This is a genomic window from Micromonospora sp. NPDC005205 (assembly GCF_040608275.1).
GTDB lineage: Bacteria > Actinomycetota > Actinomycetes > Mycobacteriales > Micromonosporaceae > Micromonospora.
In genome coordinates this window covers 1-55,652 of record NZ_JBEXHV010000028.1, presented here as the reverse complement: position 1 = coordinate 55,652, position 55,652 = coordinate 1, and the positions used below count along the sequence as shown (strand labels likewise).

Annotated in this window: 56 protein-coding genes and 2 pseudogenes; 18 read left to right on the top strand and 40 right to left on the bottom strand. The window is 71.2% G+C overall.

Annotated elements, in window-relative coordinates; genetic code table 11:
- Nucleotide 1 precedes the first annotated feature (1 nt).
- The 7 genes from ABZU43_RS31270 to ABZU43_RS31240 form a co-directional block, all read right to left on the bottom strand.
- Nucleotides 2-613, bottom strand: a complete 612-nt coding sequence (locus ABZU43_RS31270) for an ATP/GTP-binding protein (protein WP_355009975.1) — start codon at nt 611-613, stop codon at nt 2-4.
- Nucleotides 594-980 carry a DUF742 domain-containing protein gene (locus ABZU43_RS31265; protein ID WP_030337267.1) on the bottom strand — a complete coding sequence of 129 codons (387 nt, stop codon included), beginning with the start codon at nt 978-980 and terminating at the stop codon, nt 594-596. The genes ABZU43_RS31270 and ABZU43_RS31265 overlap by 20 nt, the downstream gene beginning before the upstream one ends.
- 5 nt (nt 981-985) lie before the next feature.
- Nucleotides 986-1,408 carry a roadblock/LC7 domain-containing protein gene (locus tag ABZU43_RS31260; RefSeq protein WP_030337269.1) on the bottom strand — a complete coding sequence of 141 codons (423 nt, stop codon included), beginning with the start codon at nt 1,406-1,408 and terminating at the stop codon, nt 986-988.
- An 81-nt stretch (nt 1,409-1,489) separates the two neighbouring features.
- Nucleotides 1,490-4,051 carry a nitrate- and nitrite sensing domain-containing protein gene (locus tag ABZU43_RS31255; protein ID WP_355009974.1) on the bottom strand — a complete coding sequence of 854 codons (2,562 nt, stop codon included), beginning with the start codon at nt 4,049-4,051 and terminating at the stop codon, nt 1,490-1,492.
- Nucleotides 4,052-4,175: 124 nt separating this feature from the next.
- Nucleotides 4,176-5,792, bottom strand: coding sequence for a prenyltransferase/squalene oxidase repeat-containing protein (locus ABZU43_RS31250; RefSeq protein ID WP_355009973.1), 1,617 nt, complete (start codon nt 5,790-5,792; stop codon nt 4,176-4,178).
- Nucleotides 5,785-6,702: a terpene synthase family protein gene (locus ABZU43_RS31245; RefSeq protein ID WP_355009972.1), complete on the bottom strand. Its 918-nt coding sequence runs from the start codon at nt 6,700-6,702 to the stop codon at nt 5,785-5,787. The genes ABZU43_RS31250 and ABZU43_RS31245 overlap by 8 nt, the downstream gene beginning before the upstream one ends.
- Nucleotides 6,699-8,036, bottom strand: coding sequence for a cytochrome P450 (locus ABZU43_RS31240; RefSeq protein WP_355009986.1), 1,338 nt, complete (start codon nt 8,034-8,036; stop codon nt 6,699-6,701). Before ABZU43_RS31240 ends, ABZU43_RS31245 begins: the two co-directional genes overlap by 4 nt.
- 444 nt (nt 8,037-8,480) lie before the next feature.
- Between ABZU43_RS31240 and ABZU43_RS31235 the strand changes: the two genes are divergently transcribed.
- Nucleotides 8,481-8,729, top strand: coding sequence for a DUF2630 family protein (locus tag ABZU43_RS31235; protein WP_091403743.1), 249 nt, complete (start codon nt 8,481-8,483; stop codon nt 8,727-8,729).
- Between the two features lie 44 nt (nt 8,730-8,773).
- On the opposite strand, the gene ABZU43_RS31230 is transcribed toward ABZU43_RS31235, so the two are convergent.
- The 3 genes from ABZU43_RS31230 to ABZU43_RS31220 all read right to left on the bottom strand — a co-directional run bounded on the left by ABZU43_RS31230 (nt 8,774) and on the right by ABZU43_RS31220 (nt 11,490).
- The gene (locus ABZU43_RS31230) at nt 8,774-9,706 is read right to left on the bottom strand and encodes an RIO1 family regulatory kinase/ATPase (RefSeq protein ID WP_355009971.1); all 933 of its coding nucleotides are present in this window, start codon (nt 9,704-9,706) and stop codon (nt 8,774-8,776) included.
- Nucleotides 9,707-9,919: 213 nt separating this feature from the next.
- Nucleotides 9,920-10,564 (bottom strand): HAD family hydrolase, encoded by a 645-nt coding sequence (locus ABZU43_RS31225; RefSeq protein ID WP_091403736.1) that lies wholly within the window; start codon nt 10,562-10,564, stop codon nt 9,920-9,922.
- Between the two features lie 65 nt (nt 10,565-10,629).
- Nucleotides 10,630-11,490 (bottom strand): carbon-nitrogen hydrolase family protein, encoded by an 861-nt coding sequence (locus ABZU43_RS31220; RefSeq protein ID WP_355009970.1) that lies wholly within the window; start codon nt 11,488-11,490, stop codon nt 10,630-10,632.
- Between the two features lie 77 nt (nt 11,491-11,567).
- Between ABZU43_RS31220 and ABZU43_RS31215 the strand changes: the two genes are divergently transcribed.
- On the top strand, nt 11,568-12,140 hold the full coding sequence (locus tag ABZU43_RS31215; protein WP_355009969.1) for a helix-turn-helix domain-containing protein: 573 nt from the start codon (nt 11,568-11,570) through the stop codon (nt 12,138-12,140).
- On the opposite strand, the pseudogene ABZU43_RS31210 reads toward ABZU43_RS31215, so the two are convergent.
- A pseudogene (locus ABZU43_RS31210) lies at nt 12,066-12,233 on the bottom strand (hypothetical protein); the annotation flags it as partial. The gene ABZU43_RS31215 and the pseudogene ABZU43_RS31210 sit on opposite strands and share 75 nt — an antisense overlap.
- Here ABZU43_RS31210 and ABZU43_RS31205 point away from each other — a divergent pair.
- From ABZU43_RS31205 to mug, 5 genes are all read left to right on the top strand, one after another.
- Complete coding sequence (locus ABZU43_RS31205) at nt 12,222-13,181, top strand: TIGR04222 domain-containing membrane protein (protein WP_355009968.1); 960 nt, start codon at nt 12,222-12,224, stop codon at nt 13,179-13,181. The pseudogene ABZU43_RS31210 and the gene ABZU43_RS31205 overlap by 12 nt on opposite strands.
- Nucleotides 13,178-13,996: a DUF692 domain-containing protein gene (locus ABZU43_RS31200; protein WP_355009967.1), complete on the top strand. Its 819-nt coding sequence runs from the start codon at nt 13,178-13,180 to the stop codon at nt 13,994-13,996. Before ABZU43_RS31205 ends, ABZU43_RS31200 begins: the two co-directional genes overlap by 4 nt.
- On the top strand, nt 13,993-14,538 hold the full coding sequence (locus ABZU43_RS31195; RefSeq protein WP_355009966.1) for a hypothetical protein: 546 nt from the start codon (nt 13,993-13,995) through the stop codon (nt 14,536-14,538). Before ABZU43_RS31200 ends, ABZU43_RS31195 begins: the two co-directional genes overlap by 4 nt.
- On the top strand, nt 14,523-15,284 hold the full coding sequence (locus ABZU43_RS31190) for an SDR family oxidoreductase (RefSeq protein ID WP_355009965.1): 762 nt from the start codon (nt 14,523-14,525) through the stop codon (nt 15,282-15,284). The genes ABZU43_RS31195 and ABZU43_RS31190 overlap by 16 nt, the downstream gene beginning before the upstream one ends.
- 143 nt (nt 15,285-15,427) lie before the next feature.
- Entirely contained in the window at nt 15,428-16,003 is a 576-nt protein-coding gene (gene mug, locus ABZU43_RS31185) for a G/U mismatch-specific DNA glycosylase (protein ID WP_355009985.1), read from the top strand.
- 9 nt (nt 16,004-16,012) lie between these two features.
- On the opposite strand, the gene ABZU43_RS31180 is transcribed toward mug, so the two are convergent.
- The 3 genes from ABZU43_RS31180 to ABZU43_RS31170 form a co-directional block, all read right to left on the bottom strand.
- On the bottom strand, nt 16,013-17,989 hold the full coding sequence (locus tag ABZU43_RS31180) for an ABC transporter ATP-binding protein (RefSeq protein WP_355009984.1): 1,977 nt from the start codon (nt 17,987-17,989) through the stop codon (nt 16,013-16,015).
- Nucleotides 17,990-18,103: 114 nt separating this feature from the next.
- The gene (locus ABZU43_RS31175; RefSeq protein WP_196924402.1) at nt 18,104-18,871 is read right to left on the bottom strand and encodes an enoyl-CoA hydratase/isomerase family protein; all 768 of its coding nucleotides are present in this window, start codon (nt 18,869-18,871) and stop codon (nt 18,104-18,106) included.
- Between the two features lie 46 nt (nt 18,872-18,917).
- Nucleotides 18,918-19,145, bottom strand: a complete 228-nt coding sequence (locus tag ABZU43_RS31170) for a helix-turn-helix domain-containing protein (RefSeq protein ID WP_007462679.1) — start codon at nt 19,143-19,145, stop codon at nt 18,918-18,920.
- Between the two features lie 216 nt (nt 19,146-19,361).
- Here ABZU43_RS31170 and ABZU43_RS31165 point away from each other — a divergent pair, with 216 nt between their 5' ends.
- Nucleotides 19,362-19,961 (top strand): cadmium resistance transporter, encoded by a 600-nt coding sequence (locus ABZU43_RS31165; protein WP_355009964.1) that lies wholly within the window; start codon nt 19,362-19,364, stop codon nt 19,959-19,961.
- Between the two features lie 19 nt (nt 19,962-19,980).
- Here ABZU43_RS31165 and ABZU43_RS31160 read toward each other — a convergent pair whose 3' ends face one another.
- The gene (locus ABZU43_RS31160) at nt 19,981-21,585 is read right to left on the bottom strand and encodes an ABC-F family ATP-binding cassette domain-containing protein (protein WP_355009963.1); all 1,605 of its coding nucleotides are present in this window, start codon (nt 21,583-21,585) and stop codon (nt 19,981-19,983) included.
- Between the two features lie 263 nt (nt 21,586-21,848).
- On the opposite strand from ABZU43_RS31160, the gene ABZU43_RS31155 reads away from it, so the two are divergent.
- Nucleotides 21,849-22,772 carry a neutral zinc metallopeptidase gene (locus ABZU43_RS31155; protein ID WP_355009962.1) on the top strand — a complete coding sequence of 308 codons (924 nt, stop codon included), beginning with the start codon at nt 21,849-21,851 and terminating at the stop codon, nt 22,770-22,772.
- A 71-nt stretch (nt 22,773-22,843) separates the two neighbouring features.
- On the opposite strand, the gene ABZU43_RS31150 is transcribed toward ABZU43_RS31155, so the two are convergent.
- The 13 genes from ABZU43_RS31150 to ABZU43_RS31090 all read right to left on the bottom strand — a co-directional run bounded on the left by ABZU43_RS31150 (nt 22,844) and on the right by ABZU43_RS31090 (nt 32,897).
- Nucleotides 22,844-23,203 (bottom strand): hypothetical protein, encoded by a 360-nt coding sequence (locus ABZU43_RS31150; protein WP_355009961.1) that lies wholly within the window; start codon nt 23,201-23,203, stop codon nt 22,844-22,846.
- Between the two features lie 65 nt (nt 23,204-23,268).
- Nucleotides 23,269-23,568 carry a muconolactone Delta-isomerase family protein gene (locus tag ABZU43_RS31145; protein WP_238682673.1) on the bottom strand — a complete coding sequence of 100 codons (300 nt, stop codon included), beginning with the start codon at nt 23,566-23,568 and terminating at the stop codon, nt 23,269-23,271.
- A 161-nt stretch (nt 23,569-23,729) separates the two neighbouring features.
- Nucleotides 23,730-24,377, bottom strand: coding sequence for an acVLRF1 family peptidyl-tRNA hydrolase (locus ABZU43_RS31140; RefSeq protein ID WP_355009960.1), 648 nt, complete (start codon nt 24,375-24,377; stop codon nt 23,730-23,732).
- 205 nt (nt 24,378-24,582) lie between these two features.
- Nucleotides 24,583-25,215, bottom strand: coding sequence for a LysE family transporter (locus ABZU43_RS31135; protein ID WP_355009959.1), 633 nt, complete (start codon nt 25,213-25,215; stop codon nt 24,583-24,585).
- Nucleotides 25,216-25,732: 517 nt separating this feature from the next.
- Nucleotides 25,733-25,912 (bottom strand): maleylpyruvate isomerase N-terminal domain-containing protein, encoded by a 180-nt coding sequence (locus tag ABZU43_RS31130; protein ID WP_355009958.1) that lies wholly within the window; start codon nt 25,910-25,912, stop codon nt 25,733-25,735.
- Between the two features lie 186 nt (nt 25,913-26,098).
- The gene (locus ABZU43_RS31125) at nt 26,099-26,548 is read right to left on the bottom strand and encodes a metal-sulfur cluster assembly factor (RefSeq protein ID WP_355009957.1); all 450 of its coding nucleotides are present in this window, start codon (nt 26,546-26,548) and stop codon (nt 26,099-26,101) included.
- 67 nt (nt 26,549-26,615) lie between these two features.
- Nucleotides 26,616-27,089 carry a Fe-S cluster assembly sulfur transfer protein SufU gene (gene sufU, locus ABZU43_RS31120; RefSeq protein WP_091403700.1) on the bottom strand — a complete coding sequence of 158 codons (474 nt, stop codon included), beginning with the start codon at nt 27,087-27,089 and terminating at the stop codon, nt 26,616-26,618.
- Nucleotides 27,089-28,393 (bottom strand): cysteine desulfurase, encoded by a 1,305-nt coding sequence (locus tag ABZU43_RS31115; protein WP_355009956.1) that lies wholly within the window; start codon nt 28,391-28,393, stop codon nt 27,089-27,091. Before ABZU43_RS31115 ends, sufU begins: the two co-directional genes overlap by 1 nt.
- A gap of 20 nt (nt 28,394-28,413) precedes the next feature.
- Nucleotides 28,414-29,187: a Fe-S cluster assembly ATPase SufC gene (gene sufC / locus ABZU43_RS31110; protein WP_112677399.1), complete on the bottom strand. Its 774-nt coding sequence runs from the start codon at nt 29,185-29,187 to the stop codon at nt 28,414-28,416.
- Nucleotides 29,187-29,513 carry a non-heme iron oxygenase ferredoxin subunit gene (locus tag ABZU43_RS31105; RefSeq protein ID WP_355009955.1) on the bottom strand — a complete coding sequence of 109 codons (327 nt, stop codon included), beginning with the start codon at nt 29,511-29,513 and terminating at the stop codon, nt 29,187-29,189. Before ABZU43_RS31105 ends, sufC begins: the two co-directional genes overlap by 1 nt.
- Nucleotides 29,513-30,658, bottom strand: coding sequence for a Fe-S cluster assembly protein SufD (gene sufD / locus ABZU43_RS31100; protein WP_355009954.1), 1,146 nt, complete (start codon nt 30,656-30,658; stop codon nt 29,513-29,515). The genes ABZU43_RS31105 and sufD overlap by 1 nt, the downstream gene beginning before the upstream one ends.
- 89 nt (nt 30,659-30,747) lie before the next feature.
- Nucleotides 30,748-32,178 (bottom strand): Fe-S cluster assembly protein SufB, encoded by a 1,431-nt coding sequence (gene sufB, locus ABZU43_RS31095; RefSeq protein WP_091403689.1) that lies wholly within the window; start codon nt 32,176-32,178, stop codon nt 30,748-30,750.
- A complete protein-coding gene (locus ABZU43_RS31090; RefSeq protein ID WP_355009983.1) occupies nt 32,175-32,897 on the bottom strand; it encodes an HTH domain-containing protein in 723 nt (240 codons plus the stop codon). The genes sufB and ABZU43_RS31090 overlap by 4 nt, the downstream gene beginning before the upstream one ends.
- A gap of 176 nt (nt 32,898-33,073) precedes the next feature.
- Here ABZU43_RS31090 and ABZU43_RS31085 point away from each other — a divergent pair, with 176 nt between their 5' ends.
- The gene (locus ABZU43_RS31085) at nt 33,074-34,039 is read left to right on the top strand and encodes a COX15/CtaA family protein (protein ID WP_355009953.1); all 966 of its coding nucleotides are present in this window, start codon (nt 33,074-33,076) and stop codon (nt 34,037-34,039) included.
- Nucleotides 34,040-34,469: 430 nt separating this feature from the next.
- Here the strand turns inward: ABZU43_RS31085 and ABZU43_RS31080 are convergent, their stop codons facing one another.
- The 3 genes from ABZU43_RS31080 to ABZU43_RS31070 all read right to left on the bottom strand — a co-directional run bounded on the left by ABZU43_RS31080 (nt 34,470) and on the right by ABZU43_RS31070 (nt 37,137).
- Nucleotides 34,470-35,390, bottom strand: coding sequence for a hypothetical protein (locus tag ABZU43_RS31080; RefSeq protein WP_355009952.1), 921 nt, complete (start codon nt 35,388-35,390; stop codon nt 34,470-34,472).
- A gap of 13 nt (nt 35,391-35,403) precedes the next feature.
- Nucleotides 35,404-35,739 carry a hypothetical protein gene (locus tag ABZU43_RS31075; protein WP_355009951.1) on the bottom strand — a complete coding sequence of 112 codons (336 nt, stop codon included), beginning with the start codon at nt 35,737-35,739 and terminating at the stop codon, nt 35,404-35,406.
- 444 nt (nt 35,740-36,183) lie between these two features.
- A complete protein-coding gene (locus ABZU43_RS31070) occupies nt 36,184-37,137 on the bottom strand; it encodes a heme o synthase (RefSeq protein WP_355009950.1) in 954 nt (317 codons plus the stop codon).
- Nucleotides 37,138-37,403: 266 nt separating this feature from the next.
- On the opposite strand from ABZU43_RS31070, the gene tkt reads away from it, so the two are divergent.
- The 6 genes from tkt to pgl all read left to right on the top strand — a co-directional run bounded on the left by tkt (nt 37,404) and on the right by pgl (nt 45,862).
- Nucleotides 37,404-39,542, top strand: coding sequence for a transketolase (gene tkt, locus ABZU43_RS31065; protein WP_355009949.1), 2,139 nt, complete (start codon nt 37,404-37,406; stop codon nt 39,540-39,542).
- A gap of 15 nt (nt 39,543-39,557) precedes the next feature.
- The gene (gene tal, locus ABZU43_RS31060; protein ID WP_355009948.1) at nt 39,558-40,733 is read left to right on the top strand and encodes a transaldolase; all 1,176 of its coding nucleotides are present in this window, start codon (nt 39,558-39,560) and stop codon (nt 40,731-40,733) included.
- Nucleotides 40,730-42,379 carry a glucose-6-phosphate isomerase gene (locus ABZU43_RS31055; RefSeq protein ID WP_355009947.1) on the top strand — a complete coding sequence of 550 codons (1,650 nt, stop codon included), beginning with the start codon at nt 40,730-40,732 and terminating at the stop codon, nt 42,377-42,379. The genes tal and ABZU43_RS31055 overlap by 4 nt, the downstream gene beginning before the upstream one ends.
- Nucleotides 42,380-42,381: 2 nt before the next feature.
- Nucleotides 42,382-43,935: a glucose-6-phosphate dehydrogenase gene (zwf, locus tag ABZU43_RS31050; RefSeq protein WP_355009946.1), complete on the top strand. Its 1,554-nt coding sequence runs from the start codon at nt 42,382-42,384 to the stop codon at nt 43,933-43,935.
- Nucleotides 43,932-44,948 (top strand): glucose-6-phosphate dehydrogenase assembly protein OpcA, encoded by a 1,017-nt coding sequence (locus ABZU43_RS31045; RefSeq protein WP_355009945.1) that lies wholly within the window; start codon nt 43,932-43,934, stop codon nt 44,946-44,948. Before zwf ends, ABZU43_RS31045 begins: the two co-directional genes overlap by 4 nt.
- 143 nt (nt 44,949-45,091) lie before the next feature.
- On the top strand, nt 45,092-45,862 hold the full coding sequence (gene pgl, locus ABZU43_RS31040) for a 6-phosphogluconolactonase (RefSeq protein WP_355009944.1): 771 nt from the start codon (nt 45,092-45,094) through the stop codon (nt 45,860-45,862).
- A 17-nt stretch (nt 45,863-45,879) separates the two neighbouring features.
- Here pgl and ABZU43_RS31035 read toward each other — a convergent pair whose 3' ends face one another.
- From ABZU43_RS31035 to rapZ, 8 genes are all read right to left on the bottom strand, one after another.
- Nucleotides 45,880-46,221 (bottom strand): RNA polymerase-binding protein RbpA, encoded by a 342-nt coding sequence (locus ABZU43_RS31035; RefSeq protein ID WP_124853953.1) that lies wholly within the window; start codon nt 46,219-46,221, stop codon nt 45,880-45,882.
- 140 nt (nt 46,222-46,361) lie between these two features.
- Nucleotides 46,362-46,622: a preprotein translocase subunit SecG gene (gene secG / locus ABZU43_RS31030; RefSeq protein WP_121653040.1), complete on the bottom strand. Its 261-nt coding sequence runs from the start codon at nt 46,620-46,622 to the stop codon at nt 46,362-46,364.
- 96 nt (nt 46,623-46,718) lie between these two features.
- Entirely contained in the window at nt 46,719-47,510 is a 792-nt protein-coding gene (gene tpiA / locus ABZU43_RS31025) for a triose-phosphate isomerase (protein WP_355009943.1), read from the bottom strand.
- Nucleotides 47,511-48,710 (bottom strand): phosphoglycerate kinase, encoded by a 1,200-nt coding sequence (locus ABZU43_RS31020; RefSeq protein ID WP_355009942.1) that lies wholly within the window; start codon nt 48,708-48,710, stop codon nt 47,511-47,513. It lies immediately after the preceding gene.
- Complete coding sequence (gap, locus tag ABZU43_RS31015; RefSeq protein ID WP_124853956.1) at nt 48,707-49,711, bottom strand: type I glyceraldehyde-3-phosphate dehydrogenase; 1,005 nt, start codon at nt 49,709-49,711, stop codon at nt 48,707-48,709. The genes ABZU43_RS31020 and gap overlap by 4 nt, the downstream gene beginning before the upstream one ends.
- Before the next feature lie 263 nt (nt 49,712-49,974).
- Complete coding sequence (whiA, locus tag ABZU43_RS31010; RefSeq protein ID WP_210785006.1) at nt 49,975-50,955, bottom strand: DNA-binding protein WhiA; 981 nt, start codon at nt 50,953-50,955, stop codon at nt 49,975-49,977.
- A 54-nt stretch (nt 50,956-51,009) separates the two neighbouring features.
- Nucleotides 51,010-52,077: a 2-phospho-L-lactate transferase CofD family protein gene (locus ABZU43_RS31005; RefSeq protein WP_355009941.1), complete on the bottom strand. Its 1,068-nt coding sequence runs from the start codon at nt 52,075-52,077 to the stop codon at nt 51,010-51,012.
- Complete coding sequence (gene rapZ / locus ABZU43_RS31000; protein ID WP_355009982.1) at nt 52,074-52,976, bottom strand: RNase adapter RapZ; 903 nt, start codon at nt 52,974-52,976, stop codon at nt 52,074-52,076. Before rapZ ends, ABZU43_RS31005 begins: the two co-directional genes overlap by 4 nt.
- 253 nt (nt 52,977-53,229) lie before the next feature.
- Between rapZ and ABZU43_RS30995 the strand changes: the two genes are divergently transcribed.
- Together ABZU43_RS30995 and recQ are read left to right on the top strand one after the other, a co-directional pair.
- Complete coding sequence (locus ABZU43_RS30995) at nt 53,230-53,574, top strand: hypothetical protein (RefSeq protein ID WP_355009940.1); 345 nt, start codon at nt 53,230-53,232, stop codon at nt 53,572-53,574.
- 76 nt (nt 53,575-53,650) lie between these two features.
- Nucleotides 53,651-55,495 carry a DNA helicase RecQ gene (recQ, locus tag ABZU43_RS30990; protein WP_355009939.1) on the top strand — a complete coding sequence of 615 codons (1,845 nt, stop codon included), beginning with the start codon at nt 53,651-53,653 and terminating at the stop codon, nt 55,493-55,495.
- Nucleotides 55,496-55,560: 65 nt separating this feature from the next.
- Here the strand turns inward: recQ and ABZU43_RS30985 are convergent.
- Nucleotides 55,561-55,652, bottom strand: a pseudogene (locus ABZU43_RS30985) (phytochelatin synthase); the annotation flags it as partial.

The window sequence follows — 55,652 nt, the reverse complement described above, 5'->3', positions numbered from 1 at the left end:
GTCAGTCTCCGCTGGCGGCGCGGCGGCGGGCCTCGCGGGTCTTCATGGCGTGCTCCATCAGCGTGACGAGCACCTCCTTGCTGGACTCACGCTGCCGGGCGTCGCAGAGCAGCACCGGCACACCCGGGTCCAGGTTCAGCGCGGCCTGCACCTCGTCGAGCCGGTACTTCCGGGCGTCCTGGAAGCAGTTCACCGCCACCACGAAGGGCGTGCCCCGACCCTCGAAGTAGTCGATCGAGGGGAAGCAGTCGGCGAGCCGGCGGGTGTCGGCCAGCACCACCGCGCCGATCGCCCCCAACGCCAACTCGTCCCAGACGAACCAGAACCGGTCCTGCCCCGGGGTACCGAAGAGGTACAGCACCAGGTCGTCGCTGATGGTGATCCGGCCGAAGTCCATGGCCACGGTGGTGGTGGTCTTGCTCTCCACCCCGGACAGGTCGTCGATGCCGACCCCCGACTCCGTCAGCACCTCCTCGGTGCGCAACGGCCGGGTTTCGCTGACCGCGCCAACCATCGTCGTCTTGCCCACGCCGAAGCCGCCCGCGACCAGGATCTTGATCGCGGTGGGCAGTGGCGTCGCTCCCGCCGGCCGGTCAGAGTGCCCGTAGTCCATTGATTACCGCCTCGAAGATGCTGTTGTCGGGAAGACCGGCCGTGGTCTGCGGCTCGCGGACCTGCACCAGGCTGCGGGCCGCCAGATCACCGAGGAGCACCCTGATGGTGCCCACCGGCAGGTCGAGATGGGCGGCGATCTCGGCGACGGACTGTATGCGTTGGCACAGCCCAACGATCGCCAAGTGTTCGGGACCGAGACCGACCTCGGGCGTGACCTCGGCTCGGGTCGCCGTGACCAGGGAGATCAGGTCGAACGTGCCGGTGACCGGGCGGGCCCGACCACGGGTCACCGCGTACGGACGCACCACCGGACCCGCGTGGTCATCCACCCACTGGTGGTCTGCGGACTCCCCCTGGACCGTCATCGCCGCTACCTCTCGCCGACCTGCTGATCAGTGCCGCGCGACGGTGATGCGACGTACTTGCCGACCCGGGTGACCAGCATCGCCATCTCGTAGGCGATCAGGCCGACGTCGGCGTCCTCGGTGGCCAGTACCGCCAGGCAGGCGTTGCGGCCGGCCGCGGTGACGAACAGGAACGACGACTGCATCTCGATGATGGTCTGTTGCACCTGCCCGCCACCGAAACGCTTGCCGGCGCCCCGCGCGAGGCTCTGGATGCCGGCCGCCATCGCAGCGAGGTGCTCGCCGTCGTCCCGGCTCAACCCCTGCGAGGAGGCCATCAGGAGGCCGTCGGTGGAGAGCGCGACCGCGTGTTCGGCCTGCTTCACCCGGCCCACCAGGTCATCCAGCAACCACGTCAGGTCGGCGCTCGAAGCCGTCTTCTGGGTCACTTCGTCGTCCTCTTCTCGCCCGGCTGTGCGCCGTTGTTCGTCTGGGGCTCGACCGTCACACCGCGCGTTGCCGGTGCTCGGTCAGGTCGCTTGTGGATCCTCGTCGGCCAGCTCGGACGGCGTCGTCGTCACCGGTGCGCCGGAGGCGCCGCCGAGCAGCCGCGCCGCGTCGGTCCGCCCACGCCGGGTGCCGGTCTGGTAGGAGCTCATCATCCGGCGAACCTGCTCCGGTGGGCGCACCACATCCTCGTCGTCGGCTTCGGACATCGCCGGGTCGTCTCGCAACTCGGGAACAATGTTCGCCTGTCGGACCCGGACGGGCAGGCCGGAGTCGGTCCGCTCCGCATCGGCGCTGGCGGGCGCCGGCCCACCGTCGCCGGCCGGGGCCGCCTCTTCGTCGGGGGTTTCCGGGCGGGTGGTGTCGACAGCGGGCAGCCCGGTGGGCACTGTCGGGGCTTCCAGGGCCGGCTGAGCGGGCCCGCGGCGGGCGCGGGTGGGCAGGTCGGGGGCGCTGGTTGCCGGGGTGGTCCGCTGTCGGGTGGGGAGAACGGTGTCCGCCTCGGCCTCCCCGTCCGTCGTCGGCGCGGTGGTGTCGGCTGGATTCGGCGCCGCCGAGGTCACCGCCACCTCCGACGTGGTGGTCGTCGGTGCGGCGAGCGCGACCGGTGCGAGGGGGGTCGTACGGCCGGTGTCCGTGGCGGGTGCCGGCGGCATCGGGATGGCCGAGCCGGTCCGGAACGAGCCGGAGTCCTCCGGGGAGGCGTCGGCCTCGGTGACCAGCTCCAGCGGGATCAGCACGACAGCGGTGGTGCCGCCGTACGCGGACTCCTTGAGCCGTACCCGCACGCCGTGCCGTTCGGTCAGCCGGCTCACCACGTAGAGCCCGAGGCGGGCGGCGTTGGCGAGGTTCAGCTCGGACTGGTCGACGATCCGGTGGTTCGCCGCGGCCAGGTCCTCCTCGCTCATGCCGAGGCCACGGTCCTCGATCTCGATGGCGAAGCCGTTGGAGACCAGTTGGCCGCGGACCTCGACCGTCGTGTGGGGCGGGGAGAACGACAGGCCGTTCTCGATCAGCTCGGCGAGCAGGTGGATGACGTCGCCGACCGCGCGGCCGGCGAGCGAGACAGGACCGAGCGGCAGCACGTTGACCCGGGTGTAGTCCTCCACCTCGGCCACGGCGCCGCGCACCACGTCGACCATCGGGACGTTGCGCCGCCAGGCCCGACCAGGGGTGGAGCCGGAGAGCACGATCAGGTTTTCCGCGTTGCGCCGCATCCGGGTGGCCAGGTGGTCGACCCGGAACAGGTCCTCCAGCTCCTCCGCGTCGTGCTCGCGGCGTTCCATCGCGTCGAGCAGGGTGAGCTGACGGTGGACGAGCGCCTGCGTGCGTCGGGCCAGGCTCAGGAAGACCTCGCGGACGTTGCGACGCAGGTCGGCCTGCTCGACGGCGGTGCGCAGGGCGGTCTCCTGAACGGCGTTGAACGCCTTGCCGACCTGACCGATCTCGTCGGTGCCGAACTCCAGCGGGGGCGCCTCGGTGGCCACGTCGACCTCCTCGCCGCGCCCGAGCCGGTCCACCACCCGGGGGAGCCGCTCGTCGGCGAGCTGCCAGGCGGCCTGTCGCAGCCGCTCCAGCTGGCGCAGCAGGTTCCGCGCGGTGGTGATGGAGACGACGACGGAGGCGATGACGGCGAGCAGGCCCAGACCGGTGGCGAGTACCAGCCGGACGACGACCATCACGGCGACGCCGGTGGCCCGGTCCACGATGCCCTCACCACCGCCGAGCACGACGTCGTCGATCGCGGCCAGCGCGGGTTCCACGGTGCCGCGCCACTGCTCGGCGCCGACCGGCAGCTGCGTCGACGGCCGGCCTTCGCGGATGATGCTGTCCTGCACGGCGCGCAGTCGGGTGAACGCCTCACCCTCGACGAGCTGCCGGTAGCTGCGCTGGTCGGCGTCGGCGAGCCGGACCCGGGCCTCTTCACCGACGAACCGCTCCGCGCCGACCAGCGCGACGTAGCGGGCATACTCCGCGCCGCTCATCCGGCCGTTGCCGAAGAGGCCACTGAGCAGCGCGTCCTCCTGCGAGATCAGCTCCTTCATCCGGTTGAGCTGGATGAGGGCCGCCGCCTCGCCGGCGATCTGCTTGTCGTCCAGACTGCCTGTCACGTCGTAGACCTGGAAGATCGACTCGATCGCGTCGGTGTACGCCTCGGCGGCGGCGACTCGGTCGATCTTGCGGTCCAGCACCTCGGCTCGGGTCCGCTCCAACGTGTCGACCTGGGCGATCGTCATGCGGAGCTGGTTGCCCAGCACGGAACTGCCGGCGATGTCGACCTGCCAGTCGCGCACCGAGTCGGCGAAGGTGGCAGCCAGCTCGGTGGTCTTGCGGTGGTCGGCCTCAAGGGCGCTCCGCTGCGCGGCCTCGGGGTTGCTCAGGTACGCCTGGGTCAACCGCCGCTCCACCTGGAGCTCCTGCAGCAACGGTTCGCTCGGCTCGTACACCTTGGTGTTGATGACCTGAACACCGAGCAGGTTGAAGCCATCACGCAGGGTGACCCAGGCCGCGAACATCCAGAGCGCGACCAGGGAGAGCAGCAGGGCGACAACCTTGGTGCGGATACTCGTACCGCGAGAACGCATTGAACCGTCCCAGGCCGGGCGTTGACTCAGCTCATCAACGAATGATCAGAGGGGGCGACGTCCCACCACAGCGGGGCATCCGGGGCTGAGGCTCTGCGTACGCTAGCAGTGTCCACACAACCCCTCAAGTCGCTGTTTTTGTTATCTGGTAACCGCAATCCACCACCGATCGGTCTACGCCGGATGCACGAATGCCGGCCAGCCGGCAGGCGGCGAGCACCGCGGCGCGAACGATGACCGTCGGACAGTACAGCTCCTTGCCGCACCACAGTGGAGGGTGCTCCCGCGCAGCGGATTCGTGCAGGTAGGCGTGCCCGCGCGCCACCGCGTCGTCGACCCGGGGCACCGCCGTCGGCACCGTCAACAGCACCTGGAGGGCGTACGCGGTCTCCTCGGCGGTGCCGCCCCACCGCCCCCACGAACCGTCCGCGCGCTGGCTGTTCAACACCCAACCGGCCGCCCGATCCACCGCCTCGGCGGCAGCCGCGCCCCGCCCGAACTCGGCGAGTGCCAGCACGCAGCAGGCGGTGGCGTAGTACGGCGAGGCGTGCCACCTGTCCTGCCAGGCACCGTCGGCGCGTTGACGCCCGGTCAACACCGCGCTCAGCCGGTCGACCGCCCGGTGGTAGCGACCGTCGGCGTCCGGGTACCGGCTCACGTACTGACCGAAGGCGTTCAGCACGTGGGCGTTCGTGGTGACCGAGAAACCGTCCTCCCCCGGCCAGGTGCAGAAGCCGTCGGCCGTCTCGTACGCCCACAGGCTGGCCGGGTCCGCCGGACGGCCGAGCCGGGCCAACGCGTCGAGTGACACCGCTGTGGTGTCCGCGTCGGTCGGCAGGCCGTCGCCGGTGGCGATGCCCTGGCCGGTGGTGGCTGCGGTCAGGCTCTCCAGAACGTCAGCCGGCGGGTCGATCGTGATCCCGGCCCGGCTCAGGCCACTCAGCACCCAGGCCCGCTCGAAGACGGTGATCGGTGCCGGGCAGGGCACCGGGCCGCCTCCGTCGCGGATCAACGCCCGCAGGAAGGCGTACGCGGCGGGGCCGGCAGCCGGGCCGGCCAGGCTCAGCCAGGCCGCGGTCGCGGCGGGTGAAGCGCCGACCGCGGTGAGGGTGGGGCCGGCGTCGGAGGGTGCCGCGTCCAGGATCTCGTAGAAGTGGGCCAACTTCGGCGGCAGAGCCGCTCCGGCGACCACCGCGGACCGCACCGCGCGCAGCCGGTCCCGGTTCAGCCCGGCCGGAAGCGGCAGTGGCGCGCAGGCCAGCCGGTCGGCGGTGGCTCGTTCCAGCCCGGCGAGCCGACCATTGATCGTGTCGACCAGCGCCGGAACGATGAGGTCCAGCGCGGGGGTGTCCGGCAGGTTCCGGGCGTCCGTGCGGAGCAGTGTGTCGACGAGCGCGCCGAGCCCACGGGCCACCGGGGCGAGCAGCTTGGTCCCGGCCCTGCCGTCGGACAACACCGCGAGCAGCGCGTCGGTGGCGCTCAGCGTCGGCACCAGGGCGTACCCCTCGGGAGGGCCCCACGCCCCGTCCGGGCGCTGGCTGCGCACCAGGAACGCGATCCGCTGGTGGTGCCCGGTCAGCCAGGGGGCGACGGCGACCAGCCGCCCGGTCTCGTACACGGACGCGGCGACCTGCCCCCACGGCCGCAGGCGAAGGCCGGCGACCAGCTCGCGGGCTGCGGCGGCAACCGGTTCGGTGGTCGTCGCCGCGTCGGCGAGGAGACGGGTGCCACAGTCACTCATCGCGCACTCCCCAGAAGTCCGACAGTTGGTAGAAGCCGCCGGTGAAGGAGATCTGTCGGTTGAGGTAGTCCGCCTGACGGGGGCACCGCTCGGCGAGGGCGGCCAGGTCACCCCGGGAGCGGGCGGTCAGCTCGGCCAGCCGGTCGTGCACCTGCGCCGGGTCGTCGACGAGCGAGAGGGCGTTCAGGTCACCCCACTCGGCGTCACGTGTCTGTGTGGCGAGGTCGTTGACCAGCCGCAGCACCCGCTGCACGCCGCGTCCGGCGTCCAGCAGATCGGCCAACTGGGCGAGTGTCCGGTCGTCTCCGGTCGCGATCCAGTGGGTGACGTTGACGAAGGAGCTACCGGTGTTGTCGGCGTTCTCCAGGTAGCGGTCCAGGTCCGGCAGGCGTCGCCCGGTGGTCGGGTCGGTAGGCAGGTTCTTCCAGTCCCACTCACGGGCCATGGCGGCGAGCATCCGGGCCAGCTCGTCGCGCCAGATCGGGCGCAGCCGGGCGAACGCCGGCACGGTCGCCAGCTCGTCACGCAGATCGGCCAGCAGTCGGGCCAGGTGCCGCCCCGGTGGTGGCGGCCCGCCGTCGACCACCGCCAGGCAGGCATTCACCACCTCGCGGACGTCGTCCACGGACCGGGCGAGGTAGTCGACCTGCCAGTCGGCCGCGAAGACCCAGAGGACGGTACGGGTGGTGATCCGCAGTTCGGCGACGCTGTGCCAGGGCGCGACGAAGGCAACCGCTGTGGCAACCGAACTCAGCAGTGCCGGGTCGAACGGCGCGGCGTCGAACAGCTCGGGATGGGCGGCGGTGACGGTCTGGAGGTCGCGTACGCCCCGCAGTGCGAGTGCGCACACCCGACCCTGCTCGGCGACTGCGTCCTGACCGGCCCGCGCCGGTCGCGGGGCCTCCGTCACGACGCGGCCGGGCGCTCGACCGGGGTGAGGATGAGCTCGGCCCGTTGCTTGGGTTGCAGCGAGGCGCCCATCCGGGGGGTGAGGTCCACCGGTTCGCGCAGTCGAAAACGGTAGCGGCTCAGCACGGTGCTGACGATGAGCTGGGCCTCCAACAGGAACAGGTACTGACCGAGGCACTGGTGCGGGCCCCCGCCGAACGGGAAGTAGGAGTAGCGGTAACGCCGCCGGGGCAGCTCCGGCGCGAACCGCTCCGGGTCGAAGAGTGTCGGGTCGGTCCAGAAGGTCGACATCCGCTGGGTCACGTACGGGCTGACCAGCACGGTGCCGCCGGCCTTGACCCGCACCCCGCCCAGCACGTCGTCGCCGACCGCGGTGCGCGGGATCATCCAGCCGGCCGGGTAGAGCCGCAGCATCTCGTCGAGCACCATCCGGCCGTAGCGCAGTTGGGGCAGGTGCTCGCGTCCGACCCGTTCGGCGCCGACCACCCGCTCGATCTCGTCGGTCATCCGCTCGGCCACGTCGGGCCGGGACCCGAGCACCGGCCAGAGCCAGGAGAGCAGGGCGATCGTGGTCTCGGTGGCGGTGGAGAACATCGCGACCACGTCGCCGCGGATGGCGTACTCGTCGGGTTCGCTGCCGTCGGCGCGCGGCCGGCAGAGCGTGGAGATGATGTCCTCGCCGTCGGTGGGATGGGACCGGGCCGCCCGGATGATCGGCAGCACCACCTCGTCGATGGTGCGCACCGCCTCGCGGAAGCGCCGGTCGCCGGGCATCGGTACCGCGTACGGCACGACGGGCATCAGCAGTCGGGGGAGCATCGCGGTAGTGAGGGTGTCCAGTGCGGCGCTGATCCGCAGCGCGTCGGGCACCGAGATCCGGTCGGCGAAGAGCACCCGCATTGTGGTGCGCAGGACGATCCGGGTCAGTTCGGCTCCCCCGTCGATCGGGCGACCGGCGCGGGCCGGTTCGAGCCACTCGTCGACCGCCTCGTTGATCGCCTCGGCCATCCTGTCGACGAGCATCTCGGCCCGCTTGGCGGTGAACAACGGTTGCAGCGCGCCTCGGCTGGATTCCCAGATCTCACCCTCGGCGACCAGGATGGCGTCACCGACGATTCGACGTACGGGCCGCCAGAGCAACCCGTCGCCGTCGCGGGTGTAGTTGGCAACGTTGTCCCGCAGAATGCGTTGCAGGTGCTCAGGGTGGCTGACCAGATAGGGGCGGAACGAGCCGAGGTTGAGCCGGACGACGTCACCGCCGGCGTCCTGCGCGAAGTCGACGAGTGCGCCCAGCGGATCGCGGGCCAGTGCCGGGAGAACGCGTCGTAACGGGATCGTCCGGGGCTCGGCGCTGACGGTGACGGGGCCCGCTTCGGACACCTGCGACATCGAACCACGTCTCCTCGTCGTCCCGACGACCGCGAGAGTCCACTTCGGTCGGTCAGGTTGATGAAACTTTCACCTTATGGGCCGCCGGAAGCATCTCACCAAATGGGGGGCACCTCCAGACTTGCGTACAGCGCAATTTCCATCTAAGCGCACGCACAGCCGTCGATGTTCTACGTCGAGCAAATCCAGAATGGATATTCAGGAGTGGCACCCGCCGGGTGGCCGATCAAGCCACCACCACGGCGGGCGGAGGCGGCCGCATCCGGCCGGCCGGGCTGCCACCTCTCCGCCAGGGCGACGGAGGGCGGGCCGATGCGGGTCGGTGATCCGGGACGCACCGGTACCCCCGAATCCGGGCGACGCCCGGCACCCTGTGCCAGGCTCTGTGGCATGGACGACAAGACCATCCTGAACCGGATCTCCGAGCTGGTCGACGAGGAACACAAGCTGCGTGCCGACGCCCAGGCCCACGAGTCGGGCACCGAGGGCGAGGCCAGCGAGCGGCTGCGCGCCCTGGAGGAGTCCCTCGACCAGTGCTGGGACCTGCTACGCCGCCGACGGGCCGCCCGGGAGACCCACGGCGACCCGGACGCCCAGGGCGAACGCCCCAAGCCCGAGGTGGAGCGCTACCTGCAATAGCCGACGTGGCGGGGCGGGCGGTGCGGCCGCCCGACCCGCTCCGATCAGCGCAGGCCCGCCTCGTGCAGCAGCTCTCCGGTCAACATGCCCGGGTCCACCAGCTCGGCGGAGAGACCCCGGGCCGCGAACCAGGCGCCGACCACCCGCACATCGCGGGCCAGGAACTCCGGCCCCTGTGGGTTCGCCACCACGTCGACCACCTGCGGCAGGTCGATCACGACCAGTCGACCCTGGTGCACGAGCAGGTTGTACGGCGACAGGTCGCCATGCGCGTAGCCGGCCCGCGCCAGCACCCGCAGCGCCTCCACCAGTTGGGCCCACAGGTCACGCAGCTCGGTCGGGCCAGGTCGCAACTGGGCCAGTCGGGGTGCCGCCTCCCCCGACTCGGCGTCACCGACGAACTCCAGCATCAGCTCGGTGCCCCGCAACTGCACCGGGTACGGCACGGCGATCCGGTCGTGCCCGGCGCCGATCTCCCAGAGCCGGCTCAGCGCAGCGAACTCGGCTGCCGCCCACTGCCCGGCGATCATCTGCCGGCCGAACGCCGTCCGGCTGGCCATCGCCCGGTTCTCCCGGGACCGGCGCACCCGACGGCCCTCCAGGTAGCCGGCATCGCGGTGGAACAACCGGTGCTCGGGATCGCGGTAGCGTTTCACCGCTAGCAGACAGGACCGGTCGGTGTCCGGCACAGCCCGACGGACCAGGTGGACGTCCGCCTCCTTGCCGGTCTTCAACACACCCAGCTCGGTGTCCTTGGCGGCCAACTCGGTGACCAGCCAGGCGGGGTGGGGCTGCGGCCCGTGCACGGCGTCGTCCCAGGACGACCAGCGCTCGCCGGTGTCCGGGTCAGGTTCGCTGTCCGGGTCTGCGAGCGGCTCGGTGGGCCGCCCGCGCTTCAGAAACTGCTGTTCGTCGTCGTCGAAGCGGCTCTTGCCGCGGCTCCGGCGCTCAAGCGCCGGAAGGTCATGATCGCGCACTGTGGTGAGGTTCCCTTGGTCGAGGCTGAGATAGGCAGCTGGAAGAAGCGACCTGCAAAGACGGCCATGACCCGCCTCCTCTCCTCGACCGGGCACACGCCCGGGATGCACCATGCGCGGACAATGCTCGTACGACCACGTCGGCCGGTCAACCGAATTACCGAGCCGCCACCCGAACGACCGCTCGGACGCCCGGCCGGCAGCGCGGAACCCTCAGCGGGCCAGGACGGTGGCGACCGCGGCGATCAACCCGTCCACGGTGCGGCTCGGCGCGAACCGGACGTCCGACCAGGTGCGCCCCCGGTGCAGCCAGACGCTGGGCAGCCCGACGGCGGCGGCCCCGCCGATGTCCGCCTCCGGGCTGTCGCCGATCACCCACGCCCCCCGCAGCGGCATCCGGACCCGCTGGGCGGCGAGCGCGAAGATTCTCGGGTTGGGCTTGCTGACGCCGGCCTCCTCGGAGATCACCCAGTCCGCGACGTACTGGTCCAGCCCGGTCTGGCGAATCTTGGCGTCCTCGACGCGTACGGTGCCGTTGCAGACCACCACCGGCACCCAGCCGGCGTCGTCGGCGATCCGCAGCGCGCAGGCGGTCAGCGGGTCGAGCCGGGTCTGCGCCACCACCCCGTCGTGCAGCTCCTCGACCAGGTCGATCGAGGGAATCCGCAGCTCGTAGCGGTCCCGGATGGCGTCGGCGAGGTCCCAGCGGTCGGTCAGACCGTCGGCGTCGATCGAGATCAGCCAGTCGATGTCGGTGTGGGGCGCGCCGATGCTGTCCAGGAAGCGCTCACCCCAGCGGCGGAACGGCCCGGCCCGATCCAGCAGGGTGTTGTCCAGGTCCAGCAGGAGCAGTGGCACTCGGGCACCCTACGGGACCGACGTGTCCGTTAACAGATGCGGCGGCTATCGAGCTGACGAAGGGCTCAGCCAGGCATCGACAGCCGGGCACCGCCCTGGTCCGGCAGCCGATCGAGAAGCATCGAGTGGGCCGTCCGGGTAGTCGCGAGCACTGCGGGGTCCAGCGTCGCCACGAGCACCGCCGTGCCGTCGTCCGCCCCGCCAGCCAGCACCCGCCCCTCGGGGTCGTAGATGGCCGCACCGCCGTTGAACCGCCACGGATCTGCCCCTCCGACCGCGTTGGCGAAGACCACGAACATCGTGTTGTCCAGGGCACGTGCGGCGTAGTAGAGATCCCGGCGGTGCTCGGAGCCGGCCAGGTATCCGCTGGGGCACAGGTAGGCGTGCGCGCCGTCGAGGGCGGCGGCCCGGCCGTGCTCGGGGAAACAGCCGTCGTAGCAGATGCCGAGCCCGAGCCGCCAGTCGTCGACGAGCAGCGTGGCACCCCGGTCGCCGGGGCTGAACAGCTCCCGCTCGTCGCCCCACAACTGCTGCTTGTCGTACCCGACCCGCACCTCGCCGGTCCGGTCGACCACCAGCGCCGCGATGGTCCGCCGGCCGTCGGGGTGCCGGACGGCCGCGCCGACCACCGCGGTGACGCCGGCCTCGCGCGCCGCGACGCGCAGCGGGTCGAGCCGGGGATCCGCGACCATCCCGGCCGGGTCGGCCGCGACGTCCGTGCCGGCCGGGTCGGCAGCGAGAACCGGCGGGTGGTACGCGCAGAGGAACAGCTCCGGTAGGACGGCCACCCGGGCGCCCCGCCTACCGGCCTCACGGACCAGGTCGGCGGCGATGACCGTGTTGCCGGCGACGTCGCCCGGTGTGGGGGTGGCCTGGATGGTGGCCACCGTCAGCGGGGAGTTGGGCAGAGTGTGGGGCTGGGTCACCGGGCGATGGTAGTCGGCAACATCCCAAGCCGTACGTACGGTTTGCGTGCCCCGGGGTGACCTGCGACGATCGACGTGTGCCCAGAGTAAGCCAGGACCAGCTCGACGCTCGCCGGCAGGAGATCCTCGCCGCGGCCCGGGCGTGTTTCGCCCGGCTCGGCTACGAGGGGGCGACAGTACGCCGCCTCGAGGAGGCCACCGGCCTGTCCCGTGGCGCGATCTTCCACCATTTCCGCGACAAGGACTCGCTCTTCCTCGCCGTCGCCGAGGACGACGCCGCGGTCATGGTCGAGACGGTGGCCCGCAACGGTCTGGTGCAGGTGATGCGCGACCTCCTCGCTCGCGCCGTCTCGCCGGACACCACCGGCTGGCTGGGCAGCCAACTGGAGGTCTCCCGTCGGCTGCGCACCGACCCGGCGTTCGCCAAGCGCTGGGCGGAGCGGTCCGCCGCGATCGCCGAGGCGACCCGGGACCGGCTGGCCCGCCAGCGCGACGCCGGGGTGCTGCGCGAGGACGTCCCGATCGACGTGCTGGCCCAGTTCCTGGAGCTGGCCTACGACGGCCTGGTGCTGCACCTGGCCATGGGCCGACCGGCCGGCGACCTGGGCCCGGTGCTCGACCTCGTCGAGGAGGCGGTCCGCCGGCACTGACCGCGCACACACCGGTCTGTCGACCGTGGCGAGGCTGCTCCACAATGGGGCCGCCGATCCCTCCGGTGACAGGAGCAGTCGATGACCGTCCACGCCGCGTCCGGCGACACCTGGGGCATCTCCGGCCCGACCTTCCTCCGCTACTACATCGCCGCGGCCATCCTGCTGGTGGCGATCGTGGCGTACCAGCGCTTACGTCTGGCGGTCGGGTCGAGCGGTGCCATGACCGCCGATCCCCTCGGACCCCAGCAGGTCGCGTACCTCAACGGTGGCCCCCAACTCGCGGTGCACGCGGCGCTCGGCGGGCTGCGCGGCAGCGGCGCGGTCGCCGTACGACCGGACCGCCGACTGACCACCGTCGGTGCCGCACCGACCGGGCTCACCCCACTGGACCAGGCCATCCACTGGGCAGCCCACCAGCACTCGCGGGTCCGGGACCTGCCCCAGGACGAGCGCGTACGCGTCGCGCTGCACCAGATCCGCAACGGCCTGGAGGAGCGCGGGCTGCTGACCAACGACGCGCAGCGCGCGCGGGCCCGCTTCTGGGCCACGCTCCTGATCGCCCTGCTGGGTCTCGGTGTGCTCCGGTTGGTCTCCGGCCTGTTCAGCGGCCGCCCGGTCGGCTACCTGCTGCTGACCCTGGTCGCTCTCCTGATCGTCACGCTGGTGCTGCGTCGGGTCCCGATGCTCACCCGGGCCGGTCGGGCCGCCCTGCGTTCCGTCCGCCGCCAGCACACCCACCTCGCCCCCGCCTCCGCGCCGGCCTACGCCACCTACGGAGCGGCCGGCGCGGCGATGGGCGTGGCCCTGTACGGCACCGCCTCGCTCTGGGCGCTCGACCCTGGCTTCGCCGAGCAGGCCGAGATCCAGCGCCAGGCCGCCGCCGGCAGCGGCTGGTCCGGAGGGTCCGACGGATCCTCGGGCGGTGGTGACAGCTCCGGCTCGGACGGCGGAAGCTCCTGCGGCGGCGGCGGCGGCGGCGGCGGCGGCGGCGGCGGCGGCGGCGGAGGCGGGTGCGGCGGCGGGGGGTGCGGCGGATGACCGGCCCGTCCGGCGTCGGCATCGGCTGGCGGCCGGAGATCGCCGGTTTCGTGGCCGAGCTGCCCGGCCTACGCTTCGTGGAGGTGGTGGCCGAGGGGGTGCCCGCCTCCGGGCCGCTCCCGCCCGGCCTGACCCAGCTGCGGGACCGCGCGGTGACCGTCGTACCCCATGGGGTGCGGCTCTCTCTCGGCGGCGCCGAGCCGGTCGACCCGGCCCGGGTCGCGCACCTGGCCGCGGTGGCGCAACGCCTGGACGCCCCGCTGGTCAGCGAGCACATCGCGTTCGTCCGGGCCGGCGGCCTGGAGGCCGGTCACCTGCTGCCGCTGCCGCGCAGCCGGGAAGCCGTCGACGTGGTCTGCGCCAACGTGGCCCGGGCACAGGCCGAGCTTCCGGTGCCGATCGCGCTGGAACCGATCGCCGCGCTTGTCGACTGGCCCGACGACGAGCTGACCGAGGCGGACTTCCTCACCGAGATCCTCGACCGGACCGGAGCACTGCTGCTGCTGGACGTGGCAAACGTGCACGCCAACGCCCGCAACCGGGGTGCCGACCCGCTGGCGTTGCTGGACCGCCTGCCGCTGGAACGGGTCGCGTACGCCCACGTGGCTGGCGGCGCGGAACACGGCGGTTTCTACCACGACACCCACACCGACCCGGTGCCGACAGCGGTGCTGGAGCTTCTCGGCGCGCTCTGCGCCCGACGGCGACCGCCGGCCCTGCTGCTGGAGCGCGACGGCCACTACCCGCCGGCCGTCGAACTCCGCGCCGAACTGGACGCTCTGGCCGCCGCCGCGGGCTTTCCGGCCGTGACATGACGGGCACACCAGAGGGCGGCAGCGCGCCGACGCCCCGCGCCGGGCTGGCCGAACGGCAGGCCGAACTTGTCGCGGCGCTGGTCGCCGGGGGTGAGCCACCGGCGGGGTTCGCGCCGGGCCCGCTGGCCGCCACCCGCGCGGCCCTGCTGCGCAAACGGGCCGGCGAGGTGGCCCGGCACTGGCCACTGCTCGCCGCAGGTCTCGGTGCCCGCTGGTCGGCCACCTTCGCCGAGTGGGCCGCCCGGCGACCCACCGCCGGATCGCTGCGCGACGGTTGGGACCTGGCCCGGGCGCTGCGCGCCCAGCAGGCGCTCCCCCCGGCCGCCGCCGAGGAGTTGGCCGTCCGGGAGGCACGCCTGCGCTACGACGGGCTTCGAGCGCCGCGCCCGCGCCGGGCGCCAGCGGTGGGCCGCGCCGGCGGCGCCGTCGCGCTGCAGATCGCCGGCCGGGTACGCCTGCTGCGCCCCGCCCCACGGCTGTCCACCCGTGCTGGCGACGGTGTACCGGATGCGGCAGGATCGGAGTTATGGATCTCGGACTGACCGACCGCGTGTACGTCCTCACCGGCGCCTCCCGCGGTCTGGGTTACGCGACCGCACAGAGCCTGGTCGCCGACGGTGCGCGGGTGGTGCTCTCGGCCCGCGACCCGGACGCGGTGGCCGCCGCCGCGCAGCAGCTTGGCGGCCCGGAGCACGCCATCGGGCTGACCGCGGACCTGACCCACCCGGAGACCCCGGGGCAGCTCGTCGCCGCCGCTCAGGAACACTTCGGCCGGCTCGACGGCGCGCTGATCTCGGTCGGTGGACCACCGCCGGGCAACGCCGCAGCGGTCACCGACGAGCAGTGGCGGCTGTCCTTCGAGACCGTCTTCCTGGGCACCATCCGCGCCGTACGCACTGTCGCCAACGCCCTGCCCGAGGGCGGCGCGATCGGGTTGGTGCTCTCCACCTCGGCGCGTGGCCCGGTGCCCGGTCTCGGCATCTCCAACGGTCTGCGGCCCGGCCTGGTCGGGGCCGCCAAGGACATCGCCGACGACTACGGTCCGCGTGGGGTCCGGGTGGTCGGGCTGTTGCCCGGCCGGATCATGACCGACCGCAACCGGGAACTGTTCGGAGCGACCGGTGACCCGGAGCGGGCCCGCGCCGAGGCGGAGGCCGGCATCCCGCTGCGCCGCGTCGGCGACCCCGCCGAGTTCGGCCGGGTGGCCGCGTTCGTGCTCTCCCCCGCCGCGAGCTACCTCACCGGAATCACAGTGCCGGTCGACGGCGGCGCGCTGCGCGGGCTGTGACAGCCGAGCGGGCCCGACCCGCCCGCACGGTGACGCCGCCAGAGCCTGCCCCACACGACCACCCGGCCGTCGATCGACTCGACATCACGGAGGCCGGGCTGTCGACGCGACCAGGACATGCCGACGTCCAGGAACCCGAGTCGATCGAGGCGCGGCGTTCCGGCCCGACCCGGCCCACCCGCGCGGACCTCGCGGCAGCCGCGGACCGGACGATTCCCGACGTCCTCGCTCCCGGCCTGGCGGTGCTCTTCGTCGGCATCAACCCGGGCCTGTGGTCGGCGGCGACGGGCTGGCACTTCGCTCGCCCCGGCAACCGGTTCTGGCCGGCGCTGCACCGGGGCGGGTTCACCCCCCGGCTGCTGCACCCCAGCGAACAGGACGAACTGCCAGCGCTCGGGCTCGGTATCACCAACATGGCCGCCCGGGCCAGTGCCCGCGCGGACGAGCTGAGCACCGAGGAACTCCTCGACGGCGCGGCGATCCTGACCGACAAGGTGGCCCGGTACCGGCCGCGCTGGGTTGCAGTGGTGGGGGTGACCGCGTACCGGATCGGTTTCCAGCGGCCCAAGGCCGCCTTCGGGCCGCAACCGGAGACACTGGCCGACGCGCGGCTGTGGGTGCTACCCAACCCCAGCGGCCTGAACGCGCACTTCACCCCGGTCACCCTGGGCCTGGCGTTCGCCGAGTTGCGGGCAGCGACCGAGCTACCAGCCCTCTGATCGACGACGTCAGTTGGCGGCGGCCGGTGGCAGCACCTCGTCGGCGCGGTAGGTGCCCAGCGGCATGACCACCGGCTCGGCACCGGTCGCGTCGACGAACGGGGTGGGCGAGTCGGCGACCGCGAACTGGGTGCGGTACAGCTCGGCGTAGAGCCCACCAACGGCCACCAACTCGTCGTGCCGTCCCCGCTCGACGACCCGTCCGCCGTCCAGGACGAGGATCTGGTCTGCGTCGCGCACCGTGGAGAGCCGGTGCGCGATCACCAGCGCGGTCCGCCCGGCCAAAGCCACCGACAGCGCCCGCTGCACCGCCGCCTCGCTCTCCGAGTCAAGGTGAGCGGTCGCCTCGTCGAGGATCACGATCGACGGCGCCTTGAGCAGCAGCCGCGCGATCGCGATGCGCTGCTTCTCGCCGCCGGAGAACCGGTAGCCGCGCTCCCCCACCGTGGTGTCCAGACCGTCGGGCAGCGCCCGAACCAGATCGGCCACCTGCGCCCCGGCCAGGGCGGCCCAGATCTCGTCGTCGGTGGCGTCCGGCTTGGCGTAGCGCAGATTCTCGGCGATCGTCTCGTGGAACAGGTGCGAATCCTGAGTGACCACACCGATCTCGTCGCGCAGCGAGGCGAGCGTCGCGTCACGCACGTCCACGCCGCCGACGAGCACCTGCCCGTCGCTGACGTCGTAGATCCGGGAGATGAGCATCGACAGTGTCGACTTGCCCGCCCCGGACGGGCCGACCAGCGCGACCATCTGCCCCGGCTCGACGCTGAACGAGACCCCCTTGAGCACCGGTTCGTTGACGGTCCGGTCGAGGGTGGCGACCTCCTCCAGGGAGGCGAGGGAGACCTCGGCGGCGCTCGGGTAGCGGAAACGCACGTCGCGGAAGTCGACCCGGCCGGCGCCCAGGGGCACCGGCACCGCGTCGGGCTTCTCCACGATGCCCGGCTTGAGGTCGAGCACCTCGAAGACCCGGTCGAAGGAGACCAGCGCGCTCATCACGTCCACCCGGACGTTGGAGAGCGCGGTGAGCGGTCCGTACAGGCGGGTGAGCAGCAGCGCGAGCGTCACCACGGTGCCGGCGCTGACGCCGCCGGTCACCGCGAGCCAGCCGCCGAGACCGTAGGTCAGCGCCTGCGCCAGCGAGGCGACCAGCAGCATCGCCACGAAGAAGGTGCGGGAATACATGGCGGACTGAATGCCGATGTCGCGGACCCGCTCGGCCCGGTCGCCGAACCGGCGGGCCTCGATCTCGGGCTGGCCGAAGAGCTTCACCAGCAGCGCGCCGGCCACCCCGAACCGCTCGGTCATCGTCGCGTTCATCTTGGCGTCGAGGTTGTACGCCTCGCGGGTGATCTCGGCCAGTCGCTTGCCGACCCGACGGGCCGGAATGATGAAGATCGGCAGCAGCACCAGTGACAGCGCGGTGATCTGCCAGGAGAGGGTGAACATCACCGCCGCGGTGAGGACCAACTGGATGACGTTGCTGACCACACCGGACAGGGTGGAGGTGAACGCCCGCTGGGCGCCGAGCACGTCGTTGTTGAGCCTGCTGACCAGGGCGCCGGTCTGGGTGCGGGTGAAGAACTGCAACGGCATCCGCTGCACGTGGTCGTAGACCCGGGTGCGCAGGTTGAAGATGATGCCCTCGCCGATGCGGGCGGAATACCACCGCTGGGCCAGCGACAGCAGCGCGTCGGCGACCGCAAGCGCGGCGATGAACAGGGCCAGCCGCACCACGAGCCGCCCGGCCTCGGTGCCGCCCTCGTTGATCGCGTTGATCACGTCGCCGGCGAGCACCGGAGTGGCCACGCCAATGATGGCGGCCAACACCACGGTGGCCAGGAAGACGATGATGTCGCGCCGGTAGGGGTGGGCGAAATCGACGATGCGGCGGGCCACCCCGCGCTTGAGCCGGTGGGAGGAGACCTCGTCGCGGTTACGCATCGACCGGAGCATGCTCCACCCGGCCATGCCACCGCCGGACATCGGGTTGGACATCGTTCACCTCCGGGTTGCCGGGCAGACCGCACCGTCAGGTCAATTCTCCCGACGAGTGTGACAACCTCGGTCGTAACCCGGATCTTCCCGTGCGGTCCTTACCTATTCTCCAGTGCCGGCGAGGTCACGCAGCCGACGGGTCTGTGCCTCCCGCTCGGCGCGCTGCTGGTCGGCGTGCGACCGCCCGGCGGCGCCGGCGAGCAGCGCCTTGATCTCGACCACCGCATCGCGGGCCCCGGAGAGCAGGCCGGCGGTCAAATCCCGCACCGCGCCGTCCAACTCGGCCGGGGGTACGACCAGGGTGGCCAGCCCGATCCGGTCCGCCTCGGCGGCGTCCAACCGGCGGCCTGTCGCACAGATCTCCAACGCCCGCGAATAGCCGACAAGCTCGACGAGGCGTTTCGTCCCGGCCAGATCCGGCACCAGGCCGAGGGTCACCTCGGCCATCGACAGCTTCGCGTCCGCGGACAGCACTCGCAGGTCGCAGGCGAGCGCGAGCTGAAAGCCAGCACCGATCGCGTGGCCCTGCACGGCCGCGACAGAGACGACATCCGGCCGGTGCAGCCAGGTGAAACCGGCCTGGAACTCCGCGATGCGCTCGGCGCACTCCTGCTCGGGCAGCGTGGCCAGCTCAGCGAACGACCCCGGACCGGAGGCGCCCGCCACCGCGAGATCGAGGCCGGCCGAGAACGCGCGGCCCTCACCGCGGACCACCACCACCCGCACGTCGCCGGGCAGGTCGCGGGAAAAGTCGCTCATCGCTCGCCACATCGCGGGCGTCTGGGCATTGAGCACGTCGGGCCGGCACAACGTCACCGTGGCGACCGGCCCGTCGCAAGTCAGCCGAACCCCGGTCGCCTCGGCGGTCACCGGACTTCCCGGGGCGCGGCGCTGGTGGACGACGCTGAGGGGCGGGTCACGCCTTCTTGCGGCGTCGGGCGCCACCGCGCTGACGCAGCTGCACGCCGGACTCGGTGAGCACTCGATGGATGAACCCGTAGGAACGGCCGGTCGAGGCCGCCAACGCGCGGATGCTCTCCCCCGAGGTGTACCGCTTTACCAGGTCCTTGGCGAGCGTCTGACGCTCGGCTCCGACGATCCGGCGACCCTTCTCAGTGCTGGTGGCTGTGCCAGTGGCTGCCATGCTGTGTCCTCACGTCCCAGACTGTGCGGTTCGGATACGGTCCCACCTATTAGACCGCCTCGAACGATCATGCGCCAGATATCAACTCTTCGCCAACCGACACGCTATGCAATGTCAGCTTCCCGATAGAGTGATCCTGGCGATGCGGCCCGCCGCGGCGTCCGGGCGTACCACCCGCCGGCGCTGGTTGCTGCCGACAAGCCGTAACCTGCCGTCGTGATCGACCTGCTCAGCACGGCGGCCGGAGCGGCAGTGGTCTTCGCCGCGACCGACATCGACGACATCGTCATCCTGACCCTGTTCTTCGTCGCGGCCCGCACCACCGGTCGGCCCCGCCCGTGGCAGATTGTCGCCGGCCAATACGTCGGTATCGGTGCGCTCGCGCTGGCGAGCGCGGTGGTGGCCGCCGGGCTGCTCGTGGTGCCGGACCCGTGGACGGGGCTTCTCGGCCTGTTGCCGATCGCGCTGGGCGTACGCGCGCTGCGTCACTCCGACGAGGACGTGACCCCCACTGTCGTCACTGGAGCGCTCGGCGTGGCCGGCGTGACGATCGCGAACGGCGCCGACAACGTGGCCGTCTACGTACCCGTCTTCCGAGCCCTCGGCGCAGCCGACAGCGCGGTGTTCCTGCTGGTCTTCGTGCTGCTCATCGCGCTGTGGTGTGCCGTCGGCGCGTGGCTGGGAGGGCACCCACGGGTGGTCCGGCTGGTCGAACGCGCCGGACACTGGCTGGTGCCGACGATCTTCATCGGCATCGGCGTGGTGATCCTGGTCAGCTCCGGCGTGGTCGGCCGGCTGGTGGACCTGCTCGGTTGAGGCCCGGCCAGAAGCTTGGTCAGGCCAGCTCGACAAGTTCGAGCAGGTCGTCGCTCCAGGCGTCCTCGTCGCCGTCGGGCAGCAGGATGGCCCGGTCCGGCTTGAGCGCCAGCACCGCACCCGGGTCGTGGGTGACCAGGACGATCGCGCCCGGGTAGTTGGCGATGGCGTCGAGGACCTGCTCCCGGCTGACCGGGTCGAGGTTGTTCGTCGGCTCGTCGAGCAACAGCACGTTGGCGCCGGAACAGACCAGGGTGGACAGCGCCAGCCGGGTCTTCTCGCCGCCGGAGAGCACCCCGGCCGGCTTGTTCACGTCGTCGCCGGAGAACAGGAACGCGCCGAGAATCTTGCGCAGGTCGGTGTCGGACTGCTCGACCGCGGCGGCGCGCATGTTCTCCAGAACCGTCCGCTCCACGTCCAGCGTCTCGTGCTCCTGGGCGTAGTAGCCCAGCCGCAGGCCGTGCCCCGCGTGCACCTCACCGGTGTCCGGGTTGAGCAGCCCGCCGAGCATCCGCAGCAGGGTCGTCTTACCGGCGCCGTTGAGCCCGAGGATGGCCACCCGGGAGCCCCGGTCCACCGCCACGTTGACGTCGGTGAAGATCTCCAGCGAGCCGTACGACTTGGAGAGACCGGTCGCCGTCAGCGGGGTCTTGCCGCACGGCGCGGGGTTGGGGAAACGCACCTTGGCCACCCGGTCGGCGACCCGCACCTCCTCCAGGCCGGAGATCAGCTTCTCGGCACGGCGGGCCATGTTCTGCGCGGCCACGGTCTTGGTGGCCTTGGCCCGCATCTTGTCGGCCTGCGCCATCAGCGCGCCGGCCTTCTTCTCCGCGTTGGCCCGTTCCCGGCGGCGGCGTCGCTCGTCGGTCTCGCGCGCCTCCAGGTACGCCTTCCAGCCCAGGTTGTAGACGTCGATGACCGACCGGGTGGCGTCGAGGAACCAGACCTTGTTGACCACCGACTCCAGCAGCGCGCCGTCGTGGGAGATCACGATCAGGCCGCCCTTGTGGTTGGCGAGGAAGCCCCGCAACCAGGTGATCGAGTCGGCGTCGAGGTGGTTGGTGGGCTCGTCGAGCAGCAGGATACCGCCGCCGTTCTCGCCCGCGTCGCGGAACAGGATCCGGGCCAGCTCGATGCGGCGCCGCTGACCACCGGAGAGGGTGCCGATGGTCTGCGCGAGCGCCCGGTCCGGTAGGCCGAGGTTGGCGCAGATCCGCGCGGCCTCGGCCTCGGCCGCGTACCCGCCGAGGGCGGCGAACTGGTCCTCCAGCGCGCCGTACCGACGGACCAGCTTGTCGGTGGCGTCCTCGGCGAGGCGGGCCTCGATCTCCTGCATCTGGGACATCAGCACGTCCAGGCCGCGCGCGGAGAGCACCCGGTCGCGGCCGGTGACCTCCAGGTCACCCGTGCGCGGGTCCTGCGGCAGGTAACCGATGGCGCTGCGCTGGTCGATCTGGCCGCCGTACGGCTGCCCCTCGCCGGCGAGCACCTTCAGCGTGGTGGTCTTGCCGGCGCCGTTGCGACCGACCAGGCCGATCCGGTCACCGGGCTGCACGCGCAGGGTGGTGTCGGACAGCAGGATCCGGGAACCGGCACGCAGTTCCAGGCCGGTGACAGTGATCATGTTTGCGGGCTCGCTCTCGGGGTTCGGAAGGCTGACTCGGGGCACGCGAAACGGCCGGCGGGCTCAAGAGGCCCGACGGCGCGGGGCGGTTCAGCCTTCGCAGCGCAGCACCTGACAAGTGTACCGGGCGCGCCCGGAGCTCCTGCCCGGATTACCAATCAAGATCATCGGGTACCGGAACGCCTGTCCGGACCCCGTCCGGCACTCGATGGACGAAACGGCACACAAAAGACACTCACCGGCATACGGCGATCGGGGTCACCATGGAACTCAACGAGCGGGCCGAAATCGACACCTCGCAGGTCAACGACGTGGGCCGCGGTGGTGGAGGCGGCGGAGGCGGCCTCGGCATCCCGATCCCCGGCGGCGGCGGTCGGGGCGGCATCATCGGCATCGTGGTGGCGGTGCTCGTCGCGCTGCTCGGCGGCGGCTTCGGCCTCAACGCCATGACGAACGGCGACGAGGGCGGTCAGGCCGGTGGCACCGACCTGGAGCAGTTGTGCTCCCGCGACAACCCCGAACGTCTCGACGACGCGCGCTGCCGCAACGCGCTCTACGTCAACAGCATCCAGGCCTACTGGCAGAAGGCGTACCCGGAGTTGGGCAAGGGAGAGTACGAGCAGACCGACACCAACTTCTTCCAGGCCGCCGTCAACACCGGCTGCGGGCAGGCCGACTCGGGCGTCGGCCCGTTCTACTGCCCCGCCGACAAGCAGGTCTACATCGACCTGAGCTTCTACGACGAGTTGGCGTCCCGGTTCGGGGCGAAGGGCGAGTTCGCCCAGCCGTACGTGCTTGCCCACGAGTACGGACACCACGTCCAGAACCTCCTCGGCACCAACGCGAAGGCCGGCCAGGGCGACCAGAGCGGCCCCCGCTCCGCCTCCGTACGGCTGGAGTTGCAGGCCGACTGCTACGCCGGTGCCTGGGCCAAGCACGCCACCGAGAGCAAGGACAAGACCGGTCAGGAACCGCTGTTCAAGTCCATCACCCAGACCGACATCAGCGAGGCGGTGCAGGCCGCCGAGGCGATCGGCGACGACAGCATCCAGGAGCGCTCCGGCGGGCGGGTCAACCCCGACCAGTTCACCCACGGCACGTCCGAGCAGCGCAAGCGTTGGTTCACCCAGGGCTACGACCGTGGCGACCCGAAGACCTGCGACACCTTCGGTACCGACCAGCTCTGACACCCGCTCCGAAGTCGTGGCAGGCCCCCGGTGGGCCTGCCACGATTGTCATTCCGGCCGAAGCTCCGGGGTCAGGTGAGCCGCGAGACCTGGTAGTGGCCGATGAGCCAGTCGTCGTCGACCCGCCGCAGGAGCACTCCGAGGTTGACGGTCAGTGCCGGCCGGTCGGTGAAGCCGAACTCCACCTCCAGGTAGCCGAGGACCACGTCGTCGGCGAGACGGCGGATCTCCCGGATGTCGTACGCGGCGGTCAGGCCGAGCGGCTGTCCGGCGTAGTACGCGGCGACGCCGGCAGGACCGACCGTGTACGGCTGCAACCCCTGGAAGATCGCGTCGTCGGTGAAGCACGCCGCGACCCGATCGGGCTCGTGGGCGTCGACAGCCGATCTCCACCGGTCGAGGACGGTACGCAGAATCTGAGCGTCGGACATGATGATCTCCCTGCTGACGGACGTGTCCCGTGGCGTGCCTGTCGAGGCGGCGTGCCCTCGCCGGCTCAGCGAGGCGGCTGACCCGGGTCGTTCGGGTGCGGCGTCAACGGCGTCACGGTCTCGCGCCGCCAGGCGCGCAGCGGCATCGACGCGAGCACGGCTTCCAGCTCATCGGCGTCGTCGGCCTGGAACAGCCCCCACGTACGCCACTCCCCCGGTGCCAGCGGCGGCCGCCACAGCCGCAGGAGACTGCCCTGGGCCGTCAGCTCGGCCGAACGCGCGGCCTCTCGCGCACGCATGTCGGCGACGCCGTCCTCCGACGTCCCCTGCGGCACCGTCGTCACCATGTCAACCAGAAACTCCACGCGCCCATCCTCCAGCCGCCGGCCGGACAGCACGCCGCGAACCCCGTTTTGGGTGGCGACCGTCTCCCCTCCGACGCCGCTCGTGCAGGCCTCCTACGCCGCTCGTGCAGGCCTCTGACGCCGCCGGCGCGGGCCTCCGACGCCGCAATGGCGGGCCGAGGTCAGTCGGGGTCGCGCACCAGGATCCGTACCGCCCGGGCCGCACCCACCGCCGCGACCAGCACCGCGTGCCGGGGCTCCGGCACGTCGAGCAGCCGCTCCGCCCGCAACGGCACGAGCGGGGCCAACCGCCGGTCGGTCAGCACACCGTCCACCGCCCGCCGGTCACCGCCGCAGACCAACGCGGCGAGCGTCGCCACCTCCGGCAACAGCAGCCGTACGGCCAGGTCCGCCGCGTCGCCCAGCGCCGCCTTCGCCTGGTTGTCACGCCGTCGGGCGAACCGGTGCTGCGACCATCCGCCCGCAGCGGTGCGCCCCTGCACGTAGCGGGTGTCCACCTTGGAGACGACGAGGTCGCCGCCCTCGGCCACCCCGAGCGCCACCGCGCCCTTGCGCGCCAACAGCAGGCCGATCCGGCGGGGCATGACAGCGGAGGCCACGAACCCGGCCACATCCGCGCCGGCCGGCGCACCCGGCGGGGCGTGCAGCTCGGCGGTTGCCCCGTCCGGGGCGGCGAGCAGTAGACCGTACTCCCTCGCGCTGGTGCTGGGCGGGCCGTGCCGGTCGGCGAAGCCCTCGACCCAGCGGCCGACGCGGGCCGGGTCGACCTCGACCCACCGGCCTCCGCCGGCTGCGGGTCGACTGGTCATCGCCCGACCGTACGGCACAGCGAACCCGTCCGGGCCCCCGGGCGGCCCGTGTGCCCGGCCAGGAACACGCCCGGCGACATCGCGGACCCGGCGCGGTCGGGCGTCGTCCGGGTGGCTGAGCCGCCCGTGAACCTGGTCTGGCTCGGCCTGGACCCAGCCACCTCCTGCGGGGTCGGCCGCCGCGCCGGATGGTCGCCGTGGCCGTTCAGCCTGGCAGTAGCGCGGCCACCGCCAACGCGGCGATGAGCGCGCTGGAGACCAGGCCGGTGACCAGCCGGCCACGCGACCCGGTCAGCGCCCGGCCGACCACGGTGCCACCGCCGGCGATGACCAGTTGCCAGCTCGCCGACGCCAGGAACACCCCGGCCACGAAGAGGGCCATCGGGACCACGCCCGAGTCGGCAGTGTCCCGGCGGCCGAGCACCAGGGCGGTGAAGTAGAGCACCGTCATCGGGTTCAGCAGGGTCAACCCGAGCAGCGCCGCGTAGGCCCGCCCCGGAGTGCTCATGCCCCCACCGTCGCGTGCCGTCGGCGGTCGCCGCGAGCGGTGCGCGGACCACGTCCGCCACAGGCCGTGCCCGGCGAGGCCCAGCAGCACCACGGCGGCGACCACCCGCAGGGGCCCGGCGACCGGCGCGATGATCCCGGCCAGGCCCGCGCCGCCGAGCACGGCCACCACCGCGTAGAGCCCGTCGGCCGTCGCCACCGCGAGCGCCGCGGCGGCACCCACCCGAAACGACGTACGGGCGCTGAGCCCCAGGATCAGAATCGCGATCGCGCCGACGGGAATGGCGACGCCGTAGCCGGCCACGAGACCAGCGAGGAACGCGCCGCTCACGACGGCGGGCGCGGGATCGAGGCGGGCCGGGGCAGGCTGCGCTGTCGACGCACGGCAGTGGCCGCACGGACAGGAACCTGCTTCGGGTACGCCTCAGTCACACGCGCATCCTCCGCGCCGGACCCGCGCCCCCGCCACCGATATTCCGCCGCGCCTCGCGCGCCTCGCGCGCCCGCGCCCCGCGCCCCGCGCCCCGCGCCCCGCGCCCCGCGCCCCGCGCCCCGCGCCCCGCGCCCCGCGCCCGGCGCCCGGCGCCCAAGATCCGCGCAACACCCCCGATGTTGCTGCCTCCGACACGCCGGAGACCGCAACATCCCTGATCCTGCGCAGATCTTGACGACGAACGCCGCCTCTTTGGAGATCGGAACCCCGGGTTTGGCGCCCCCGGCCACCAAGATCGCACTCGAACCAGGATGTAGTGGCCTCGGCGACGCACCGAGGCCACTACATCGAGGATCAAGCGCGATCTTGGGGTGTTCTGGGATCGGCCGAGGGAGCAGAGCCGAACCTCAGGCGGTCAGTCGGGGGTCGCGAGCTGGTCGCCGACCGCGCGCTGAAGCACCTGGGTGACGTTCCACCGCTCGCAGGGGGTGGGCCGCTCCCAGGCGTCGGCCGGAACTCCCTCGACTGCCGTCCGAAGCGCCGCGTGCGCCTTTTCGAGCACGGTCCGCCACTGCCCCGCCGCCATCCCGCTCATTGTTCTGCCCTCTCCGCCGGCTTCCAGCGAGCTGACCCACCCACTGTCGGAGCGGAATATTCCGCCCCGCTTGATGATTTCAGACCAGCGGACCGGAATGATCCGTTCCACTACTTTCGGAGGTGGTCTGGAAACGCGTCGAGCGCGGCACCCGGACGGGTACCGCGCTCGACGAAGTGGGATCGGTCAGACGTTGAAGCCGAGGGAGCGAAGCTGGTCCCGACCCTCGTCAGTGATCTTGTCCGGGCCCCACGGCGGGAGCCACACCCAGTTGATCCGGATGTCGTTGACCAGGCCACCGCCGGGGCCGGTGGTCAGCGCCTGCCGGGTCTGGTCCTCGATGACGTCGGTCAGCGGGCAGGCCGCCGAGGTGAGCGTCATGTCCAGGGTGGCGACGTTCTCGTCATCGACGTGGACGCCGTACACGAGGCCAAGGTCGACCACGTTGATGCCGAGCTCCGGGTCGACGACGTCCTTCATCGCCTCCTCGATGTCGGCGATCATGGCCTTGCTGACGCCGCCCGCAGGAGCGGCGGCGTCAGAGGTGCCGTCGGTCGTCGCGGCGTCGGTCTGCGGCACCACAGTGGTGTCACCGGCCTCCGGCGTCGCCTCAGTAGCAGCGATGTGCTCGCTCATGCCGTCCCTCCGCTTCGCTGCGTGATGCCGCAAGGCACCACTGTGTCATTCGCTCGCTGACGCTCGCTCACGCCTTCACCTCCGGGCTCACGCCCACACCGGCGCGTGCCGCGGCGTCCTTGAACGCCATCCACGGCAGCAGCGCGCACTTGACCCGGGCGGGGTAACGGGCCACACCCGCGAAAGCAACCCCGTCACCGAGCACGTCCTCGTCCGGCGTGACCTGGCCACGTCCGGACATCAACTCCACGAACGCCTCGTGCACCTCGAATGCTTCCCCGGCGCCCCGACCACGCAGCAACTCGTGCAGCACACTCGCCGACGCCTGGCTGATCGAGCAGCCCATCCCGTCGTACGAGATGTCGTGCAGCACGGTGCCGTCGGTGGCCACCCGGACGGTGACCTCGTCACCGCAGGTGGGGTTGACGTGGTGCGCCTCCGCGACCTGGTCGCCCGGGTCGTCGGCATCGCGCAGGCCACGCCCGTGCGGGCGCTTGTAGTGGTCCAGGATGATCTCCTGGTAGAGCTGGTCGAGCTGCATCAGTCGAACACCTTCCGTACCTGCTCCAGACCGGCCACCAGAGCGTCGATCTCCTCGGTGGTGGTGTAGAGGTAGAACGAGGCCCGGGTCATGGCGGGGACGCCGAACCGGCTGCACACCGGCTTGGCACAGTGGTGACCCACCCGCACCTGCACGCCGAGCGAGTCGAGCACCTGACCCACGTCGTGCGGGTGCACGTCGCCGAGCGCGAACGAGATGGTGCCGCCCCGGCCCACCGGCACTGTCGGGCCGAAGATCCGCAGGTCCGGCACCGAGCCGAAGGCGTCCAGCGCGTACGCCGTCAGCTCCTTCTCGTGCCACTGGATGGCCCGCATCCCGACGCCGGTCAGGTAGTCCACCGCCGCGCCCAACGCGACCGCCTCGGCGATCGGCGGGGTGCCGGCCTCGAACCGGGCCGGCGGGGCGGCGAACGTCGAGCGGCCCATGGTGACCGTCTCGATCATCGAGCCGCCACCCATCACCGGCGGCATGGCCGCCAGCAGCTCGGCCCGGCCCCAGAGCACACCGATGCCGGTCGGGCCGCACATCTTGTGGCCGGTGAACACGATGTAGTCGGCGTCCAGGTCGACCACGTCGAGGGGCAGGTGCGGCGCCGACTGCGAGCAGTCCAGCAGCAGCAGCGCGCCCACCTCGCGGACCCGAGCGGTGATCCGGGAGGTCGCGTTGACAGTGCCCAGGATGTTCGACACGTGCACCAACGAGACGATCTTCGTCCGTTCGGTGACCAGGTCCTCCAGGCCCGACTCGTCCAGCCGGCCCTGGTCGGTGACCGGGAACCAGCGCAGAGTCGCGCCGGTCCGCTCACAGAGCAGCTGCCACGGGACGATGTTCGAGTGGTGCTCCATCTCAGAGATCACCACCTCGTCGCCGGGACCGAGCCGGAACCGGGGGTCGGCGTCCGCGCGCAGCGAGGCGTTCGAGAAGGCGTACGCCACGATGTTGATCGCCTCGGTGGAGTTCTTGGTGAACACCACCTCGTCGACGCTCGGCGCGTTGATGAACGCGGCGACCTTCGCCCGCGCCCCCTCGTACGCTTCGGTGGCCTCGGTGCCCAGGGTGTGCACCGACCGCGACACGTTCGCGTTGTGCCGCGCGTAGTGCTCGTCGAGCACGTCGAGCACCTGGCGCGGTTTGTGGGAGGTGTTGGCGCTGTCGAGGTAGACCAGCGGATGCCCGTTGATCTCCCGGTCCAGGATCGGGAAATCGGCGCGCACCCGGGCCACGTCGAAACGCGGCACGTCGTCGTACTGCGGCATCCCCTCGGGGATCGCGATGCTGGTCATCTCGGCAGCGCCTCTTTCGCTCAGGCCTTGGCCGTGCCGGCCCCGGCGGCGTACCGCTCGTAGCCCTCGGCCTCGAGCTTGTCGGCCAGCTCCGGGCCGCCCTGCTCGACGATCCGGCCGGCCACGAAGACGTGCACGAAGTCCGGCTTGATGTAGCGCAGGATCCGCGTGTAGTGGGTGATCAGCAGCACGCCGGTGTCGCCGTTGTCGCGGACCCGGTTGACGCCCTCGCTGACCACGCGCAGCGCGTCCACGTCGAGGCCGGAGTCGGTCTCGTCGAGGATCGCGATCTTCGGCTTGAGCAGCTCCAGCTGGACGATCTCGTGCCGCTTCTTCTCACCACCGGAGAAGCCCTCGTTGACGTTGCGCTGGGCGAACGCCGGGTCCATCTGGAGACGCTCCATGGCGCCGCGCAGCTCGCCGCCCCAGGTACGGAGCTTCGGCGCCTCGCCGTCGATGGCGGTCTTCGCGGTCCGCAGGAAGTTCGCCACCGAGACGCCGGGCACCTCGACCGGGTACTGCATGGCCAGGAAGAGACCGGCGCGGGCGCGCTCGTCGACAGTCATCGCCAGCACGTCCTCGCCGTCGAGGGTCACCGTACCGCCGGTGATCTCGTACTTGGGGTGGCCGGCGATCGAGTACGCCAGGGTGGACTTGCCGGAACCGTTCGGGCCCATGATCGCGTGGGTCTCGCCCGACTTCACGGTCAGGTCGACGCCGGCCAGGATCGGCTTGAGCTCACCCTCGGGCAGCTTGACCGACACCTTCAGGTCGCGGATCTCCAGGGTGCTCATTATCGGGTCACTCCATTACTCGGCGTCAGGCTGAGGTAGATGTCGCCGTCGCGGACTTCGACGGGGTAGACGGGGACGGGTTCGGTGGCGGGCAGGCCGGTCGGCTCGCCGGTGCGCAGGTCGAAGCGCGAGCCGTGCAACCAGCACTCGAGCGTGCAGCCGTCGACCTCGCCCTCGGAGAGCGCGACAGCGGCGTGCGAGCACTCGTCGTACGCGGCGTAGAAGTTGCCGTCCTCGCCGTGCACCAGGGCGATCGGGGTGCCCTCGACGTCCGCGCGGATCGCGGTGCCCTTCGGCACGTCCTCGGTGGAGCAGAGCCGGATCATCAAGCGCCGGCCTTGGTCAGCCGGGCCTCGATCGCGTCGCCGAGGCTCTCCCGCAGCGACTCCACCGGGATCTTGTTGATCAGCTCGGCGAAGAAGCCACGGACCACCAGCCGGCGGGCCTCGCTCTCCGGGATGCCCCGGGCCATCAGGTAGAACAGCTGCTCGTCGTCGAAGCGGCCGGTCGCGCTGGCGTGACCGGCGCCGGCGATCTCGCCGGTCTCGATCTCCAGATTGGGTACGGAGTCCGCCCGCGCACCGTCGGTGAGCAGCAGGTTCCGGTTGATCTCGTACGTGTCGGTGCCGGTCGCCTCGGCCTGGATGAGCACGTCGCCCACCCAGACGGTGTGCGCGCTCTCGCCCTGCAGAGCGCCCCGGTAGCCGACGTAGCTCCGGCAGTCCGGCACGTTGTGGTCGACCAGCTGCCGGTGCTCCAGGTGCTGGCCGGAGTCGGCGAAGTAGACGCCGTACAGCTCGGCCTCGCCCCCGCGCCCGGTGTATTCCACGCTGGTGAACTGCCGGACCAGGTCGCCACCCAGGGAGACCTGGATGTGGATGGCCTTGGCGTCCCGACCCAACTTGATCTTCAGGTGCTGGGCCTGGACCGCGTCGTCGGCCCAGTCGGCGACAGTGACCAGCGTCAGCTTCGCGCCATCGGCCACGGCGACCTCGACGTTGTCGGCCAGGGTGGCCGACCCGACGTGCTCCAGCACCACTGTCGCCTCGGCGAACCGGCCCACCTCGACGAAGGTGTGACCGAACGCCGGCTGCTCGACGCCCTCGCCGACCACCCGCAGCCGTACCGCCTCGCCGAGCACCACGTCGGGGTCCACCCGCAGCAGCAGTGCGTCCGCGGCGGCACCGTAAGCCAACGCGCTGACCCGGTCGACCGGGATCAGCACGCTGCCGACGCGCTCGTCGTCACGGCCGACCCGGGTGATGGCGACACCCTCGGGCAGGTCGCCGTACTCGTGTCGGACCGCGCCGGTCGCGGCCGGCGCGTCGCCGGTAAGGCCGCGCAGGCGCTTGAGCGGGGTGAAGCGCCACTCCTCCTCCAGGCCGGTGAGGGCCGGGAAGTCGGCGACGTCGTACGAGCGCAGCGCCTGCGACTTGGTGCTGGGCGGCGGCGCGGAAGCCTGGGTAGTCATGTCTTCCTTGGTCTGTCTGTTCCGTGACGACGAGTTGGGGCCGGATGTGACGGGCCGAGGTTCCGACCCGTCACGAGGGAGCGGCGGCGTCAGCCGACCGCGCCCTCCATCTGAAGCTCGATCAGGCGGTTGAGCTCCAGGGCGTACTCCATCGGGAGCTCCTTGGCGATCGGCTCGATGAAGCCGCGCACGATCATCGCCATCGCCTCGTCCTCGCTCAGACCACGACTCATCAGGTAGAAGAGCTGGTCATCGCTGATCTTGGAGACGGTCGCCTCGTGCCCCATCGACACGTCGTCCTCGCGGATGTCGACGTACGGGTAGGTGTCCGAGCGGGAGATCGTGTCGACCAGCAGCGCGTCGCACTTGACAGTGCTCCGGCTGTGGTGCGAACCCTCCAGCACCTGCACCAGACCCCGGTACGAGGTGCGGCCGCCGCCACGGGCGATCGACTTCGACACGATCGTCGAGGAGGTGTGCGGCGCGGCGTGCACCATCTTGGCGCCGGCGTCCTGGTGCTGACCCTCGCCGGCCATCGCCACCGAGAGCACCTCGCCCTTGGCGTGCTCGCCGGTCATGTAGACCGCCGGGTACTTCATGGTCACCTTGGAGCCGATGTTGCCGTCGACCCACTCCATGGTCGCGCCCTCGTGGCAGACGGCGCGCTTGGTGACCAGGTTGTAGACGTTGTTCGACCAGTTCTGGATGGTCGTGTAGCGGCAACGTGCGTTCTTCTTGACGATGATCTCCACGACCGCGCTGTGCAGCGAGTCGGAGGAGTAGAGCGGCGCGGTGCAGCCCTCGACGTAGTGCACGTACGCACCCTCGTCGACGATGATCAGCGTCCGCTCGAACTGGCCCATGTTCTCCGTGTTGATCCGGAAGTAGGCCTGCAGCGGGATCTCGACTTGCACGCCCTTCGGCACGTAGATGAACGAGCCACCGGACCACACCGAGGTGTTCAGGGCGGCGAACTTGTTGTCGCCGACCGGGATCACGGTGCCGAAGTACTCCTTGAAGACGTCCTCGTGCTCGCGCAGCGCCGTGTCGGTGTCCAGGAAGAGGACGCCCTGCTCCTCAAGGTCCTCGCGGATCTTGTGGTAGACGACCTCCGACTCGTACTGCGCCGCGACACCGGCGACCAGCCGCTGCTTCTCCGCCTCCGGGATGCCCAGCCGGTCGTAGGTGTTCTTGATGTCCTCGGGCAGGTCCTCCCAGCTGGTGGCCTGCTTCTCGGTCGACCGGACGAAGTACTTGATGTTGTCGAAGTCGATCCCGGTGAGGTCCGCGCCCCACGCCGGCATCGGCTTACGGCCGAACAGCCGCAGGCCCTTCAGCCGCAGGTCGAGCATCCACGCCGGCTCGTTCTTCTTGGCCGAGATGTCCCGCACCACCGCCTCGTTGATGCCACGCTGGGCGACAGCCCCGGCGGCGTCCGGGTCGGACCAGCCGTACTCGTACCGGCCCAGGGCGGCGAGCTGCTCTTCCTGGGTCAGGGGCTGGACGATCTGCTCGGTCATCTATCTGTCCTCACAGTGGTTACGGGATTACCGGATTGAGCACGGCCCGGCTGGGTCGGGATGTGCGTGGTGCACACCCCGTCGCCGTGCGCGATGGTGGCCAGACGCTGCACGTGGGTGCCGACCAGACGGGAGATGACCGCGGTCTCGGCCTCGCACAGCTGAGGAAACTCGGCGGCCACGTGAGCCACCGGGCAGTGGTGCTGACAGAGCTGGCCGCCAGAGGCGATCGTGGTCGCATTGGCAGCGTAACCCTCGCCCGTGAGCGCTGCGGCAAGTGCCTCGGCTCGGGCGAGAGGGTCGTCGCCCGCATCCTCCATGGCCGCCCGACAGCGGGACTCGAGAGCGGACACCTGCTCGGTGGCGAACGCCTCCACCGCGTCCGGGCCGCCGCTGCGGGCGATCCAGCGCAGCGCGGCGGTGGCCATGTTGTCGTAGTGGTGTGTGCCACAGCGGACCCGGGCGGCCTCGGTCAGCAGGAACACCTTCGCCGGGCGGCCCCGACCGCGACTGCCCTGCACGGGCTGCTCGCGGGCGTACACGTCACCATCCGCAAGCATCGCGTCGAGGTGTCGGCGAATCGCCGCCGGGCTGAGCCCGAGCGCCGCGCCAAGCTGCGCGGCGGTGGTGGCACCCTGCTCCAACAGCAACTGGGTGACCCGATCCCGGGTGGAGACCTCGGCCGCCGCCGGCCCGGCGGGGCCGACCGGCGTGGTCACGGCAGGCGCGGACGCGGACGCACCGACGGCCGGCACGGCCGTCGGTTGGTGCCCGGAGAGCGCCGCCGCGTTTTTCACAACGCCAACGTTACGTAATTACCCGGAGGGTCGCAAACCCGGGCCCCGGTGATCCCAACCACCGCACCGACGGAGTCGGACGAACCTCGATCACTACGGTGCGTAGGATTTGCGCCGTGAACCGAATCGTCCGTCCGGTCTCCGGCATCCTGCTGCGCCGCCTCGCGCTCGCCTCGATCATCGCGAACGTGGGCATCGTCGTCACCGGCGGGGCCGTCCGACTGGCCGCCTCGGGCCTCGGCTGCCCCACCTGGCCCCGGTGCACAGACGATTCCTACGTCACCACGCCGGAGATGGGCGTGTACGGCGTCATCGAATTCGGCAACCGGATGCTGACCTTCGCGGTGGGTCTGATCGCGCTGGCCACGCTGCTGGCCGTACTGCTGCACCGGCCCCGCCGACCCGGGCTCCTCGCACTGGCCGTGGCGGTCTTCCTGGGCATCCCCGCCCAGGCGGTGCTCGGCGGCATCACCGTGCTGACCAACCTCAACCCGTGGGTGGTCGGGCTGCACTTCCTCGCCTCGATGGCCGTGATCGCCGCCGCGTACGCCCTCTGGCGACGCATCGGCGACCCCGACGGCCCGACCGTGGCCGTGGTGCCCGCACCGCTGCGCGCGCTGGCCCGGGTCACCACCGGCGTCACCGTCGCCGTGCTGGTCGTCGGCACCTGGGTCACCGGCAGCGGCCCGCACGCCGGCGACCACGGCGCCGCCCGCAACGGGCTCGACCCGGAGACGATCTCCCAGGTGCACGCGGACGGGGTCTTCCTGCTGATCGGCCTGTCGGTGGCGCTGATCTTCGCGTTCCGCGCCGTCGGTGCGCAGCGGGCCACCCGCGCCGCGATCATCCTGGTCGCCGTGGAGTTGGGCCAGGGCCTGATCGGCTTCGTGCAGTACTTCACCCACGTGCCGGCGCTCCTGGTCGGGGCACACATGCTCGGCTCCTGCCTGGTACTGCTGGCCGCGCTGTCGGTGCAGTGGTCCACCCGGGAACGCCGCCCGGTCGCGCCGGCCCCCCAGGCCACCCCGACCGACGCCGCCGCCCCGGTACCAGTCACCGCCTGACCGCCCCGCGCCCCGCGCCCCGCGCCCCGCGCCCCGCGCCCCGCGCCCCGCGCCCCGCGCCCCGCGCCCCGCGCCCAAGATCCGAGCAACATCCCCGATATTGCTGCCTCCGACCCGCCGGAGACAGCAACGTCCCTGATCCTGCGCGGATCTTGACGACGAACGCCGCCCCTGGGGAGACCGGAACCCCGCCCCTGGCGCCCCCGGCCACCAAGATCACACTCGAACCAGGATGTAGTGGCCACGGAACGCCGGGAAGCCACTAGAACCAAGATGTTGCGCAATCTTGCCGGCGGCAGCACGGACGCGCGGCAGCACGGACGCGCGGCAGCACGGACGCGCGGCAGCACGGACGCGCGGACGCGCGGCAGCCGGACGCACGAGCGCGCGGCGCGGGCGGCCGTTCGGGAGTGGCTTGTTGTGTGAGTGGTTAGGCGTTGCGGGCCAGGTGAGTGGTGATCGCGGTGGCGAGGCGCTCGGGGGCGCCGTCCGCGTACCCGATGAAGAGCGACGGCTCGGTCAGCTCCAGCTCGACCAGGACCGGCTCGCCGTCCGCGCCGGGGATCAGGTCGACCCGGGCGTAGAGCAGCTGTCGGGTGCCGCCGGGCACCGTCGCGAGGGTCTGCTCGGCCACCGCCAACTGCTCGGGGCGAGCGGTGCGGGCGGTGATCTCTTCGGCCTTGTACAGCCCGTCCGGACCGAGGTCCGGCCCGGACAGCATCGGACCCTTGCGGATCGCGTGGCTGAACGCGAGCCCTTCGGGGCCGGCCAGGAAGAGCAGAGCCGTCTCGCCTTCGGTGTCGACGGCCCGCAGGTACGGCTGGACCATGGTGACCCGGCCGGCCTCGGAGAGTCGGCGAACGTGTGCGGCGGCCAGGTCGCGGTGCTCCGGGTCGGCCAGGTCGTACCGGCCGGTGTCCTGGCTGCCGGCGCTGACGGCGGGTTTGAGCACGTACTCGCCGGTCTCGGCGGGCGGCTGCCAGCTCTCCCCCGGCATGATCCAGGCTGTTGGCACGGTTGGCACGCCGGCGGCGCTCAGCTCGGCGAGGTAGCGCTTGTCGGTGTTCCAGCGGACCACGTCGGCCGGGTTGACGAGCGTCGGCACGGTCGACGCCCAGGACACGAACTCGTCGCGGCGCAGCGCGTAGTCCCAGGGTGAGCGGAGCACGACCAGGTCAAAGGAAGACCAGTCGACGTCGGGGTCGTCCCAGACGGCGGCTTGGACGGCGACGCCACGGGCGGCGAGCGGGGCGAGGACCAGCCGGTCGTCCGGGTCGAGGTCGGCCAGGTCGGAGCAGGTGACGAGAGCGACCCGGGGTTCCCCCCGGGTCGACTGGTGATATGTGGTCAATTCAGCTGTCTGTTCAGCGGGCCATCGTGCGCCGGGCCATCGACCGCCAGAGGTCGTTGCTCGGACGCATCTGGTCCATCAGTTCACGCTCCCAGGCGTTCTCGACGGTGACTCCCGCCTTGGCGCACGCCTCCCGGGCGGTGACGGTGTCGTCGGCGAACTGGTCGCCCCACTCACCGTCGGCACCGACCAGGACGATTCGCGCGCCGCGCTTGCCGACGTACTCGATGACCGCCTTCGCGCCGCCGTGTTCTGCGGCGAACGCCTTGAGACCCGCAACCAGGCTTTGGGGCGCCTGCTCGCCGGCGGTCTGCTCAGCGGTCAGCGTCGTATCGGAACCATCTGCCATGACGCGAAGCCTAAGCAGACTTGCACGCCGTCGGGCGAGAACCATGAACCTTTTGTGATGCCAATTACCTACAGGTTTAAGGACGACCACAGGTTTGCTGTCCGGTTATTTACCGACTTTTACGCCCAAAGCGCGTCGGCAAACCGCCCCCCAACCCTCCCAGGTTGAGCCGATCCGACTCATGCAGAAAGTTACTCTGATGTGACGTTAAACCCGGACAACTCATCCACGTCCGTGATTAGTCAGTAGATCAGCGGCATCGATCGCCGCCGACCCGAGCCGCTGGGTGCCGGCTGGGCTGACAACCTGGCAGGACGGACAACGCCGCAGACGGCCATCGCGAGGGCCGGGAAGCCGAACGCGGCGCGGTGGAAGGCAGCGAGCGGAGCCGACGGGCGCAGGCCACCGCACGTGGACAGCGGGAGCGGAGTCGGCCGGGACGGGTCAGATCAGCGCGTCGAGCGCGACGGCCACGAAGACGATCGTCAGGTACGTCGTCGACCAGTGGAACAGCCGCATCGGCTTGACCGCCTCGCCGCGCGTCGCGCGCCGGCAGAGTCGGTGTGCCTCGAGGATGAAGATGGCGCCCACCACCAGGGTCGGCGCCCCGTAGATCGCGCTGAGCCCCAGCGGCCAGACGGCCAGGGAGGTGAGCACGGTGAGCCACGCGAAGATCAGAATCTCGGCGTTCACCCGACGGATCGAGGCCACCACCGGCAGCATCGGGATGCCGGCCCGGGCGTAGTCGTCCTTGTACTTCATGGCGAGCGGGTAGAAGTGCGGCATCTGCCAGAAGAAGACCACAGCGAAGAGCCCCCAGGCGGCCGGCGCCAGTGAGCCGGTCACCGCGGCCCACCCGATCAGCACCGGTGCCGCCCCGCAGGCGCCGCCCCAGAAGGTGTTCGTCGGGGTGGAACGCTTGAGCCACAGGGTGTAGACGAGGTCGTAGTAGGCGATCGCGGCGAGGGTCAGCCCGGCGGCCAGCAGGTTGGTGAACGCCGCCATCAGGGCTACGGACACCGCCGCCAGCACCAGACCGAAGATCAGCGCGCTCCGCGGCGACACGGTGTGTGCCGGCAGCGGCCGACGCTTGGTACGCCGCATCAGCTGGTCGATGTCGCGGTCGATGTAGCAGTTGAGGACGCTTGCCGCACCGGCGGCGAGCGAGCCGCCGATCAGCACGATGGCCATCAGCCACAGCGACGGCAGCCCACCCTCGGCGAGCATCATCGCCGGGATGGTGGTGACCAGCAGCAACTCGACGATCCGCGGCTTGGTGAGCGACACGTACGCCGAGAGAACCGCGCGTACGTCCCGTCGGGCCACCGGGCCTTCGGCCGCCCGCGCCGGGTGTGGCCCGGCCGGGTTGCTCGCGGGGCGCTCGGTGATCATGCTCACGGATTGCCACCTTCCGGCATCGGGCACGGGGAGATCGGATCGGTCGGGACCGCACGGATCCGCATACCGCCCCACACACTACGCGTCGTCGTTTTGGCTGCCCGGCCGACCCGACAACGGTGCGGGCCGTCACACCACCGGGTTGAACCGAGCATCCGGATGGTCACGTAGCGCACACCATGCGCAGATCCCCGGGCGCATGTTTAGGGACGCTCGATAAGGTCATCGGTGAGGGTTCCGCCCATCTGCCGAGGAGCACAACCATCGTGGCTGTTAAACGACCCGAGCACCCCGCACTGAACTGGTCCGACCTCGATCGCCGGGCCGTAGACACCGTCCGCGTGCTGGCCATGGACGCCGTAGAGAAATCCGGCAACGGTCACCCGGGCACCGCGATGAGCCTCGCGCCCGCGGCGTACCTCCTCTTCAACCGCGTCATGCGGCACAACCCGGCCGACCCGAACTGGCCCGGCCGCGACCGGTTCGTCCTCTCCGCCGGGCACTCCAGCCTGACGCTCTACATCCAGCTGTTCCTCTCCGGTTACCCGCTGAGCCTGGACGACCTCAAGTCGCTGCGGCAGTGGGGCTCGCAGACGCCGGGGCACCCCGAGCACGGGCACACGCCGGGCGTGGAGACCACCACCGGCCCGCTCGGGCAGGGTCTGGGCAATGCGGTCGGCATGGCCATGGCGGCCCGCCGCGAGCGCGGCCTGTTCGACCCCGAGGCCGAGCTCGGCGCGTCCGTCTTCGACCACGACATCTGGTGCATCGTCTCCGACGGTGACATCGAGGAGGGCATCAGCCACGAGGCCAGCGCCCTCGCCGGGCACCAGCAGCTGGGCAACCTCACGGTGATCTACGACGACAACGAGATCTCCATCGAGGACGACACCCGGATCGCCAAGAGCGAGGACGTGGCCGCCCGCTACGAGGCGTACGGCTGGCACGTGCAGACTGTCGACTGGCGCAGCGGCGACGCCGACCAGGGCGACTACCACGAGGACGCCGAGGCGCTGTACGCGGCGCTGGTGGCCGCCAAGGCGGAGACCGCCCGCCCCTCCTTCATCGCGCTGCGCACCATCATCGGCTGGCCCGCGCCCAACAAGCAGAACACCGGCAAGATCCACGGTTCGGCACTCGGCGCCGATGAGGTGAAGGCCACCAAGCGGATCCTCGACTTCGACCCGGAGCAGACCTTCCAGGTCGACGAGGAGGTGCTCAGCCACGCCCGCACCGTGATGGGGCGCGGCGACGCGGCCGAGCAGGAGTGGACCGCCGCGTTCGACGCCTGGAAGAAGGCCAACCCGGAGCGCACCGCGCTCTACGAGCGGTTGGCTGGCCGCGTACTCCCCGACGGCTGGACCGACGCGTTGCCGGTCTTCCCTGCGGACGCCAAGGGTGTGGCCACCCGGGCCGCTTCCGGCAAGGTGCTGGAGGCGCTCGCGCCGGTGCTCCCGGAGCTGTGGGGCGGCTCGGCCGACCTGGCCGAGAGCAACAACACCACGATGAAGGGCGAGCCGTCCTTCATCCCGGCCGCCCATGCCACCAAGGACTTCCCCGGCCACGAGTACGGCCGCACGCTGCACTTCGGCATCCGTGAGCACGCCATGGGCGCGATCCTCAACGGCATCGCCCTGCACGGCGGCACCCGCCCCTACGGCGGCACGTTCCTGGTGTTCAGCGACTACATGCGTCCGTCGGTGCGGCTGGCCGCGCTGATGAAGCTGCCGGTGACCTACGTCTGGACGCACGACTCGATCGGCCTCGGCGAGGACGGCCCGACCCACCAGCCGGTGGAGCACCTGACCGCGCTGCGCGCCATTCCCGGCCTGGACGTGGTCCGCCCGGCCGACGCCAACGAGACCGCCTGGGCGTGGCGGCAGGCGCTGGAGCACACCGACCGGCCCACCGCGCTGGCGTTGAGTCGTCAGCCGCTGCCGACCCTGGACCGCGACGTCCTGGGCAGCGCGGAGGGCGTGACCAAGGGTGGTTACGTATTGGCCGAGGCGTCCAACGGCAAGCCCCAGGTGATCATCGTGGGCACCGGCTCCGAGGTGCAGCTCTGCCTGACCGCCCGTGAGCGGCTGGAGGCCGACGGCACCCCGACCCGGGTCGTCTCGATGCCGTGCCAGGAGTGGTTCTACGAGCAGGACGAGGCGTACCGGGAATCGGTGCTCCCCCGCGGGGTAAAGGCACGGGTGAGCGTGGAGGCGGGCATCGCGATGTCCTGGCGCGGCATCGTCGGTGACCTGGGCGAGAGCGTCAGCATCGAGCACTACGGCGCGAGTGCCCCGCACACCGTGCTCTTCGAGCAGTTCGGGTTCACCGGTGACCGGATCGTGGCGGCGGCACACGCCTCGCTGGCCCGGGTGGGCGACATCACCGGTTTCACGACCGGCAACTGAGGGAGCGTGGACGGCATGACCGACAAGCTGAATGAGCTGACCGCCGCGGGAGTGGCGGTCTGGCTCGACGACCTTTCCCGGGTACGACTGAGCTCCGGCGGGCTGGACCAGCTCCGCCGCGAGAAGCACGTGGCCGGTGTCACCACCAACCCGACGATCTTCGCCAAGGCCCTGAGCGACGCCGACGAGTACAACTGGCAACTGCGCGACCTCGCTACTCGTGACGTGGACGTGGAAGAGGCCGTCCGCATGCTCACCACGTACGACGTGCGGTGGGCCTGCGACGTGATGCGCCCGTCGTACGACGGCAGCGACGGCGTCGACGGCCGCGTCTCGATCGAGGTGGACCCCCGCAGCGCGCACGACGCGGACAAGACCGTCGCCGAGGCCAAGGCGCTGTGGTGGCTTGTCGACCGGCCCAACCTCTACATCAAGATCCCGGCCACCGAGGAGGGCCTGTCGGCGATCACCGACACGCTCGCCGAGGGAATCAGCGTGAACGTGACGCTGATCTTCGGTCTGGACCGCTACTCGGCGGTCATGGAGGCCTTCCTCGCCGGCCTGGAGCAGGCCAAGGCCAACGGCCACGACCTGTCGAAGATCGGCTCGGTCGCGTCCTTCTTCGTCTCCCGGGTCGACGCCGAGGTCGACAAGCGGCTGGAGAAGATCGGCTCCGAGCAGGCCAAGTCGCTCAGGGGTAAGGCCGCCGTCGCCAACGCCCAACTGGCGTACGAGCGCTACACCGAGGTGTTCGCCTCGGACCGCTGGAAGGCGCTCGCCGCAGCCGGCGCGCACCCGCAGCGGCCGCTGTGGGCGTCCACCTCGACGAAGAACCCGGACTACAAGGACACCATCTACGTCGAGGAGCTGATCGCCCCCGGCACTGTCAACACGATGCCGGAGTCGGTCGTCAACGCGTACGCCGATCATGGCGAGACCCGCGGTGACACCGTCACCGGGGCCTACGACGCGGCCCGGAAGGTCTTCGCGGACCTGGAGTCGGTCGGGGTGGACATGGCCGACGTGATCGTCACCCTGGAGCGCGAGGGCGTGGAGAAGTTCGAGGTCAGCTGGCAGGAGCTGCTCGACGGGGTGACCAAGTCGCTGAAGGCCGCGGCGCAGGGCACCGGCGCGCCGAACAAGGCCGCCAAGGGCAACGCCAAGGCCGCCGACAAGGCGGGTGGCGCATGAGCGACCTGCTTGCAGGGCCGGTGGAGGCAGCCGCCGGGCTCTCCGTGTACGGCGCGGACGCGGTCGACAAGGCCGCGCCGGCCTCGACCCGGGACGCGCTGGTCAAGGCCGGCGTCCCGGGCAAGCTGGCGGGCAAGGACGCCAGCCTGTGGGGTCCGGACGCCGAGGCCGAGGCCAAGATCCGGCTGGGCTGGGTGGACACCCACCGGCGCAGCCGCGAGCTGCTCGTCCAGTTGGCCGAGCTGAGCGCGGAGCTGGCCGACCTGGATCACGTGGTGCTCGCCGGCATGGGCGGCTCTTCGCTCGCGCCCGAGGTGATCACCCAGACGCTGGGCCGCCCGTTGACGGTGCTGGACACCACCGACCCGGGCCAGGTCCGGGCGGCGCTCGGTGACCGGCTGGAGCGCACCGTGGTGGTGGTGGCCAGCAAGTCCGGGTCGACGGTGGAGACCGACAGCCACCGGCGCGCGTACTGGCAGGCGTTCCTGGACGCCGGGATGACCGAGGCGGAGGCCGGCCGGCACTTCGTCATCGTCACCGACCCGGGTTCGCCGCTGGAGGCCACCGCGGCCGAGATGGGCGCGTTCACGGTGCTCGCCGACCCGAACGTCGGCGGCCGCTACTCGGCGCTCACCGCGTTCGGTCTGGTGCCCTCGGCGCTGGCCGGGGTCGAGGTCGCGGAGCTGCTCGACCAGGCCGACGCGCTGGCCACGTCGCTCGGCGCGGACCAGAACAACCCGGCGCTGGCGCTGGGCGCCGCTCTGGGCGCGGCGGCAACGCTGGCCCGGGACAAGGTCGCCCTGGTGTCCGACGGCACCGGCATCGACGGGCTCGGCGACTGGGCCGAGCAGCTGATCGCCGAGTCGACGGGCAAGGCCGGGGTGGGCATCCTGCCGGTTGTCGTGGAGTCTCCGCAGAGCCCCGGCGCCACCGGCGCGGACGTGCTGACGGTCAGCTACGGCGGCGCGCTGGCCCCCGGTGACATGCCGGGCGGCGGGGCCAACCCGGACGTGGCCGTCAACGGCCCGCTGGGCGCGCAGTTCCTGGCCTGGGAGTACGCCACCGCGGTGGCCGGTGTGGTGCTCGGCATCGACCCGTTCAACCAGCCGAACGTCACCGAGTCCAAGGAGAACACCAACAAGATCCTGGCCTCGGGCCTGCCGGCGGAGACGCCGTCGTTCACCGAGGGCGCGATCGAGGTGTACGCCCCGCAGGGCGCCCCCGGGGACCTGGCCGGTGTGCTGCGCTGGCTGCTCGACGGGCTGGGCGACGACGGTTACCTCGCGGTGATGGCGTACCTCGACCGGTTCGCCGACGCGGACACGGCCAAGCTGCGGTCGCTGCTGGCGCAGGCGGGTGGCCGACCGGTCACCTTCGGCTGGGGTCCGCGCTTCCTGCACTCGACTGGCCAGTACCACAAGGGCGGCCCGCAGGTGGGCAGCTATCTCCAGGTGACCGGCGCGGTCGCCGAGGACCTGGCGGTGCCGGGCAAGCCGTACACCTTCGGTGAGTTGCAGGCGGCGCAGGCCGCCGGCGACCGGCAGGCTCTCGCCGGTCGGGAGCGGCCGTTGCTGCGGTTGCACCTCACCGACCGGGCCTCCGGTGTCGCCCAACTACTGGATGCGGCCGGTGATCTGCGGGCGTGAGGATGGACGACGTGACTGAGGCGGAGCCAGGAGGCGGTTCGGTGAACCCGCTGCGCGACCCGCAGGACCGCCGGTTGCCCCGGATCCCGGAGCCCTGTGCTCTGGTGATCTTCGGGGTGACCGGCGACCTGGCCCGCAAGAAACTGCTCCCTGCGGTCTACGACCTGGCCAACCGGGGGCTGTTGCCGCCGGGCTTCGTGGTGCTCGGTTTCGCGCGCCGGGACTGGGGTGACGGCGACTTCGAGACGTTGGCCTGCGAGGCTGCCCGCAAGCACGCCCGCACGCCGTGGCGGGACGAGGTGTGGGCGCGGCTGGCCGGCAACATCAAGTTCGTTGGCGGTTCGTTCGACGACGACGCCGCCTTCGACACCCTCGCCTCGACGCTTGACGATCTGCGCCAGACCCACGGCATCACCGGCAACGCGGCGTTCTACTTCTCCATCCCGCCGGCCGCGTTCCCTGTCGTGCTCAAGCAGTTGGCCCGCACCGGGATGGCCGACAACGACAAGTCCGGCGGTTGGCGCCGGGTCGTGGTGGAGAAGCCGTTCGGTAACGACCTGCCCTCGGCGAAGGCCCTCAACGACCTCGTCGACGACGTGTTCACCCGGGAGGACGTCTTCCGGATCGACCACTACCTGGGCAAGGAGACGGTTCAGAACATCCTCGCCCTGCGGTTCGCCAACAACCTGTTCGAGCCGCTGTGGAACTCGAAGTACGTCGACTCGGTGCAGATCACCATGGCGGAGGACGTCGGCATCGGCAGCCGCGCCGGCTTCTACGACACCGTCGGCACCGCCCGCGACGTGCTGCAGAACCACCTTCTCCAACTCCTCGCCCTGGTGGCGATGGAGGAGCCGACCAGCTTCGACGCCGACGAGATCCGGGCTGAGAAGCTGAAGGTGCTCAAGGCCATCACCCTGCCGAAGGACGTCGCCCGGGACACCGTCCGCGGTCAGTACCTGCCGGGCTGGGTCGGCGGCGAACGCGCTGTCGGTTACCTGGAAGAGCGGGACGTCCCCGCCGACTCCACCACTGAGACGTACGTGGCGGTGCGGTTGGGCATCCAGAACCGCCGCTGGGCGGAGGTGCCGTTCTACATCCGGGCCGGCAAGCGGCTGCCCCGGCGGGTCACCGAGGTCGCCATCATGTTCAAGAAGGCGCCGCACCTGCCGTTCAACGACGCCGACATGGAGTCGCTGGGCAACAACCAGCTGGTCATCCGGGTGCAGCCGGACGAGGGCGTGGTGCTCAAGTTCGGCTCGAAGGTGCCGGGCACGACAATGGAGGTCCGCGACATCGCGATGGACTTCCAGTACGGCGAGGCGTTCACCGAGTCCAGCCCCGAGGCGTACGAGCGTCTGGTGCTGGACGTGCTGATCGGCGACCGCACCCTGTTCCCGGACGCGGCCGAGGTCGAGCAGAGCTGGCAGGTGATCGACCCCCTGGAGCACGCCTGGGAGGGCACCACCCCGGAGCCGTACCGGGCCGGCGAGTGGGGCCCCCGGGCCTCCGACGAGATGCTGGCCCGCGAGGGCCGCGCCTGGAGACGAGCATGATCGGGCTGTGGGACACCACCGGCAACGAGGTGGTCAAGGCGCTCGCCGCCGAGCGGCGCAGCGCCGGCGGGGTGGCCAGCGGCATGGCGCTCACCCTCATCGTGGTGGTGGACGAGAAGCGGGTCCGGGAGGCTGAGGCCGCCGCGACGATCGCCGCCGCGGCGCACCCGTGCCGCCTCGTGGTGGTGGTCCGCTCGGAGATCGAGCGGGACCGCAACCGACTGGACGCGGAGATCGTGGTCGGTGGCCGGCTCGGCCCGTGCGAGGCGGTGGTCACCCGGATGTACGGCCGGTTGTCCCTGCACGCCGAGTCGGTGGTGATGCCGCTGCTCGTTCCCGACGTACCGGTGGTCACCTGGTGGCACGGCGAGCCGCCGGCGGAGATCGCCACCGACTTCCTCGGGGTGGTGGCCGACCGGAGGATCACCGACTCCGCGCAGGCCGCCGACCCGTTGGAGGCGCTGCGGCAGCGGGCCCGGGACTACGCCCCGGGCGACACCGACCTGGCGTGGACCCGGATCACCCCGTGGCGCACCCTGGTCGCCGGGGCGTTCGACACCACCAACGCCCAGGTCACCGAGGCGACGATCGTCGCGCCTCCCACTGATCCGACGGCGGCGCTGATGGCCGGTTGGCTGTCCAGCCGGCTCGGCATCACCCCACGCCGGGTGGACAGCAACGAGTTCCCCCGGATGCGGGAGGTGCAGCTCAGCTGCGCCAACGGCGATCAGCTGACGCTGACCCGCGAGGACAGCATGGCCGTGTTCCGGCGCACGGGCCAGGACGACCGGGCCCTGCCGCTGGTGCGCCGCCCGCTCGGCGACGAACTGGCCGAGGAGCTGCGCCGGCTGGACGCCGACCAGGTGTACGCGGAGGCGCTGGGCGCGACGGTCGGGCTGCGAGGTCTGGATCAGCGCCCCGCGCAGCGGGTCCACGTCTGGAAGGATCCGGCCACCGCACAGCGCGCCGAGGCCGGGGTGACCGCGCACGTCGGCACGAGCGGCGAGGGCTGAGCCCAGCCGGGGCACAACGTCGGGCAGGGCCGGTACGCACCGGCCCTGCCCCGCAATCTCCGGGGTTTTCGCCCCACCACCTCGGGCACACCGCCCCGGGCACGACAGCGACCGCCTCGCGGTCCTCGAACGAAGGCGCAACCATGAGTGAGGCGAGTGTCGCCGTCCACGCCGACGCCGACCTGCTGGCGCAGGCAGTGGCGGCTCGGTTGCTGGTGAAGCTGCTCGACGCCCAGGCCGACCGGGGCGAAGCCTCGGTGGTGCTCACCGGAGGTCGGGTCGCGGCGGCCGTCTACCGGGCGGTGGCGACGCTGCCGGCCCGCGACGCGGTGGACTGGTCCCGGGTCGACGTGTGGTGGGGCGACGAACGGTTCCTGCCCGCCGGTGATCCGGACCGCAACGAGACGCAGGCCCGGGCCGCCCTGCTGGACGTGGTGCCGCTGAATCCGGCCAGGGTGCACGCGATGCCGGCTTCGGACGGCCCGGCCGGCAACGACCCCGAGGCGGCGGCTGCCGAGTACGCGCAGGAGCTGGCCCGCGCCGCCGGGCCCGGGCACGCCACACTGCCGCACTTCGACGTGCTGATGCTGGGCGTCGGCGAGGACGGCCACGTGGCCTCGGTCTTCCCCGAGCACCCGGTGGGCTACGAGACCCGGCCGGTGAGCGCGGTGCGGGGCAGCCCCAAGCCGCCGCCGACGCGGACCACCCTCACCCTGCCGGCGATCAACACCGCCGAGGAGGTCTGGCTGGTGGCCGCCGGCGCCGACAAGGCTCGCGCGGTGGGTATGGCGTTGGCCGGCGCAGGCCCGGTGCAGTTGCCGGCAGCCGGCGTGCACGGCGTGAACCGCACCCGCTGGTTGCTGGACCGGACGGCCGCAGCCGATGTGCCCGTCCGACTGCGCAGTCTGCGCTGAGCGGGCGGAGGAGCCCGCTACTCGCCGCGTCGACGGCGCAGTGCGGCGAGCGCCTCGGCGAGCAGGGCCTCTCCCTCCTCGGCGGTACGGCGCTCCTTCACGTACGCCAGGTGGCTCTTGTACGGTTCGGCGCGGACCCGACCTGGCGGGTTCTGGGCGTCCCGACCGGCGGGTAGGCCACAGCGGGGGCAGTCCCACAGGGGTGGCGGTTCGACGTCCGCGGCGATCCGAATGTCGACCCGGTGGTCGTTACGGCACCAGTAGGTGACGTCCTGTCGGGGGGCGGGTTGGTGCCGCTCGTCGGGGCGCATCGGTGCGGACCCGACCCGGGCTCCCCGGATAACGTTGCCATTCGGCACGGCTGCTCGCTCCTGTCGTCGGAGGGGACCCGCCGTCTTCGGGGGTGGAGCGGCGGGCGACGCGGTGCAGCGGAGAAAAGCCTGCGCGCGGCCCGTCGAGTGACGAACCGCGCGCAGATTGTACGACTTACTGAGCCTGCTCAGGCGCCGCTGTTCATTTGGAGGCGCAGCCAGAGCCCGAGCCCGATGATGGCGGCGAACCAGACGACGCTCACCAGAACGGTGTAGCGGTCCAGGTTCTTCTCGGCGACCGAGGAGCCGGCGAGGCTGGAGCTGACGCCACCGCCGAACATGCTCGACAGACCGCCACCCTTGCCACGGTGCAGCAGGATCAGCAGGGTAAGCAGAATGCTCGTGATGACCAGCAACACGATCAACGTGTATGCGAACCAGATCGGCATGGCTGGGGTCAGTTCCTCTCGTAGCGATCCTCGCCCGGTCTGATCGGGCACGGCGGCACCGACCGGCGGACGGGCGGTGTCAAGGATACCGAGCGATCAGCGGGCGAGGTGCTCCGGGAACCTGCAGATCTGAGCGAATTCCTCGGCGTCCAGGCTGGCGCCCCCCACCAGGCCCCCGTCCACGTCCGGTTGGGCCATGATCGAGGCGACGTTGGACGCCTTGACCGACCCGCCGTAGAGAACCCGAACCTGGTCGGCGGTCTCCTGGTCGAAGCGTTGCGCCAGTCGCTGACGCACCGCCCCGCAGACCTCCTGGGCGTCGTCCGGGGTCGCGGTCTTGCCGGTACCGATCGCCCAGACCGGCTCGTACGCGATCACGACCTGCCGCACCTGCTCGGGGGTGAGCCCGGCGAGGCCCCCGTCGAGCTGGTCGGAGCAGTGCGCCACGTGGGTGCCCTGCTCGCGGACGTCAAGCCCCTCCCCCACGCACAGGATCGGCGTCAGGCCGTGCGTCAGCGCCGCCTTGACCTTGGCGTTGACCAGCGCGTCGTCCTCGTGGTGGTAGGCCCGCCGCTCGGAGTGCCCGACCACCACGTACGTGCAGCCGAGCTTGGCCAGCAGCGGCCCGGAGATGTCCCCGGTGTACGCGCCGGACGCGTGCGGGGAGAGGTCCTGCCCGCCGTAGCCGATCAGCAGCTTGTCCCCGTCCACCGCGGTCTGCACGGTGCGCAGGTCGGTGAAGGGTGGCAGCACTACCGTCTCGACGGCGGTGAGCTGCTTCTCGGTGAGGCTCGCCGCCAGCTTCTGCACCAGCAGGTTGGCCTCGAGGTGGTTGAGGTTCATCTTCCAGTTGCCGGCCATCAACGGCCGGCGGGTGGTGCTCGACATTCAGTTCTCCAGGGCCGCGATGCCGGGGAGGGTCTTGCCCTCGAGGTATTCCAGGGAGGCGCCACCACCGGTGGAGATGTGCCCGAAGGACGACTCGTCCAGCCCCAGGGCACGGACGGCCGCGGCGGAGTCACCGCCACCGACGACGCTGAACGCGTCGGCCTTGGTGATCGCCTCGGCGATCCCCCGGGTGCCCGCAGCGAAGGCCGGCATCTCGAACACGCCCATCGGGCCGTTCCAGAAGATCGTCTTCGCCTGGGACAGCGCGGCGCTGAAGCCAGCCACCGTCTCCGGGCCGACATCCAGGCCGAGCCGGTGGCTCGGGATGCCGTCGACCCGCACCGTGTCGTGCGCCGCGTCCGGAGCGAACGCGTCCGCCACCACCACGTCGACCGGCAGCATGATCTTGCCGTCGGACCGCTCCAGCAGGTTGCGGCAGGTGTCGACCATGTCCTTCTCCAGCAGCGAGGTGCCCACCTCCAGGCCCTGGGCCTTGAGGAAGGTGAAACACATCCCGCCACCGATGAGCAGCCGGTCGACAGTGGGCAGCAGAGCCTCGATCACGGCGAGCTTGTCGGACACCTTCGACCCACCGAGCACCACGACGTACGGGCGCTCGGGGTCACCGGTGAGCTTGGAAAGCACCTCGACCTCACGCAGCACCAGCCGACCCGCGACGTGCGGCAACCGGGCCGGCACATCGAAGACGCTGGCGTGCTTGCGGTGCACGGCACCGAACGCGTCGTCCACGTACACGTCGCCGAACGCGGCGAGCTGGTCCGCGAAGGCGCCCCGCTCGGCCTCGTCCTTGCTGGTCTCGCCCGCGTTGAAACGCAGGTTCTCCAGCAGTGCGACCTGGCCGTCGGCCAGGTCGGCGACGGTGGCGCGGGCCGACTCACCCACGGTGTCCGTGGCGAAGTGCACCGGCGCCCCCAGCAGCTCACCGAGCCGCCCGGCGACCGGGCCCAGGCTGAACTGCGGGTCCGGAGCGCCCTTCGGGCGGCCCAGGTGCGAGCAGACGACCACCTTCGCGCCGGCCTCGACCAGCGCGCCGAGGGTCGGCAGCACCGCGCGGATGCGCCCGTCATCAGTGATCGCACCGGTCTGCTTGTCGAGCGGGACGTTCAGGTCGGCGCGCACCAGCACGCGCCGACCCGACACCCCCTCGGCGAGCAGGTCGTCGAGGGTCCGGATGCTCACAGCGACGAACCGACCAGCTTGACGAGGTCGACCAGGCGGTTGGAGTAGCCCCACTCGTTGTCGTACCAGCCGACGACCTTGACCTGGTTGCCGACGACCTTGGTCAGCGGCGCGTCGAAGATGCACGACGCCGGGTCGGTCACGATGTCGGTGGAGACGATCGGGTCCTCGTTGTAGACCAGGATGCCCTTGAGCGGGCCGTCCGCGGCGGCCTTCAGCGCGGCGTTGACCTCGTCCACGGTGGTCTCGCGACCGACGTTGACGGTGAGGTCGGTGACCGAGCCGGTCGGGATCGGCACCCGCAGGGCGTAGCCGTCGAGCTTGCCCTTGAGGTCCGGAAGGACCAGGCCGATCGCCTTGGCGGCGCCGGTCGAGGTCGGGACGATGTTCAGCGCGGCAGCCCGGGCACGACGCAGGTCCGAGTGCGGCGCGTCCTGGAGGTTCTGGTCCTGGGTGTACGCGTGGATCGTCGTCATCAGACCGTGCTGGATGCCGAACGTGTCGTGCAGGACCTTCGCCATCGGCGCGAGGCAGTTGGTGGTGCACGAAGCGTTGGAGATGATGGTGTGCTTCGCCGGGTCGTAGGTGTCGTGGTTGACACCCATGACGACGGTGACGTCCTCGTTCTTCGCCGGGGCGGAGATGATGACCTTCTTGGCCCCACCGTCGACGTGCGCCTTGGCCTTGGTGGCGTCGGTGAAGAAGCCGGTCGACTCGATGACGACGTCGGCGCCGACCTCGCCCCACGGCAGCTTCGACGGGTCCTTCTCGGCGTACGCCTTGATGGTCTTGCCACCGACGGTGATCTCGTCGGCGGTGGCCTTGACCTCGTAGGGCAGGCGACCCAAAATGCTGTCGTACTTGAGCAGGTGGGCAAGCGTCGCGTTGTCGGTCAGGTCGTTCACCGCCACGACCTCGATGTCGGCGTCAGACGCCAGCACTGCCCGGAAGAAGTTACGGCCGATTCGGCCAAAGCCGTTGATGCCAACCCGGATAGTCACAGGTTCCATCTCCTCGCGTTCTGGTCTGCCGGCCTCAGACAACGGGCCGGCGGAGTGGTGTGCGCCGACCGTTGGAGCCGGCCGCTGAAGGTTCGTCTCGGCCACCCCGCCGCGGTCTGAGGACCTGACCGCCCGAGGCGGTGCGCACGACGAGGCGTGCCTGTGTCGGCCCCCTTGCCGTACGCAGCGACCCTATCCGAGCGTGCGAGACCACGCTGCGCCGGGTCGTGCTCCCGGGCACACCGTGCGGCCCCACCGTCCTATCAGACCACGAGCATGTCGGGCGTGACGGCCGCTTCCGTATCCGGGATGCCAAGGTCCCGGGCCCGCTTGTCGGCCAGCGCCAGGAGCCTGCGGATCCGTCCCGCGATGGCGTCCTTGGTCAGCGGGGGGTCGGCCAGGGCGCCCAACTCCTCCAGCGACGCCTGCCGGTGCTCCAGGCGCAGCCGCCCGGCGTCGGTCAGGTGGTTGGGCGCCTCGTCGGCGAGGATCTCCAGCGCACGGGTGACCCGGGCGGCCGCGGCGACCGCCGCCCGCGCCGACCGGCGCAGGTTGGCGTCGTCGAAGTTGGCGAGCCGGTTGGCGGTGGCCCGCACCTCGCGGCGTACCCGACGCTCCTCCCAGGCCAGCACGCTGGAGTGCGCGCCGATCCGGGTGAGCAGCGCGGCGATCGCGTCGCCGTCCTTGACGACCACCCGGTCCACCCCGCGTACCTCGCGGTTCTTCGCGGTGATGCCGATGCGGCGGGCCGCGCCGACCAGCGCCAGCGCGGACTCCGGCCCCGGGCAGGTGATCTCCAGCGCGCTGGAGCGGCCGGGCTCGGTGAGCGAGCCGTGCGCCATGAACGCGCCCCGCCACGCCGAGACCGCGCAGCAGACGTTGGCCGCCACCACGTGCGGGGGCAGCCCCCGCACCGGGCGACCCCGCACGTCGAGCAGGCCGGTCTGCCGCGCGAGGGCCTCGCCGTCCTTGACCACCCGCACGATGAAGTGGCTGCCCTTGCGCAGCCCACCGGAGGCCAGCACGTGGATCTCGCTGGGGTAGCCGTAGACCTCGGCGACCTCCCGGCGCAACCGCCGGGCGACCGCCCCGGTGTCCAGTTCCGCCTCCACCACCACGCGGCCGGAGACGATGTGCAGCCCGCCGGCGAAGCGCAGCAGCGCGGCCATCTCCGCCCGCCGGCAGCAGGGCTTGGGCACGTCGACCCGACTCAGCTCGTCCTTGACCGCGGCCGTCATCGCCATTGTGCGTCCCCTCACGGACCTGTTCCGGCGTGTCGCCGGAGATTACGTACGTGTCTAACGATCGGCGCCCAGGACAGGCACCAGCGCGGCGCCCAGGGCAGCCGGATCATGGCGGGGAGTCCCGTCGACAACGGCGACGGGGGCGAGGACCAGGCGGGCACCCAGCGATTCTGCCGCACGTTCGACCGGTTCGGGGTCACCCACCGCCTTCGCGTCGGCGAGCACAAGATCGACCTTGAGTTCGGGCAGGTACCAGTGCAGTGCCGCGAGATGATCGGCGACGGAGAGCCCCAGGGTCTCCTTCTCCGCGGCGAGGTTCAGCGTGACCAGCCGCCGGGCCGAGGTGGACACGATCGCGTCGGCCAACTGCGGCACCAGCAGGTGCGGAAGCACACTCGTGTACCAGCTGCCCGGCCCGAAGATCAACCAATCGGCCGCCCGGATCGCCTCGATGGCCTCGGCGCACGCCGGTGGGGCGCTCGGGGTGAGGCGCAACGACTCGACCCGCCCGGTGGTCACGGCCACCTGGTGCTGGCCACTGACCGTGCACACCTCGTCCGGGGCGGCCGGGTCGGCACCGCGTACCCGCGCCTCGATGCCGACCGGTTGGCGGGACATCGGCAACACCCGGCCCACCGCGCCGAGCATCGCGCCGGCGTGCTCCAGCGCCGCCACCGGGTCGCCGAGCAACTCCATGAGGCCGCAGAGCACCAGGTTGCCCACCGCGTGCCCGGTCAGACCGTCGGTGCCGGCAGACGCCCCGTCGGTGCCGCGCGGAGCCGCGCCGTCCCGGCCCGCGTCGTCGCCCGCCGCCAGGCCCCGGCCGGTCGCGCCGGATCCGGGTACGCCCACCGGCGCGGCGGCGAAGCGGTGCTGGAACAGCCCGGCGCTGCGCCGGGTGGCCGGGTGGTCACCGGCCAGGGCCACCAACGCCTGGCGCAGATCTCCCGGCGGCAGGCCACCCCGCTCGGCCCGCAACCGACCACTGGAACCACCGTCGTCACCCACCGTGACCACCGCGGTGATGTCGAGGTCGAGTTCGGGGGCGCAGTGGCGCAGCGCACGCAACGAGGCGGACAGACCGTGCCCGCCGCCGAACGCCACCACCCGCCGGGCCGTCATTCCCGCCCCAGGTCGCGGTGCTGGGCGTTCGCCGCCAACCCCGAGTGACGCAGTCGGCTGGCCAACTCCTCGGCGATGGCCACGCTGCGGTGCTTGCCGCCGGTGCAGCCCACGGCGACCGTGAGGTACCGCTTGCCCTCCCGCTCGAACCCGGTCGTGGTGGCGTTGACCAGGTCGGCGTACGAGGCGACGAAGGCGTCGGCGCCCTCCTGGCCCAGCACGTACGCGCTGACCGCCTCCTCCCGCCCGGTGTGCTCACGCAGCTCCGGCACCCAGTACGGATTGGGCAGGAAGCGGGCGTCCAACACGAAGTCGGCGTCCGGCGGCAGGCCGTACTTGAAGCCGAACGACAACACGGTGACCCGCAGCCGGCGGGCGTCCTCGCCACCGAACAGCTCCTCGATGCGGCGCCGGAGCTGGTTGACGTTCAGATGGCTGGTGTCGATGATCACGTCGGCTTGGTCACGGGCCTCCTCCAGCAGGCCACGCTCCACGGCGATGCCGTCGGCCAGCCGCCCGTCACCCTGCAACGGATGCGAACGGCGAACGCTCTCGAAACGCCGGATCAGCACCTCGTCGTCGGCGTCGACGAAGACCACCCGGGGCGAGAATCCGCGCTCCTTGAGCTCCCGGATCGCCCCTGCCAGGTCGGTGGAGAAGGCCCGCGACCGCACGTCCAGCACCATCGCGGTACGCCGAGCCGCCCCGCCCGCCTTGAACGCCAGCTCGGCCATGTCCAGCATCAGGGCCTGCGGCAGGTTGTCCACGACGTAGTAGCCGACGTTCTCCAACGCCCGGGCCACAGTGCTGCGGCCACCCCCGGAGACGCCGGTGACCACCACCAGTGTGGTCTCCGACTCAGCCGCCACCTGTTCGTCATTGGCATCCGGGCCGTCGATCCGGTCCCCGGCTGTGCGCGCCTCGCTCACCCGTACCCCCAAGCCGTGGCGCCGCGGCCGCCCTCGGCCGCGATTGGTCAATCAGCGACTCTATCCCGCCACCCGGTCGCCGCCCGGCACCCGTGGCCGGACGGCGCACACCGAGCGCCCGGCGGTCGCGCTCCCGACAGTGCGCGCACTTGATGACGATCAGTAACTGTCTATACGCTCCTTGCGATAACCGCAGGTCAAGGCCGATATCTGGGAGGGTGCGATGCACGACCTGGCGGACAAGAACAAGTACGTGGGCTTCCTGTTCATGCGGATCAACCCCGAGTACTTCGCCCTCGGACGTGAGGGCATCCACGAGATCTCCGCCGAGCACGCCCGTGATCTGGGCCGCTTCGCCAAGCAGCTCACCCACGTCGTCTGCACCGGGGTGAACGGCACGTACGACCAGGTCACCATGGTCGAGGCCGACACCCTGGAGGAGATCAACGCGGCGGCCACCGCCTTCCGCATGGGCAACAAGGCCCGCTACATCGAGATCGTCGACATCGTGATCGGGATGAAGGCCCCGCCACGCGGCCTGGCCAACCGGTCCAGCCAGCCCGGCTGACCGCCCCGCCCGTCCGGCCCACCCGACCCGGGTGAGCCGGGCGGGCGCTGTCGGGGTTGGCTCGTAGACTCCCCGGATGGCTTCTCCCACCGACCTGCGGGCCGCCTCCGACGCCCTGGACGTGCTGAGCCGGGTGTTCGGCTACGACGCCTTCCGCGGTTTCCAGCAGGACGTGATCGACCACGTGGTCGCCGGCGGCGACGCGCTGGTGTTGATGCCCACCGGTGGCGGCAAGTCCCTGTGCTACCAGATCCCGGCCCTGGTCCGCGACGGGGTCGCCGTCGTCGTGTCCCCGCTGATCGCGCTCATGCAGGACCAGGTGGACGCCCTCACCGCGGTCGGCGTACGCGCCGGGTTCCTCAACTCGACCCAGACCCTGGACGCCCGACGACGGGTGGAGGCCGCCTTCGTCGCCGGCGAGCTGGACCTGCTCTACCTCGCCCCGGAGGCGCTCGGCGTCCGATCCACCCTCGCCCTGCTCGACCGGGGCCGCATCTCCCTGTTCGCGATCGACGAGGCGCACTGCGTGTCCCAGTGGGGGCACGACTTCCGCCCCGACTATCTCGCGCTCTCGATGCTGCACGAACGCTGGCCACAGGTGCCCCGCATCGCCCTGACCGCCACCGCGACCAGCGCCACCCGCACCGAGATCGCGACCCGGCTCAACCTCGACGACGCCCGGCACTTCGTGGCCAGTTTCGACCGGCCCAACATCCAGTACCGGATCGTGCCCAAGCGCGAGCCCCGCAAGCAGTTGCTGACCCTGCTACGCGACGAGCACCCCGGCGACGCCGGCATCGTCTACTGCCTGTCCCGTGCCTCGGTCGACAAGACGGCGGAGTTCCTCACCGCCAACGGGGTCGCCGCGCTGCCGTACCACGCAGGGTTGGACGCGGGCACCCGCGCCCGCAACCAGCAGCGCTTCCTGCGGGAAGACGGCCTGGTCATGGTGGCCACCATCGCCTTCGGCATGGGCATCGACAAGCCCGACGTGCGGTTCGTCGCGCACCTCGACCTGCCCAAGTCCGTCGAGGGCTACTACCAGGAGACCGGCCGCGCCGGCCGTGACGGTCTGCCGTCCACCGCCTGGCTGGCGTACGGGCTTCAGGACGTGGTCCAGCAACGCAAAATGATCGAGACGTCCGACGGGGACCTCGCCCACCGCCGCAACCTGGCCGCGCACCTGGACGCGATGCTCGCCCTCTGCGAGACGGTGCGCTGCCGGCGGGTCCAACTGCTCGAATACTTCGGCGAGACGACGACGGCGGCGTGCGGCAACTGCGACACCTGCCTCACCCCACCGGAGACCTGGGACGGCACCGTCGCCGCCCAGAAGTTGCTCTCCGCCGTCTTCCGCCTCGACCGCGAACGCAACCAGCGCTTCGGCGCCGGGCACTGCATCGACATCCTGCTCGGCAAGCAGACCGACAAGATCAACCAGTACGGTCACGACTCCCTGACCGTCTTCGGCATCGGCTCCGAGCTCAGCGAGGCCGAGTGGCGGGGCGTCGTCCGCCAACTGCTCGCCGAAGGGCTCCTCGCCGTCGAGGGCGACTACGGCACGCTGGCGCTGACCGAGGCGAGCGCCGACGTCCTCGCTCGCCGCCGCACGGTCACCATGCGTCGCGAGCCGGAGAAGCCGGCATCGAGCCGCTCATCGAAGCCGCGCGGCGCGTCCACCGTCGTGGCCGAGCTGACCCCGGCCGCCGCGTCGCTCTTCGAGCGGTTGCGAGCCTGGCGCGCGACCACCGCCAAGGAACAGGGCGTCCCGGCGTACGTCATCTTTCACGACGCGACACTGCGACAGATCGCCAGCGACGCGCCCAGCACGCTAGGTGACCTGTCCAAGGTCAGCGGGGTCGGCGAGAACAAACTCGCCAAGTACGGCGAGCAGATTCTGGCCGTCCTCGCCACCGACTGAGGTCATGCCGAAGGGCCGGGCCCCGTGGTGGGGTCCGGCCCTTGGGTCATGTGGTGTGGGTTGGGTCAGCTGGTGGCGTAGCCGCGGGTGGCGATCCAGTCGGCGAGGTGTTCGACGCTGATCTGGTAGGCGGCCTGGTTGGGGTCGGCGGAGTCGG

Coding starts and splice junctions, on each gene's coding strand:
- ABZU43_RS31150 (WP_355009961.1), bottom strand. CDS start 23,203: ATGTCCGACGCTCAGATTCTGCGTACCGTCCTCGACCGGTGGAGATCG.
- tpiA (WP_355009943.1), bottom strand. CDS start 47,510: ATGTCGAGCACCACCCGCCGGCCGTTGATGGCCGGCAACTGGAAGATG.
- secG (WP_121653040.1), bottom strand. CDS start 46,622: ATGCCGATCTGGTTCGCATACACGTTGATCGTGTTGCTGGTCATCACG.
- pgl (WP_355009944.1), top strand. CDS start 45,092: ATGAGTGAGGCGAGTGTCGCCGTCCACGCCGACGCCGACCTGCTGGCG.
- ABZU43_RS31125 (WP_355009957.1), bottom strand. CDS start 26,548: ATGAGCGAGCACATCGCTGCTACTGAGGCGACGCCGGAGGCCGGTGAC.
- ABZU43_RS31140 (WP_355009960.1), bottom strand. CDS start 24,377: ATGACCAGTCGACCCGCAGCCGGCGGAGGCCGGTGGGTCGAGGTCGAC.
- sufU (WP_091403700.1), bottom strand. CDS start 27,089: ATGCAGCTCGACCAGCTCTACCAGGAGATCATCCTGGACCACTACAAG.
- sufB (WP_091403689.1), bottom strand. CDS start 32,178: ATGACCGAGCAGATCGTCCAGCCCCTGACCCAGGAAGAGCAGCTCGCC.
- ABZU43_RS31005 (WP_355009941.1), bottom strand. CDS start 52,077: ATGACGGCCCGGCGGGTGGTGGCGTTCGGCGGCGGGCACGGTCTGTCC.
- ABZU43_RS31265 (WP_030337267.1), bottom strand. CDS start 980: ATGACGGTCCAGGGGGAGTCCGCAGACCACCAGTGGGTGGATGACCAC.
- whiA (WP_210785006.1), bottom strand. CDS start 50,955: ATGGCGATGACGGCCGCGGTCAAGGACGAGCTGAGTCGGGTCGACGTG.
- ABZU43_RS31045 (WP_355009945.1), top strand. CDS start 43,932: ATGATCGGGCTGTGGGACACCACCGGCAACGAGGTGGTCAAGGCGCTC.
- recQ (WP_355009939.1), top strand. CDS start 53,651: ATGGCTTCTCCCACCGACCTGCGGGCCGCCTCCGACGCCCTGGACGTG.
- ABZU43_RS31160 (WP_355009963.1), bottom strand. CDS start 21,585: ATGATCACTGTCACCGGCCTGGAACTGCGTGCCGGTTCCCGGATCCTG.
- ABZU43_RS31170 (WP_007462679.1), bottom strand. CDS start 19,145: ATGGCAGCCACTGGCACAGCCACCAGCACTGAGAAGGGTCGCCGGATC.
- ABZU43_RS31235 (WP_091403743.1), top strand. CDS start 8,481: ATGGACGACAAGACCATCCTGAACCGGATCTCCGAGCTGGTCGACGAG.
- ABZU43_RS31250 (WP_355009973.1), bottom strand. CDS start 5,792: ATGAGTGACTGTGGCACCCGTCTCCTCGCCGACGCGGCGACGACCACC.
- ABZU43_RS31075 (WP_355009951.1), bottom strand. CDS start 35,739: ATGGCAGATGGTTCCGATACGACGCTGACCGCTGAGCAGACCGCCGGC.
- sufC (WP_112677399.1), bottom strand. CDS start 29,187: ATGAGCACCCTGGAGATCCGCGACCTGAAGGTGTCGGTCAAGCTGCCC.
- ABZU43_RS31055 (WP_355009947.1), top strand. CDS start 40,730: ATGAGCGACCTGCTTGCAGGGCCGGTGGAGGCAGCCGCCGGGCTCTCC.
- ABZU43_RS30995 (WP_355009940.1), top strand. CDS start 53,230: ATGCACGACCTGGCGGACAAGAACAAGTACGTGGGCTTCCTGTTCATG.
- ABZU43_RS31180 (WP_355009984.1), bottom strand. CDS start 17,989: ATGTCCGGCGGTGGCATGGCCGGGTGGAGCATGCTCCGGTCGATGCGT.
- ABZU43_RS31130 (WP_355009958.1), bottom strand. CDS start 25,912: ATGAGCGGGATGGCGGCGGGGCAGTGGCGGACCGTGCTCGAAAAGGCG.
- tal (WP_355009948.1), top strand. CDS start 39,558: ATGACCGACAAGCTGAATGAGCTGACCGCCGCGGGAGTGGCGGTCTGG.
- ABZU43_RS31115 (WP_355009956.1), bottom strand. CDS start 28,393: ATGACCAGCATCGCGATCCCCGAGGGGATGCCGCAGTACGACGACGTG.
- zwf (WP_355009946.1), top strand. CDS start 42,382: ATGGACGACGTGACTGAGGCGGAGCCAGGAGGCGGTTCGGTGAACCCG.
- ABZU43_RS31270 (WP_355009975.1), bottom strand. CDS start 613: ATGGACTACGGGCACTCTGACCGGCCGGCGGGAGCGACGCCACTGCCC.
- ABZU43_RS31200 (WP_355009967.1), top strand. CDS start 13,178: ATGACCGGCCCGTCCGGCGTCGGCATCGGCTGGCGGCCGGAGATCGCC.
- ABZU43_RS31190 (WP_355009965.1), top strand. CDS start 14,523: ATGGATCTCGGACTGACCGACCGCGTGTACGTCCTCACCGGCGCCTCC.
- ABZU43_RS31105 (WP_355009955.1), bottom strand. CDS start 29,513: ATGATCCGGCTCTGCTCCACCGAGGACGTGCCGAAGGGCACCGCGATC.
- ABZU43_RS31205 (WP_355009968.1), top strand. CDS start 12,222: ATGACCGTCCACGCCGCGTCCGGCGACACCTGGGGCATCTCCGGCCCG.
- ABZU43_RS31195 (WP_355009966.1), top strand. CDS start 13,993: ATGACGGGCACACCAGAGGGCGGCAGCGCGCCGACGCCCCGCGCCGGG.
- sufD (WP_355009954.1), bottom strand. CDS start 30,658: ATGACTACCCAGGCTTCCGCGCCGCCGCCCAGCACCAAGTCGCAGGCG.
- ABZU43_RS31155 (WP_355009962.1), top strand. CDS start 21,849: ATGGAACTCAACGAGCGGGCCGAAATCGACACCTCGCAGGTCAACGAC.
- ABZU43_RS31255 (WP_355009974.1), bottom strand. CDS start 4,051: ATGCGTTCTCGCGGTACGAGTATCCGCACCAAGGTTGTCGCCCTGCTG.